Origin of the sequence: uncultured Marinococcus sp., from assembly GCF_947493875.1 — a bacterium.
Classification (GTDB): Bacteria; Bacillota; Bacilli; order Bacillales; family Marinococcaceae; genus Marinococcus.
This window is the reverse complement of the sequence record NZ_CANLSU010000001.1, coordinates 226496-284166: the sequence shown is the minus strand read 5'-3', so window position 1 is coordinate 284166 and position 57671 is coordinate 226496. Positions and strand designations below refer to the sequence as shown.

Annotated in this window: 51 protein-coding genes (2 of these 51 running past the window's edge); 25 read left to right on the top strand and 26 right to left on the bottom strand. The window is 46.5% G+C overall.

Annotated elements, in window-relative coordinates; all coding sequences use genetic code 11:
* The 5 genes from Q0757_RS01370 to Q0757_RS01350 all read right to left on the bottom strand — a co-directional run.
* Window positions 1–2767 carry the 5' portion of an efflux RND transporter permease subunit gene (locus tag Q0757_RS01370; protein ID WP_298783964.1) on the bottom strand. Its footprint begins 311 nt before the window's first position, so only the first 2767 of its 3078 coding nucleotides appear in the window; the start codon lies at window positions 2765–2767; its stop codon lies off the left edge, out of view.
* A gap of 83 nt (window positions 2768–2850) precedes the next feature.
* The gene (locus Q0757_RS01365; protein WP_298783962.1) at window positions 2851–3420 is read right to left on the bottom strand and encodes a TetR/AcrR family transcriptional regulator; all 570 of its coding nucleotides are present in this window, start codon (window positions 3418–3420) and stop codon (window positions 2851–2853) included.
* Window positions 3421–3448: 28 nt separating this feature from the next.
* Window positions 3449–4204, bottom strand: a complete 756-nt coding sequence (locus tag Q0757_RS01360; RefSeq protein ID WP_298783960.1) for a TSUP family transporter — start codon at window positions 4202–4204, stop codon at window positions 3449–3451.
* Window positions 4205–4266: 62 nt separating this feature from the next.
* Window positions 4267–4866, bottom strand: coding sequence for a hypothetical protein (locus Q0757_RS01355; protein WP_298783957.1), 600 nt, complete (start codon window positions 4864–4866; stop codon window positions 4267–4269).
* Entirely contained in the window at window positions 4863–6884 is a 2022-nt protein-coding gene (locus Q0757_RS01350; RefSeq protein WP_298783955.1) for a thioredoxin domain-containing protein, read from the bottom strand. The genes Q0757_RS01355 and Q0757_RS01350 overlap by 4 nt, the downstream gene beginning before the upstream one ends.
* Window positions 6885–7040: 156 nt before the next feature.
* Here Q0757_RS01350 and map point away from each other — a divergent pair, with 156 nt between their 5' ends.
* Both map and Q0757_RS01340 read left to right on the top strand, forming a co-directional pair.
* The gene (gene map, locus Q0757_RS01345) at window positions 7041–7781 is read left to right on the top strand and encodes a type I methionyl aminopeptidase (protein ID WP_298783954.1); all 741 of its coding nucleotides are present in this window, start codon (window positions 7041–7043) and stop codon (window positions 7779–7781) included.
* A gap of 113 nt (window positions 7782–7894) precedes the next feature.
* On the top strand, window positions 7895–9550 hold the full coding sequence (locus Q0757_RS01340; RefSeq protein WP_298783952.1) for an alpha-keto acid decarboxylase family protein: 1656 nt from the start codon (window positions 7895–7897) through the stop codon (window positions 9548–9550).
* Between the two features lie 55 nt (window positions 9551–9605).
* Here the strand turns inward: Q0757_RS01340 and Q0757_RS01335 are convergent, their stop codons facing one another.
* Window positions 9606–10031, bottom strand: coding sequence for a MaoC family dehydratase (locus Q0757_RS01335; protein ID WP_298783950.1), 426 nt, complete (start codon window positions 10029–10031; stop codon window positions 9606–9608).
* Between the two features lie 391 nt (window positions 10032–10422).
* Here Q0757_RS01335 and Q0757_RS01330 point away from each other — a divergent pair, with 391 nt between their 5' ends.
* Window positions 10423–11250 carry a manganese catalase family protein gene (locus Q0757_RS01330; RefSeq protein ID WP_298783948.1) on the top strand — a complete coding sequence of 276 codons (828 nt, stop codon included), beginning with the start codon at window positions 10423–10425 and terminating at the stop codon, window positions 11248–11250.
* A 121-nt stretch (window positions 11251–11371) separates the two neighbouring features.
* Here Q0757_RS01330 and Q0757_RS01325 read toward each other — a convergent pair whose 3' ends face one another.
* The 4 genes from Q0757_RS01325 to Q0757_RS01310 form a co-directional block, all read right to left on the bottom strand.
* The gene (locus Q0757_RS01325) at window positions 11372–12823 is read right to left on the bottom strand and encodes a CoA-acylating methylmalonate-semialdehyde dehydrogenase (protein WP_298783946.1); all 1452 of its coding nucleotides are present in this window, start codon (window positions 12821–12823) and stop codon (window positions 11372–11374) included.
* A gap of 33 nt (window positions 12824–12856) precedes the next feature.
* Entirely contained in the window at window positions 12857–14221 is a 1365-nt protein-coding gene (locus tag Q0757_RS01320) for a GntP family permease (RefSeq protein WP_298783944.1), read from the bottom strand.
* Window positions 14222–14235: 14 nt separating this feature from the next.
* A complete protein-coding gene (locus tag Q0757_RS01315; RefSeq protein ID WP_298783942.1) occupies window positions 14236–15471 on the bottom strand; it encodes an iron-containing alcohol dehydrogenase in 1236 nt (411 codons plus the stop codon).
* A gap of 94 nt (window positions 15472–15565) precedes the next feature.
* Window positions 15566–17362, bottom strand: a complete 1797-nt coding sequence (locus tag Q0757_RS01310) for a sigma 54-interacting transcriptional regulator (protein WP_298783940.1) — start codon at window positions 17360–17362, stop codon at window positions 15566–15568.
* A gap of 197 nt (window positions 17363–17559) precedes the next feature.
* Here Q0757_RS01310 and Q0757_RS01305 point away from each other — a divergent pair, with 197 nt between their 5' ends.
* The 13 genes from Q0757_RS01305 to Q0757_RS01245 all read left to right on the top strand — a co-directional run bounded on the left by Q0757_RS01305 (window position 17560) and on the right by Q0757_RS01245 (window position 29840).
* Window positions 17560–18219, top strand: coding sequence for a GntR family transcriptional regulator (locus Q0757_RS01305; RefSeq protein WP_298783938.1), 660 nt, complete (start codon window positions 17560–17562; stop codon window positions 18217–18219).
* 17 nt (window positions 18220–18236) lie between these two features.
* Window positions 18237–19478 carry a glucuronate isomerase gene (locus tag Q0757_RS01300; RefSeq protein ID WP_298783936.1) on the top strand — a complete coding sequence of 414 codons (1242 nt, stop codon included), beginning with the start codon at window positions 18237–18239 and terminating at the stop codon, window positions 19476–19478.
* On the top strand, window positions 19478–20521 hold the full coding sequence (locus tag Q0757_RS01295) for a C4-dicarboxylate TRAP transporter substrate-binding protein (protein ID WP_298783934.1): 1044 nt from the start codon (window positions 19478–19480) through the stop codon (window positions 20519–20521). Before Q0757_RS01300 ends, Q0757_RS01295 begins: the two co-directional genes overlap by 1 nt.
* A 26-nt stretch (window positions 20522–20547) precedes the next feature.
* Window positions 20548–21066 (top strand): TRAP transporter small permease, encoded by a 519-nt coding sequence (locus Q0757_RS01290; RefSeq protein ID WP_298783932.1) that lies wholly within the window; start codon window positions 20548–20550, stop codon window positions 21064–21066.
* Window positions 21063–22343, top strand: a complete 1281-nt coding sequence (locus Q0757_RS01285; protein WP_298783930.1) for a TRAP transporter large permease — start codon at window positions 21063–21065, stop codon at window positions 22341–22343. The genes Q0757_RS01290 and Q0757_RS01285 overlap by 4 nt, the downstream gene beginning before the upstream one ends.
* Before the next feature lie 33 nt (window positions 22344–22376).
* A complete protein-coding gene (gene uxuA, locus Q0757_RS01280) occupies window positions 22377–23441 on the top strand; it encodes a mannonate dehydratase (RefSeq protein ID WP_298783928.1) in 1065 nt (354 codons plus the stop codon).
* A gap of 1 nt (window position 23442) precedes the next feature.
* Window positions 23443–24291: an SDR family oxidoreductase gene (locus tag Q0757_RS01275; RefSeq protein ID WP_298783926.1), complete on the top strand. Its 849-nt coding sequence runs from the start codon at window positions 23443–23445 to the stop codon at window positions 24289–24291.
* A 36-nt stretch (window positions 24292–24327) separates the two neighbouring features.
* Complete coding sequence (locus Q0757_RS01270; RefSeq protein ID WP_298783925.1) at window positions 24328–25338, top strand: sugar kinase; 1011 nt, start codon at window positions 24328–24330, stop codon at window positions 25336–25338.
* 56 nt (window positions 25339–25394) lie between these two features.
* The gene (locus Q0757_RS01265) at window positions 25395–26027 is read left to right on the top strand and encodes a bifunctional 2-keto-4-hydroxyglutarate aldolase/2-keto-3-deoxy-6-phosphogluconate aldolase (protein ID WP_298783923.1); all 633 of its coding nucleotides are present in this window, start codon (window positions 25395–25397) and stop codon (window positions 26025–26027) included.
* Between the two features lie 749 nt (window positions 26028–26776).
* Entirely contained in the window at window positions 26777–27439 is a 663-nt protein-coding gene (locus Q0757_RS01260; RefSeq protein WP_298783921.1) for a TVP38/TMEM64 family protein, read from the top strand.
* A 99-nt stretch (window positions 27440–27538) separates the two neighbouring features.
* The gene (locus Q0757_RS01255; RefSeq protein ID WP_298783918.1) at window positions 27539–28312 is read left to right on the top strand and encodes an SDR family NAD(P)-dependent oxidoreductase; all 774 of its coding nucleotides are present in this window, start codon (window positions 27539–27541) and stop codon (window positions 28310–28312) included.
* A gap of 62 nt (window positions 28313–28374) precedes the next feature.
* Complete coding sequence (locus Q0757_RS01250; RefSeq protein ID WP_298783916.1) at window positions 28375–29040, top strand: haloacid dehalogenase type II; 666 nt, start codon at window positions 28375–28377, stop codon at window positions 29038–29040.
* A gap of 170 nt (window positions 29041–29210) precedes the next feature.
* Complete coding sequence (locus tag Q0757_RS01245; RefSeq protein WP_298783914.1) at window positions 29211–29840, top strand: flavodoxin family protein; 630 nt, start codon at window positions 29211–29213, stop codon at window positions 29838–29840.
* Window positions 29841–30007: 167 nt separating this feature from the next.
* Here the strand turns inward: Q0757_RS01245 and Q0757_RS01240 are convergent, their stop codons facing one another.
* The 6 genes from Q0757_RS01240 to Q0757_RS01215 all read right to left on the bottom strand — a co-directional run bounded on the left by Q0757_RS01240 (window position 30008) and on the right by Q0757_RS01215 (window position 36412).
* A complete protein-coding gene (locus Q0757_RS01240; RefSeq protein WP_298783912.1) occupies window positions 30008–31291 on the bottom strand; it encodes a GntP family permease in 1284 nt (427 codons plus the stop codon).
* A gap of 36 nt (window positions 31292–31327) precedes the next feature.
* Window positions 31328–32104: a 3-hydroxybutyrate dehydrogenase gene (locus tag Q0757_RS01235; RefSeq protein WP_298783910.1), complete on the bottom strand. Its 777-nt coding sequence runs from the start codon at window positions 32102–32104 to the stop codon at window positions 31328–31330.
* 222 nt (window positions 32105–32326) lie between these two features.
* Window positions 32327–33694 carry a sigma-54-dependent Fis family transcriptional regulator gene (locus tag Q0757_RS01230; protein WP_298783908.1) on the bottom strand — a complete coding sequence of 456 codons (1368 nt, stop codon included), beginning with the start codon at window positions 33692–33694 and terminating at the stop codon, window positions 32327–32329.
* A gap of 162 nt (window positions 33695–33856) precedes the next feature.
* Window positions 33857–35044 carry an acetyl-CoA C-acetyltransferase gene (locus tag Q0757_RS01225; protein WP_298783906.1) on the bottom strand — a complete coding sequence of 396 codons (1188 nt, stop codon included), beginning with the start codon at window positions 35042–35044 and terminating at the stop codon, window positions 33857–33859.
* Window positions 35041–35703 (bottom strand): 3-oxoacid CoA-transferase subunit B, encoded by a 663-nt coding sequence (locus Q0757_RS01220; protein WP_298783904.1) that lies wholly within the window; start codon window positions 35701–35703, stop codon window positions 35041–35043. Before Q0757_RS01220 ends, Q0757_RS01225 begins: the two co-directional genes overlap by 4 nt.
* Before the next feature lie 13 nt (window positions 35704–35716).
* Window positions 35717–36412, bottom strand: a complete 696-nt coding sequence (locus Q0757_RS01215; RefSeq protein ID WP_298783902.1) for a CoA transferase subunit A — start codon at window positions 36410–36412, stop codon at window positions 35717–35719.
* A gap of 114 nt (window positions 36413–36526) precedes the next feature.
* Between Q0757_RS01215 and Q0757_RS01210 the strand changes: the two genes are divergently transcribed.
* The 3 genes from Q0757_RS01210 (at window position 36527) to Q0757_RS01200 (ending at window position 39513) form a co-directional block, all read left to right on the top strand.
* Complete coding sequence (locus Q0757_RS01210) at window positions 36527–37411, top strand: LysR family transcriptional regulator (RefSeq protein WP_298783899.1); 885 nt, start codon at window positions 36527–36529, stop codon at window positions 37409–37411.
* A 123-nt stretch (window positions 37412–37534) separates the two neighbouring features.
* Window positions 37535–38455 carry a prenyltransferase gene (locus Q0757_RS01205; protein WP_298783898.1) on the top strand — a complete coding sequence of 307 codons (921 nt, stop codon included), beginning with the start codon at window positions 37535–37537 and terminating at the stop codon, window positions 38453–38455.
* A gap of 104 nt (window positions 38456–38559) precedes the next feature.
* Window positions 38560–39513: a Gfo/Idh/MocA family protein gene (locus Q0757_RS01200; RefSeq protein ID WP_298783896.1), complete on the top strand. Its 954-nt coding sequence runs from the start codon at window positions 38560–38562 to the stop codon at window positions 39511–39513.
* 49 nt (window positions 39514–39562) lie between these two features.
* On the opposite strand, the gene alr is transcribed toward Q0757_RS01200, so the two are convergent.
* Window positions 39563–40651 carry an alanine racemase gene (alr, locus tag Q0757_RS01195; RefSeq protein ID WP_298783894.1) on the bottom strand — a complete coding sequence of 363 codons (1089 nt, stop codon included), beginning with the start codon at window positions 40649–40651 and terminating at the stop codon, window positions 39563–39565.
* A 242-nt stretch (window positions 40652–40893) separates the two neighbouring features.
* On the opposite strand from alr, the gene Q0757_RS01190 reads away from it, so the two are divergent.
* The 3 genes from Q0757_RS01190 to Q0757_RS01180 all read left to right on the top strand — a co-directional run bounded on the left by Q0757_RS01190 (window position 40894) and on the right by Q0757_RS01180 (window position 44309).
* Window positions 40894–41775, top strand: coding sequence for an aldo/keto reductase (locus tag Q0757_RS01190; protein WP_298783892.1), 882 nt, complete (start codon window positions 40894–40896; stop codon window positions 41773–41775).
* 118 nt (window positions 41776–41893) lie between these two features.
* A complete protein-coding gene (locus Q0757_RS01185; protein ID WP_298783890.1) occupies window positions 41894–42628 on the top strand; it encodes a YqcI/YcgG family protein in 735 nt (244 codons plus the stop codon).
* A 205-nt stretch (window positions 42629–42833) separates the two neighbouring features.
* On the top strand, window positions 42834–44309 hold the full coding sequence (locus Q0757_RS01180) for a YdiU family protein (protein ID WP_298783888.1): 1476 nt from the start codon (window positions 42834–42836) through the stop codon (window positions 44307–44309).
* A 98-nt stretch (window positions 44310–44407) separates the two neighbouring features.
* On the opposite strand, the gene Q0757_RS01175 is transcribed toward Q0757_RS01180, so the two are convergent.
* On the bottom strand, window positions 44408–45337 hold the full coding sequence (locus Q0757_RS01175) for an AEC family transporter (RefSeq protein ID WP_298783886.1): 930 nt from the start codon (window positions 45335–45337) through the stop codon (window positions 44408–44410).
* A gap of 358 nt (window positions 45338–45695) precedes the next feature.
* On the opposite strand from Q0757_RS01175, the gene Q0757_RS01170 reads away from it, so the two are divergent.
* On the top strand, window positions 45696–47282 hold the full coding sequence (locus Q0757_RS01170; protein WP_298783884.1) for an L-lactate permease: 1587 nt from the start codon (window positions 45696–45698) through the stop codon (window positions 47280–47282).
* A gap of 58 nt (window positions 47283–47340) precedes the next feature.
* Here the strand turns inward: Q0757_RS01170 and Q0757_RS01165 are convergent, their stop codons facing one another.
* Both Q0757_RS01165 and Q0757_RS01160 read right to left on the bottom strand, forming a co-directional pair.
* Window positions 47341–48033, bottom strand: coding sequence for an NlpC/P60 family protein (locus tag Q0757_RS01165; protein WP_298783882.1), 693 nt, complete (start codon window positions 48031–48033; stop codon window positions 47341–47343).
* A 500-nt stretch (window positions 48034–48533) separates the two neighbouring features.
* Window positions 48534–49172 (bottom strand): HD domain-containing protein, encoded by a 639-nt coding sequence (locus Q0757_RS01160; RefSeq protein WP_298783880.1) that lies wholly within the window; start codon window positions 49170–49172, stop codon window positions 48534–48536.
* Between the two features lie 244 nt (window positions 49173–49416).
* On the opposite strand from Q0757_RS01160, the gene Q0757_RS01155 reads away from it, so the two are divergent.
* Complete coding sequence (locus tag Q0757_RS01155) at window positions 49417–50070, top strand: TVP38/TMEM64 family protein (protein WP_298783879.1); 654 nt, start codon at window positions 49417–49419, stop codon at window positions 50068–50070.
* Window positions 50071–50122: 52 nt separating this feature from the next.
* Here Q0757_RS01155 and Q0757_RS01150 read toward each other — a convergent pair whose 3' ends face one another.
* Both Q0757_RS01150 and Q0757_RS01145 read right to left on the bottom strand, forming a co-directional pair.
* A complete protein-coding gene (locus Q0757_RS01150; RefSeq protein WP_298783877.1) occupies window positions 50123–51745 on the bottom strand; it encodes a solute:sodium symporter family transporter in 1623 nt (540 codons plus the stop codon).
* A 217-nt stretch (window positions 51746–51962) separates the two neighbouring features.
* On the bottom strand, window positions 51963–53552 hold the full coding sequence (locus Q0757_RS01145) for an acyl-CoA synthetase MbcS (protein ID WP_298783874.1): 1590 nt from the start codon (window positions 53550–53552) through the stop codon (window positions 51963–51965).
* Window positions 53553–53755: 203 nt separating this feature from the next.
* On the opposite strand from Q0757_RS01145, the gene Q0757_RS01140 reads away from it, so the two are divergent.
* Window positions 53756–54103: a hypothetical protein gene (locus Q0757_RS01140; protein ID WP_298783872.1), complete on the top strand. Its 348-nt coding sequence runs from the start codon at window positions 53756–53758 to the stop codon at window positions 54101–54103.
* A gap of 36 nt (window positions 54104–54139) precedes the next feature.
* Here the strand turns inward: Q0757_RS01140 and Q0757_RS01135 are convergent, their stop codons facing one another.
* The 4 genes from Q0757_RS01135 to Q0757_RS01120 all read right to left on the bottom strand — a co-directional run.
* Complete coding sequence (locus tag Q0757_RS01135) at window positions 54140–54505, bottom strand: Rieske 2Fe-2S domain-containing protein (RefSeq protein WP_298783870.1); 366 nt, start codon at window positions 54503–54505, stop codon at window positions 54140–54142.
* The gene (locus Q0757_RS01130) at window positions 54505–55608 is read right to left on the bottom strand and encodes an amidohydrolase family protein (protein ID WP_298783869.1); all 1104 of its coding nucleotides are present in this window, start codon (window positions 55606–55608) and stop codon (window positions 54505–54507) included. Before Q0757_RS01130 ends, Q0757_RS01135 begins: the two co-directional genes overlap by 1 nt.
* Window positions 55609–55936: 328 nt before the next feature.
* Window positions 55937–57151: an NO-inducible flavohemoprotein gene (hmpA, locus tag Q0757_RS01125; protein WP_022794026.1), complete on the bottom strand. Its 1215-nt coding sequence runs from the start codon at window positions 57149–57151 to the stop codon at window positions 55937–55939.
* A 293-nt stretch (window positions 57152–57444) separates the two neighbouring features.
* On the bottom strand, window positions 57445–57671 hold the 3' portion of the coding sequence (locus Q0757_RS01120; protein WP_022794027.1) for a DUF488 domain-containing protein. 148 nt of this gene lie beyond the right edge of the window; the window shows 227 of its 375 coding nt (coding positions 149–375); the start codon falls outside the window, past its right edge; the stop codon is at window positions 57445–57447.

Genomic DNA, 57671 nt, shown 5'->3' with positions numbered 1-57671 from the left:
TGCCGGCAAGGCTGACTGCCCCCATCATCGACATGAATCCGAGACCTGTCTGTGTAAGGAACAAACCGAGAATGACCCCTGCGATTGCCACATACACTGCACTCAAAACGATAAACGGGATGCGCAGCGAATAGAACTGCAGCGCAAATAATATGAGCAGCAGGAAAACCACTACAATAAATATTTGTCCGATATCAATAAATACATCGTTTCGTTCGGATGTCTCTCCCCCCACCTGGACATTGACGCCGCCGTATTCATTTTCAATGGAGTCAAGAGAATCCCCAGCCGCCTCTAAAATCTCATCCTCAGAAGCATCTCCCGGATAGGCACGTACCGTAATGGTCCGCTCCGTGTTTTCGTGCGGAATGGCGGAGGTTGTCGTTTCCTCCACCCCCTCGCCCAGGTCACTTAAAGTAACTGCTTCGCCGCCTTCGTCTCTGGCCATAACAATCTGGTCCAGGTCGTTGTTTGTCACCTGCTCGCCGTTATCATACATTATTTGGACTGGCACAATTTCATTATTCTCGTTCCACTGCCCAAATGGTAACCCTTCCCCGAGCAGGCGAAGCTCTGTACTTATGGCCTCATTAGTTACACCTGTACCTTCCAAAGCTTCTCCGTCCCGCTCGAACTGCCACTGGTTTACGTTCTGATTGGCGTTTGAAACCGCTAAGTCAACACCTTCTGTTTCTGCAAACAACGATTCAACCTCCGCTGCAGCAGAAAATAGTTCGTCCGTTTCTTCTCCGGAGAGCTCGACTGCAATCGGGGCTCCCACCGGAGGACCGGATTCGACAATGGACCCCTGAGCTTCAACATTGTCAAAGGTGTCCCGTATTTCTTTCGGCCATATTTCGCTTCCCTGCCTCGCTGGAATTTCTTCAGGATTCACGTAAACGAGAAAATTCATATCATTTGATCCGGCAGCACCACCTCCTGAGCCACCTGAAAATACGGTAGGAATTTCCGTTCCCGCATATGAAGATACCGACGTTACTCCCTCTCGTTCCTGCAGCCAGCTGCTGACTTCCTCCGCTTCGGCTTCCGTTTCTTCAAGCGGAGTATTTTCCGGCACAGAAGCTTCGATAAATACTTCCTCCCGCTCCGTGTCCGGGAAAAATTCGATCGGTGTATAAGGCACGAGCGCAAATGCCGACGTCCCGAGTATCAGGCCGGTAAGCGACACAATAACCGGCCTTTTCACGACACGCGTCAGCACGCGTTTACTGTACCAGCTTGCTGATCGGTCAAGAAAGGAGCCCAGAAATCCCGGTGAGGGGCGCCTGTCCTTCTTCTTTCTTCTTTTTTCCACAATGCCACGGTAAATAGGGATAAAAAAGATGGCGAGCAGTGTAGACGAAATCAATACCGTAATCAGCACTACAGGCAGCGGGCGAATAAATGAACCCGCCGCGCCCGGAAGGAATAAAAGCGGAAAAAAAGTGAATACGACAGCAAGCGTCGACACGATAACTGAGACAAGCACTTCGCGCACTCCGTTGCTCGCTGCATCAATTGGGCTGTCACCCATCCGGAGCCGGCGGTCAATGTTGTCGTTTACGACAATCGCATCATCCACAAGAATCCCGAGTGAGATGATAAAAGCAATTAAAGAAATTTGATTCAGGCCTACATCGGTAAATGGAAGAGGAATCATCCCGATTGCAAGCGCCGCTGGGATCGATATGGCTACCGACAGCGCCGTCCGCAGCCGCAGACCGATGGAGCATACAATTAATACCGATACAAATGCCACCACGAAGGAGATGGCCAGACTTGAAAATAAATCATCCACGACATCGCCCTGTGTATATAGCTGGGTCAGCTCCATCCCTTCAGGCAGCTGCTGCTTAAAATCCGCTATCACTTCATCTAAATTGCTTTGCGCCTGTGGCACACTCGCGTTTTCCGCGAGAAAGAATGTTACCGACAGGGCCGACTGTTGATTATACTCCACCTGTTCTTCAATCGGAGCATAGGTGTTTTCCACAGTTGCGACATCGCCAAGCATAGTGCTTTCCCCATTGCTCTGCTGTCCCGTACTTATTTCAATGTTTTCCCAGTCTTCCACATTTTCAAGCGCTTCAAGCTCTACCTGGTACTGCTCTCCGTCCCGCTGCCATTCGCCGGGCGGAATGACTTCCGAGGCGGAAGAAAGCGCCCCGATAACCTGGCCGGACTGAAGCCCTTCCTCCTCCAGTGCTTCACTGTCGAGACGGACCTGCAACTCACGCTCCACGTCGCCGGTGATTTCCAGACTGTCGATATCAGGTAGCCCGGTGAACCGCTGCTCCCAGTTCTCAATTAACTGTACCGCCTCCGGAACCGCTTCCTCCTCCACCGTGAGCTGATAGATAGCGAGCCCCTGCTGGCTCAGTTCACTGTTGATGGACGGCTCTTCGGCATCGTCCGGAAACGAGGTGCTTACCTGTGAGAGCCTCTGTTCAAGACTGTTCCACACCTGCTCCGGGTTTTCCGTGCTCTCATCAAGCTCTACAGTAATGGACGACAGCCCGGGTGAGGAGACCGAAGAAATAGACGCTGTGGCCGATTCGTTATCAAGCTCTTCCTCGAGCTGATTCGTGACCGTCGTTTCCACTTCTTCGGCCGAGGCTCCGGGATAGACCGTAGTCACCTGTCCCACCGGTGGATTTGTTGATGGAATTTCTTTTTGCGGCAGCTGGAAAAAAGACAACGTACCGACAATGACCAGCATCGCAATAAATAATAAAATCAGCTTTGGTTTTGCAATTATTTTTTTCACGTTTTTCCCCCCAGTATCATTACCCCCAGTATACTTTGTTTTGAACGAAAATGACACTAGTGTCATTTAAATTTAAAAATTATTTATGGATGTCTGATACCGTTTAAAAAAATATTATAAATGGTCTCCACCCACTCCTCCTCATTCAGGGACGGATCCGGCGCCTGTACGGACACCATCAGCATCCTTGTGATGCCATGTGTCGGGAGGTCCCCGCGGATAGCTCCTTCTCTTTTGCCGGCTTCAATCATTGTATACGCACGGCTCCCGAGCATGCCCAGGTACTGCTGTAGCTGTTCTACGTTTATTTCCACCTGCGCCGAAGCATGGTGGTCCATAACCGGGAAAATGTCAAAGGCCTGATGGACCGAGGCCTGCTGCACCCACACCCGGATATAGGCCTTCATCCGTATGGAAAAATCCGGCTGCCGGTCGGCTTCATCAAGCTGGGCAAAGACATGCTCCAGCTTGTCGAGCATATAGGCCGTCACTAATTCTTCCTTTTTAGCGTAATAGTTGTAAATAGTGCTTCTCGCCACCCCGAGTCGCTCCGACAGGGCTTTGAAATGAAACGAATGGTAGCCTTCTTCCATGATTAGCCTTTCCGTTTCCTGAAAAAGCGTTCTTCGGTCGATTGTTCGCTGCCTCGGCATCAGGGAACTCCTCCTTTCCATTTTAGTTTCAAGCAAAAAACAGCATATTGAGACCGGCTATTCCAATAATAACGGCCGTGAGTGTACGAATATGCTTTTGCGGCAGCTTTTCAAAATAGCGGATGCCAATTCTTGTTCCAAGCAGCACACACACGATTCCTATTGGAATATAAAGCAGCAGCTCCTTTGAATAGTCGCCGGCGCCTGCGTGGGCAAGAACGGTCAAAAGACTTCCGATTAAGAATGTAATCTGCAGGTTCGCTGTGTAATGATACTTGTTGGCTGTGGTTAATAAAAAATAAACAACAAAAAAAGGACCGCCGACACCAAATACGCCTCCTACCAGCCCACCGCAGAAGCCAAGCGTGAGCGGAACCCATTTCGGGACCGGCCGCAGCTTTTTATCCGGCTTTTGGGCAAAGGTATACACGACCATGCCGAGAAGCACGAGACCGAGTACTTTTTTCAGGATGTCCATTTCCCCAAAGTTATGTAGTATAAAAAAAGCTGCAAATCTTCCTGCTGCGGTGGCTGCCAGCAAATATCCGAGCTGCGCCCACTGGATGTGTTTATAGACCTTGCCTATAATGCTCAGGGCGGTAATAACCGAAAGTGAAATAACGAGGAGTGAGCTGAACTGCAGCGTAAAGAAAAACGGCACAAAGCTCATCACGAACAAGCCGAAACCAAAGCCGCTGACGCCCTGGATAAAGCTTCCGGTAAAAATAATAACAGCGATTAAAACAAATTCCACAATGGCACTCATGTTGTCAGAACCCTTCATTACATGCTTTTATTATTGTATCACGCTTTAAATAAAGAGAGAAAAAACGGGAGCGACTTTTGTCACGCCCGCTGATTCGCAGCAAAATAAACCATAAACTCATACAGCTGCATCGGCCATTCCCGTTTGGGGTGCTCTGCCGGCCAGTGCTGTTCAAGGTATTCAGGATATGCCCCCATCCAGTCGTACGACACTAGATCTATCAGCTCCGGTGTATGCGACTTCATGCCGTTGTAATAACGGTATTTGGCTTCCTTCTCTTCTTCGAGCGGAGATTTCCGCTTCGGCCACCGCCATTTTTTCTTTTCCTCCTGCTGGATGAATACGTACCGCTGCGACAGATGAAGCCGAAAGTCCTGCAGACGCTTGCGGTAGTAATCATCGAGCTCGTACAGCTCCGGCCAGGGCCTGCGGAAATAGTGCATCCAGGCCTTCATAAACGGGGCAAGCACATCTCCTTCCACGATTACCGGCACGCCTTCCTCTTCCCACTGCTTCGCCTCCCGGTTCCGCTGTCGTTCAGCCTCGACCCACTCCCACGGATCCTCAGGAATTTCCGCAAGTCGCTCGATCAGCCTGGCTTCAGGAAAATAACGCTTAAGCCGTTCGGACATATCCGGGATCCATGCGTTGTTTTCTGCTTCCACCGTAATAATGGTCATTGGTTGTCCTGCCCGGCGCCGAATAAATATTTCATGCTCTCCGTACTGTGTACAGGCGCATGGCAGGAAAAGCCCCGGCAGACATAAATAGTGGTCTTTCCGTTTTGCACCGGATAATCCTCTGCAAACGGGGCCGCCCGGCTGAGATCAGTGTCCTCTTCGGCAACCAGACTTGTCACCTCCGGATGAAAGGCACGCTGAATGTAGGTTTTTACCCGAAACGCTTCATCATCCTGTGCAGGCCGGATAACTACTTCCTTTCTGTCTCCGTGAAAAAGCACCAGCCCCTGCATAAGATGCCCAAAGGCAGTCGGCGCCTGTTCGATTGAAGCCGAAAAAGCTTCCCACGTTTTTTCAGCCGTCCGTTCAAATTCCATATTGCCGGTAAGATGGGCGAGTCTCATCAGCTGTACCGCAGCTACACTGTTGCCGGAAGGAGCGGCTCCGTCAAACGCTTCCTTCGGCCGGAACAAAAGGGATTCCCCATCGGATGCTGTCAGAAAGAACCCGCCGTTTTCCCGGTCGTAGTAGTAGCTGATCATCGTTTCTGCCCAGTCAGATGCCTTTTCAATATACTCCGGCTTCCACGTCGAGGCATACAGCTCGGTGCTGGCCCAGATCATATTGGCATAGTCATCCACGTACGCATCGTACTGCACGTCGCCATCCTTCCAGCGGGCTTTAAAGCGGCCGTTTTGATCCTGGAGCCGGTTTTCAATAAAACGGTACGCCTCCTCAGCAAATTCTGTCCATTTTTCCTCCTGAAACACCCGTCCTGCTTTAGCCATCGAGGCAATCATCCAGCCATTCCAGGACGTTAGTATTTTTTCATCCCGGAACGGACGAACCCGCTTTTCCCGATGTTCGTACAAGTCCTGCAGCGCCCCGCGGCGTTCGGCATCGCTCCAGCCGGCAGTCGGACGGTTGATCCGGTTAGGAATGCTTTTTCCTTCAAAGTTTCCGGCGGGGTCGATACCATACTCAATAGCGAACTGTTCACCGCGCTCCTCCCCGAGCACGTCTTCAATCTCCTCCGGGGTCCAGACGTAAAATTTGCCCTCTTCCCCTTCGCTGTCAGCATCCTCTCCGCAAAAAAACGCACCTTCTTCATGCGTAAGGTCCCGGTGGACGTACTCAATAATTTCCTCCACCACTTCCTTATATCTCGTTTCGCCTGTCAGCTGGTAGGCCTCCGTATAAGCCATTAAAAGCAGCGCGTTATCGTACAGCATTTTTTCAAAATGGGGCACCAACCACGCCTGATCTGTCGCGTAACGGGAAAAACCACCGCCAATATGGTCTCTGATGCCTCCAGAAGCCATCGCATCAAGCGTGGAGGTGGCCATGTACAGCGCGCCCTCGCTTTCAAACTGATGATAGTAATGCAGCAGGTACATCACAATATGAGGGCTTGGAAATTTCGGCGCAGAGCCGAATCCGCCGTAGGAGGAATCAAACTGCTGGGTAAAGGCCCGGAACGCTGTATGCACGTTGTTGATATTCAACTGTCTCGTTTCCACAGCCCGCGGCTCCAGCGCTTTGGAAATATCACTGCCCACCTGCGCCACCCGCTCGGGATCGTCCCGGTAAATATCTGAAAGCTGGCTCAGGACGTCCATAATCCCAGGCATGCTGCCCATTTGATTCCGGGGAATATAGGTGGCCGCATAGAAGGGCTTCTGATCCGGTGTGATGAACACGTTCAGCGGCCAGCCGCCGTGACCGTTCATCGCCTGGCATGCTGACATGTAGATGGCATCCACATCCGGGCGCTCCTCCCGATCTACCTTCACCGGTATAAATTTCTCATTTAATACCGCAGCCACTTCTGCGTTTTCAAAGCTTTCCTGCTCCATCACATGGCACCAATGACAGGTCGAGTAGCCAATGGAGACCATTAGTGGTTTGTTTTCTGCCTCTGCCTTTTCAAAAGCCTCTTTTCCCCATGGATACCAGTCCACCGGGTTGCTTTTATGCTGCTGGAGATAGGGCGATTTTTCGTATTGTAAACGGTTCAACCAATCACGTCCTTTCTTACTAATATTTATTCACGAAAAAGAAGCCGTCCAAACAAGGAAGATATTTTCATCGTCCAGGCAGTTCCCCTCAAATTTTTTATGATAGAATCTAAATGAAATGATCAACATAAACTGCTTAAAAAGTGAGGATACACAATGATTGCAAAAACAGAAGAGGATTTTCAGGGGCTACGGGAAATTGGCGAAATTTGCGGAGCGATTCGCGACAAATTAGTCCAGGCAGCCGAACCGGGGATCACAACAAAGGAACTTGATGACATGGCAGAAGAGCTTTTCAACCAATCAGGGGCTCAGTCTGCCCCAAAGGGCGTGTACGATTTTCCCGGGCAGACGTGCATCAGCATCAATGAGGAAGTCGCGCACGGAATTCCGGGCGAGAGGACCATTCAGGAGGGCGACCTGGTCAATATTGATGTTTCCGGCTCGAAAAATGGTTATTTCGCCGATACCGGGGTTTCCTTTGTGGTCGGTAAAGCCGACCCCGTGTTACAGAAAATATGCGATGCTGCGAAAGAAGCGTTTGACGCCGGCCTTGAGAAAGCTAAACCCGGGGCGAAAAAAAGCGCGCTCGGAAAAGCTGTGCACAATGTGGCTAAAAAGCACGGATTAACTGTTATCAAAAATCTCACCGGCCACGGTATTGGGCGCTCGATTCATGAGCCTCCGGAGCATATTTTCAGCTATTTCTCCCGCTGGGACGATGAAATTTTAAAGGATGGCACAGTCATTGCCTTTGAGCCGTTTATCTCTACTTCAGAAGAGGAGGTTTTCCAGTCTGACGACGAATGGACCCTTTTGACTGATGACAGCTATGTAGCTCAGTACGAGCATACAATTATTCTCACTAAGGACGGACCGATTATTACTACCCTGTAGGGACAGGTATTTTTGTAATTATTTACTGCTGCAGGCAATTCCCCTCCTGGTTTATGTCTAAATTCCTGCTAATACGGGAACAGCCTACTATTATCCAGTTCAGGAGGTACATTATGGCAGCACAACAAACAGTCAGTTCTTTTTTATACGACTGCCTTGAAAAAGAAGGCGTCACAGAAATATTCGGCGTACCGGGCGACTATAACTTCGCCCTGCTTGATGAACTTGAAAGCTACAGCGGCATACGCTTTGTCGATAACCGAAATGAGTTGAATGCCGGCTACGCCGCTGATGGATACGCCCATGTCAAAGGGCTAAGCGCCTTAATCACTACATTTGGTGTCGGGGAATTGAGCGCTTCAAACGCTGTCGCCGGCGCCTACAGTGAACACATACCGTTAATCCAAATTGTCGGATCTCCGGCCTCATCCATGCAGGAAAATGGTGTTAAAGCCCATCATACCCTGATGGACGGCGACTACTCGGTATTTCTGCGTATGCATCAGGAAATCACGTGCTATGCAGTAAAAATCACCGCTGAAAACGCCACCGCTGAAATTCCGAAAGCGATCGCCTCCGCTGTCCGCGAACGAAAGCCGGTCTACATTGACGTCCCCCAGGACGTGGCAGCGACTTCCATCGAAATGCCTGGAGTGCAGCAGGAGCTCTCCTATACGAGCGACGAGCTCGTCGTGCAGGAAACAGCACAGCTGATGAAAGAAACAATCAATCAGGTAGAAAATGCAGTGCTGCTAGTGGATATTTTTACGTCCCGCTACCATATGGAGAACACTATTTTACAGCTGGCGGAACACTTAAATATTCCAACTGCCCAGATGATGCAGGGAAAAAGCGGTTTTAATGAGCAGCACCCGCTCTATATCGGCATATACGGTGGTGCCTTTGGCAGCCAGCAGGTGCGTGATTATGTAGAAAACGCCGATTTAATTATCACTGCCGGCCTGCTTGAATCCGACTTTAATATGGCGAAATTCACCGCCGATCTACCCGTGGAGAAGCGGATTGACATCCAGCCGCAGAATATTTCCATCCAAAACAAAGCCCGTTACAATACGGCGGTCGATGAAGTAATTGATGCTCTTACTCTGATGGAATGCCGTACATTTGAAGGGCCGGAATATTTTCCGTCCTTCTATGATTTTCCGTCTGAAAACTATTCCGAACGGCTGCTGGCAGAAACGTACTATCCTATTATCCAAAAAATGCTCCGCCCCGAGGATATTGTTGTCGCTGAAACCGGCACCTTTTCCTACGGTCTGCCGCATGTACGTCTCCCGGAGAATACGTTGTTTATTTCCCAGGGCTCGTGGCAGAGTATTGGTTACGCCCTGCCGGCAGCCTTTGGGGCCCAGCTTGCAGCTCCGGAGCGGCGCGTGCTTTTATTTATCGGAGACGGGTCGTTTCAGCTGACCGCCCAGGAGCTGAGCGCAATGGCCGAACAGAATCTTAAGCCGGTGATTTTCTTTTTAAACAATGACGGCTACACTGTAGAACGTTATTTAAATACAGAAAATACACATGCCCGCTACAACGACATCCCACGCTGGGACTATATTCAGCTCGTCAAAAGCTTTTATCCGGACGCCGAAACAATAAGCGTTTCCTCCTCCGCTGAATTCGAGGAGGCTGTTGCACGTCTTGATCGGAAGGATACCCTCCATTTTATTGAAATGAACGTTGATGACCAGATGGATGCTCCGATTCACCTGAAACGTCTTCGTGAATTTGCTAAAGGCGGCAGCTCATAGTAATACGAAAAAGCCAGCCCGTTGTTAATACACGGCTGGCTTTTTCTATATGAGATTAGCGTTTAATCAGAGCCGACAATTCGCTTTCAAATACCTTTGTATCCGTCTGATTGTATGTTCTCAGCATTACCGTAAGAATACCTTCCGTTTCCTTTTTCGCTTCTATCCTTGTTACTTCAGCATACGCCCGCAGCTCGTCGTCCGGGTACACCGGCTTCATGAATTTAATATGATTCATTTCCGTACCTGCTATGACATCGTCGCCGTACATCCCTGTTTCCACCCAGAGCTTAAACGTGATGCTGATCGTATGAATACCCGAGGCAATAATACCGTTGAATCTTCCTGCAGCAGCTTTTTCTTCATCTATATGCATATACTGCGGGTCAAATTCGCGTGCGAACCGCAGGACATCCTCCTTTGTTACCCTGTATGTATTCGTTTCAAATACCTGTCCCAAAGTAAACCTATCAAGCTTCATTTTGCTTCCTCCTCCCTTGTCTTTCATGTGAAATGACGTACGAAAGCAGCATATTTATATTAGCACACTTTCAACCGGCTTATAAAAATCTTCGTATTCCTAAAAATGCTGCAGGCTTTTAAAATAATAGAGGCTCTACGTTTAAATATTTCAATTATTGGCTATAACATAAGCAGTACATCATATTGCATGGCGGTAATAACCAGATAAAAGCTGAGTTATGAGCCAGAGAAGGGAGATGCCTCCTTTTTCTGGCTCTTTTTTTATGATTTTTGGAAAGGAGGGCGGCTTACCCGAACGCCAGGGTGATATGTTGTTTTATTTACGAAATGGACGATACAAATTCAACTAGATAAACTAAGTATTTATTACAAAAAGGGGTTATTCATTTATGTTTTTTCACCGTAAAGAGCTGCAATTTCACGCGAAGCCAGACCGCCCGGATCCCGTCTATGCCAAAAAGCTGCAGGAGATCCTCGGCGGCCAGTTCGGAGAAATCTCTGTAGCGATGCAGTACATGTTCCAGGGCTGGAACACCCGTGGCAACGAGCAGTATAAAGACATGTTAATGGATACTGGTACGGAAGAATTCGGCCATATCGAAATGATCGCGACCATGATCGCCCAGCTGCTTGATGACGCACCTGTGGAAGAACAGGAAGAAGCAGCTAAAAATCCAATCGTTGAATCCATCATGGGTGACATGAATCCACAGCATGCGATTGTTTCCGGCCTTGGCGCTGTGCCTAAAGACAGCAATGGCGTCCCTTGGAACGCCGGCTATATTGTTGCGAGCGGCAATGTGCTCAGTGATTTCCGGGCCAACCTTAACGCGGAATCACAGGGACGCCTCCAGGTGGCCCGCCTGTATGAAATGACCGAGGACAAAGGCGTCCGCCAGATGCTTTCCTTCTTACTCGCCCGGGACACGATGCACCAGAACCAGTGGGCCGCAGCGATTAAAGAACTCGAGCAAAAAGAAGGCTTCACGGCACCATCCACCGTACCGGAGCAGTGGGAAGCAACCGAGTTTTCCCATCAGCTGATGAACTTCTCAGAAGGCGAGCAGAGCGCGAATCTCAGCTGGCTGAAGGATAAAGCACCGGACGGCCACTCCTTTGAATATGTCTCTGAACCAAAGGCTCATGGTGGCAAGCCCGAGCTGAAGCCTGCTCCTGACTATATGCACAACACTCTTCCAGACATGGACAAGAAATAAACAAAGGCGGCAATTTTTTACACCCGAAGCTTCCTACTTTATAATTTTTAACGATAACGATAAGGAAATAAAAAAGAGTAACCCCGCGTATTTAACAAGGGGTTACTCTTTTTATATACAGTCACCAGCGGGCAGTCACCACTTTTTTGCGGGTGTAGAATTCCACCCCGTCCTTGCCGTTCGCATGCAGGTCGCCGTAGAAGGAATCCTTCCAGCCCGAAAACGGGAAGAACGCCATCGGGGCGGGCACGCCGACGTTGATGCCGAGCATCCCGGAGTCGATGGTTTCCCGGAATTCGCGGACGCTGTGCCCGGAGCTCGTAAACAGGCAGGCGCCGTTCGCAAAGCGGGACTCGTTCGCCCACGCAATGCCGGCGGTCAGGTCCGGCACCCGCACAATGGATAAGACCGGCGCGAAGATTTCGTCCTGCCAGATCGTCATCGTCTGCTGCACGTGGTCAAAAATCGTCGGCCCGATAAAGTAGCCGTCCTTGGCGACCTCGTCCTGGCGGCCGTCACGCACGAGCGTCGCGCCTTCTTCCACGCCTTTGTCAATGTAGGCCTTCGTTTTCTCGAGGTGGCCCTCGCGGATGACCGGCCCGAGGAACACGTCCTTTTCGCGGCCGTTGCCGATAGTGACGTCGTCGGCATACGCCTGGATTTTGTCCACCAGCTGATCGGCGACGCTTTCCTGCACCGCGACGACGGAAGCGGCCATGCACCGTTCCCCGGCGGAGCCGAAGGCGGCGTTCAGAATCTGCCAGGCCGCGTTATCGAGATCCGCATCCTCCATGACAAGCGTGTGGTTTTTTGCCCCGGCGAGGGCCTGGACGCGTTTGCCGTGCGCCGTGCCGTTTTTATACACGTATTCGGCGACCGGCTGGGAGCCGACAAAGGAAATCGCTGGCACATCGTCGTGCTCCAGCAGCCCGTTGACCACGTCATGCGCGCCGTGCACCACGGACAGCACGCCCTTCGGAAGCCCGGCTTCCTCGAACAGCTCGGCCAGCCGGTTCGCGAGCATGGGGGTCCGCTCGGACGGCTTCATTACGAACGTGTTGCCGCAGGCGATCGCGAGCGGAAACATCCAGCACGGCACCATCATCGGGAAGTTGAACGGGGTGATCCCGCCGACCACGCCGATCGGGTAGCGGTACATCCCGGACTCGATGTTGGTGGCAATGTCCGGCAGCTGGTCGCCCATCATGAGCGTCGGGGCCCCGGCGGCAAATTCCACGCACTCGATGCCACGCTGCACTTCCCCTTTGGCCTCCTTCAGGTTTTTGCCGTTTTCAAGCGTAATGATCTCGGCGAGCTCGTCCCAGTGGCTGATGAGCAGCTGCTGGTAGGCAAACAGAATGCGGGCGCGCTGCGGAACGGGCTTTTTCGACCAGTCGCGGTACGCCGCTTTGGACGCCTTCACCGCCTCGTCCACTTCGTCCTTCGAGGAAAGCGGCACGTGCGCGATCACCTCACTGGTGGCCGGGTTGTATACCTTGTCGGTGGCGGACCGGGACGCCACCCATTCGCCGCCGATAAAATTCTTTAAGGTTGTTACTGCTTGTTCCTTCATAATAAAATTCCTCCTTTAATATAGTAAACTGTTTTAAAAAATTGAATAAGCCATGACAGCCAGGAATAGAACAATACAAGGCACGATAACGCTTACAAAAAATATAGGTTTATAAGACCTTTTATGCGTTTCTCCAGATATAACCCTTATTGTAGTGACAACATAACCATTATGCGGAAGGGAGTCGATGCCCCCGGAAGCCAGCGCAGAAATTCTGTGCATGTCCCCCGGATTCAATCCTTGAGCCATGTAAATAGGCGCCAGGATAGGGAGTGCAATACCCAACCCTCCGGAGGCCGAGCCTGTAATGCCACAAATAACTGTTACACCTATAGCTAAACCTAATAATGGCGGGCCTGGCATATTTACCAGTCCATCAACTACGGTATCAAAAGCTGCTACTTGAGCTGCTACGCTTCCAAAGCCAACCACGGCACATGTATTTGCTAAAGCTACTAAAGCATTCTGCGTACCGGTAGCCAGGTAATCCCAAAAAGCCTGCAGGTATTTACTCATACTGACACACGCTAATGCGATTCCTGCAGTTAAAGCTATCAACAAAGAAGATGTAGGATCGATAAACTGAGATAACACGTTTAGGATAATAATTACTAACACTAAAGGAGCGAAAGCCAGGAAAATATTCGGCAGTTTTTGCTGATGCTCCGGGTCCGGATCGTGCTCCGGCTCGCTCTCTTCTGCTTCAACTGCTGCAGCAGTTTCCTCTTTGGCCTCGTTAGAAGGTCCATAAGGGAGAGAAAACTCTTCTCCATTATCGCTGGCCTTTTTAACCATTCTCCCAAGCCACCAACCACCAGTTACCATCACCAGCAGAGCACTGAGTACACCTATGACTCCCCCCGCGGTAGGAGCCGTGTCAAAAAATTCTGTTGGTATAATATTTTGAATCTCCGGAGATCCCGGAGCTGTCATCGTAAACGAAATAGAACCAAACACTAACGCTGCCGGGATAAACCTATGGGGAAGATTTGCGGCCTGGAACAACGAAACAGCAATAGGATAAACCGCAAAGCCGACTACAAATAAACTAACACCACCGTACGTCATAATCGCAGCAGCAGCTACAACTGCAAAAACTGCCCGTTTCGCTCCAAGCTTTTCTTTCGTCCAATGGGCAATACTGTCTGCCGCTTTGGTTTCCTGAATGATTTTCCCAAAAATTGCTCCAAGAAGAAATACTAAAAACCACGAAGCAAAGTAATCAGTAAAACCGGTCATATAGTTATCCAAGAGGGCATTTTGAAGATTTAACCCTCCTGTTAATGCAACAACAATAGAACTAAGCAGCGCTGCTACGATAATGTTAATGCCTTTCATCGTAAGATATATTAACAGCGCAAGAGAAGCAATCAGCCCTAACATTCCGACAATATTCATTTTTCCCCTCCCGGCTACCTAACGGTTTCTTCAGCATAATTATAGTTATAGCAAATCCGGTATAACTCTTTCATTTCTTCCTTAGAAGGTACTTTAGGGTTTTTTTCAGGACTTCCGCTTTCAAATGCATCCTTCGCCATTTTATCGATAGCGCTTTCAAATTCTTTTTGTTCAATTCCCCATTCCTGCAGATTAGGTATTTGCAAATTTCGGCAAAGTGCTTTCACGGAACTAATAGCAATATCCGCCGCTTCTTCATTTGTATATTTTTCAGCTTCCGGCTCGAAGATCCTGCCTAAATCTGCTAAACGTTTAATGGCAGCTTCACGGCTGAACTCCATTACAGCTGGCAGCAGCATAGCGTTTGAAAAACCATGTGGTACATGAAAAAGAGCTCCAATAGGACGCGACATCCCGTGAACCAGGCATACAGACGAGTTTGAAAAAGCCCAGCCTGCCTGAAGGGCACCTAAAGCCATTTTTTCCTGTGCCTCTACGTCTTCTGAATTGTTATACGTTTTTTGTAGGTTGGGCACGATTAATTTCATTGCCGAAAGTGCCATCATATCTGACAGTGGATGTGCTTTTTGAGAAATATATGCTTCAATGGCGTGACTTAAAGCGTCTACTCCGGTAGCAGCTTTGACTTTTGCAGGAGCCGATTTAGAAAGCTCCGGGTCGATAATAGCTGCTTCGGGCAAAAATGCCGGCTGTTTTATCATCATTTTCACTTCATTAGCAGTGTTTGTAATTATCGTAACGTCTGTAGCTTCCGAGCCAGTACCGGCGGTGGTTGGAATGGCGATATGAGGCGAAGGTAAATGGGAAGCCTGCTTTTTTCCACCCATATAATCACCGATATATCCACCATTGGTGCTGAGCACCGCTACAGATTTAGCTGTATCAATGCAGCTTCCCCCGCCTATGGATAAAATCACATCACACTCCTCCCGGTGGAAGAAATGTAATGCTTCTTCCACGAACTTGTCTGTGGGTTCTGATCCTACTCCGTTATAAACGACGCTCTCTACATTTTCTTCCTGCAAATAAGTACGACACTTCTCAATGTATCCTAATTTTTCCATCATTTGATCACTGATAATAAGTGCTTTTTTCCCTTTTCGGATGGTTTCTTTTCCTACCTGTTGAAAGGACCCTTTTCCATAGTGAATAATTGCTGGTGATTGAAAAGCTGTAGGTATATTCATTAAATTTCTCCTCCTTTCTATCATTCTTATTGCAAAAAGCATGCCAACTTTCAAATCCCTTTATAATAACGCTTACAAAATAAAAACTGTAGGTTGTTTGTACAATCTACAGTTTAAGTGTTATTAATTTATACATTTACTTTAGGTTATATTTTTTTAACTTTTGATATAGAGTAGTGCGATGAATGCCCAATTCTTTTGCCGTTTTTAATTTATTACCTTGATTTTTTTCAAGAGAATTATTAATAATCTGCTTTTCTTTTTCTTCATCATTGGCTTTCAGAATTGGAAGTTCTCCCTTTATATTTCTGTCCTCGGGCTCCACCGATAAATAAGGAGGCATATGTTTCTTTTCTATTACTTCTTCCTCCAATAAGATCACCAGATTCTCTATGACGTTTCTTAACTCCCGAATATTTCCTTCCCATTTATATTGAATAAAGACTTGAAGGGCTTCGGAGGAAATAGATTTTTCCTGCACCTTATGCTTGTTGCATATTGACGTTAAATAGTGGGAAACGAGAGAAGGGATATCTTCCTTTCTTTCCCGAAGAGGGGCAACGGGAATTTCTACGATGTTAATTCTATAGTACAAATCCTCCCGGAAGTTTCCCTTTTTCACTTCGTCATATAGATTCCGGTTCGATGCAGCTATAATACGGGCGTCTGTTTGAATCGACTCCAGTCCGCCCACCCGTTCGAATTCTCTCTCCTGCAGCACGCGGAGCAGTTTCGTCTGCATATATAAGGGCATCTCGCCAATTTCATCTAAAAATAATGTTCCCTTTTGAGCCAATTCAAACTTCCCTGGTTTTCCTCCTTTTTTCGCTCCAGTAAAAGCCCCTTCCTCGTAGCCAAAAAGCTCGGATTCAATTAACTGCTCTGGTACTGCTCCGCAATTGACGCTTACAAACCGACCAGTTGAAAAAGGGCTTAATTCATGGATGCTTTGAGCAAACATTTCCTTCCCAGTTCCACTTTCCCCAGTTATAAGCACAGTTATATGTTTTTTAGCCACTTTCCGTGACAACGATTTTGAATGCATGGTACTTTCACTTTGTCCAATAATTTCATCGAGCGTGAACCGGGCACTTCGTTCTGTACTTACATTCACAGCTTCGTTTGTTAATTGCTCATTTCTATAGCTTTTCTGCATATTTTCATAAATTTTATACAATTCGTTTAACCCTTCAAAGATAAGCATTCCCACAGCACCCACCACTTTGCCGTTTTTCCATAGTGGCAGCCGGTGAACAACCATAGCCTGGCCATTAATATACTGAATAGCCCCGCGCTCTGGAAGGCCGGTTCGGATCGTTTGATGTAACTTTGTATTCTCTATGATTTCTTCCACTTGTTTTCCTAACGCATAATGTTTATCAATCCCAATAAATCGGCTGTAAGCATCATTAAATTGAATAATAATCCCATTATGATCTACTACTGCAACCCCTTCGTAAGCTCTTTCTAAGACAATGTCCAAAATTTCAGCTGTATGTTCGAGTTTATCTGCTTTTTGCAATAAATCTGATAGTCCATCCGAAATATTATTTCTATTTAGCAAACCTAATAATTTATTGTTCTCGTCTCTAACGATAAACCATGCCACATTACTTCTATAAACATTCAGCAACGGCTCATTTTGCTGAATGATAATAAAATCTTCCTTACCTAAAAAATCAGCAACCGGACTGCTTCCTGCACCAGATAAGAGATATGGCAGCATAAGTCGCGGCGTAACGAGTCCAATTGGTTTATTATCACTGCTTACAATGACTGCACTTTCTTTTTGGGAATCTGCCATCAATTCTGCCAGCTCCTGTACACTGTTATCTGCCTGCGCAGTCAAAGGCGCAGAGTCCATCCAGTCCTGTACTAAAAAATTATCTTCCAATTCTTTTATTCTTCTTTGTGGTTCAAAGCTAGAACTCAATTTTCACTTCCTCCTTCACGACTAAAACTCTTCAAACTTTAAATTTAATATAGCAAAATCCCTCTTCTAAGGCATTCTAGTCTTATCTAAATCATTCTTCTAGGATTTTGGCGTATTTTAAATCCGATAAACTATTGCACTTCAACAATTACCATGCTAGTATACTTGTATACTAGAATACCAAGGAGGTGTTCAGAATGATGCAGCAAACAGCGCGAAGCAATACTTATAAAACTATTAAAGATAAAATTATTAAGTTGGAGCTTAAACCAGGAGAACGAGTCTCTGAAAACAAGATTGCTGAAACACTCGAAGTAAGCAGAACGCCAGTGCGTGAATCATTTGTACGTCTATCTCAGGAGGGGTTAATTGACGTATACCCCCAGCGTGGTTCTTTTATTTCTCTTATTAAAGAAGAAGATGTAGAAGAAGGACGCTTTATGCGTGAACATATGGAGATCGCTGTAGTAAAACTCGCCTGCCAAAATATCAACAGTACTTTTCTTCAACATTTATCGGAAAATCTTCTGTTGCAGGATAATAGTATTTCAGAAAAAAATCATCAAAGATTGTTTCAGCTAGATGAAGAATTTCACCACACGATCTTTATAGGCTGTAATAAAGAACGAACGTGGCAATCAGTACAAAACATGATGGTCCACCTAAATCGTACCAGGATGCTTAGTCTGGCTTCCGAGCTTAATTGGGAAAAAATTGTGACTCAACACAAAGAAATCGTAGAAGCTATTAAAAACCAAAATGAAACAGAAGCAGAGCGAATCATGCAGGAGCATATGGCCCTCGTAAACATTGATATGGCCAGTTTAAAAACAAATTACAGCAATTACTTTGAATAACACATGGAGGTGAAATAATGAATAATAGTATTGAAAAAATTGTAAGCGATACCATAAACGAAATTCCGGTCATTGATATGCATACACACCTATTTCCTGACTCTTTTTCCCAGCTATGTTTACACGGTATTGATGAATTATTAACCTATCACTATTTAATTTCGGAAGCGACCCTTTGGGCTGACATCGATTACCAGAAATTTTTGATGCTTCCCCAAAAAACGCAGGCTGAATTTGTATGGGAAGAGCTATTTGTAAAACGCTCCCCCATCAGTGAAGCTTCATTGGGCGTACTTACGGTTCTAAAGGAACTCGATATTCCCTTTTCCAAAGATTTAAATGATATTCGCGAATACTTTTCGAAAATCAACAACGATGATTACGTTACTTATATTATGAACAAAGCCAATGTTTCTTCTTTTGTCATGACTAATAACCCTTTTGATGAAGAAGAAAGAAAATATTGGGACCAGGGGGTCTTCTTCTCTTCAAAAAATTTCATTCCTGCTTTACGGGTCGACCCATTAATTAATGATTGGGAAAATGCCTCTAAAACAATACATCAGGATGGTTATTCTATTTCTGAAGAAATCGATACTTCCACCATCGAAGAAACAAAACAATTTCTACGCTTTTGGGTGCAAAAAATGAAGCCAGTTTACATGGCAGCCTCTCTTCCTTGGGATTTTCCAAAAAAAGATTATGAAACCCTTCTTTTAGAAGAGTGTGTCCTTCCTGTCTGTGAAGAATACAATCTGCCTATGTCTTTAATGCTTGGCACGAAACGACAGTTAAATCCAGATCTAGGTATCGCTGGTGACGGCGTGGGCCAAACATCGTTTGCTTATTTAGAACAATTATGTATGCGCTTACCAGAACAAAAGTTTTTAATTACTGTGCTTGCACGCGAAAATCAATACGAATTAACTGTTATTGCCCAAAAATTTAAAAACGTCATGCTTTTTGGATGCTGGTGGTTTTTAAATACACCTCAGTTAATTGAAGAAATTACCACAATGAGAATGGACCAGCTTGGCCTGCACTTCATACCGCAGCATTCGGACTGCCGGGTTTTTGAGCAATTGCTATATAAATGGAGCCATTTTCGCCAGACATTCTCACCCATTTTAGCCCAACGTTATCAACGGTTAGAAAACCAGGGGCTCACCATTACGAAAGAAACCATACAAAACGATGTGGAGCAGTTATTTCAGGGGAATTTTATTAATTTTACTAATCTATCAAGGAGTGAAGTATGATGAAAAAAAGTTTCACTGTTGTAAGCGCGGCGAGTTTATTGGTTCTCAGTGCCTGTGGGGGTAACTACGGAAGTTCTGAAAACGAGAACTCAGACTCTGATTCTGGTTCTGGTTCAAATTCAGGAGGAGGCGATGCTTCCTATACGTTGCAGGTAGGAATTGTCGTTTCAGAGAATGACCCAATGTATGCAGGATTAGAGCAGTTTAAAGAAAATGTGGAAGAAGAAACTGACGGTGATCTCGAAGTTGAGCTTTTCCCGAATTCCTCTTTAGGTGATACACCCGGTATTCAGGAACAAGCTAAAGCAGGATCTAACGTAGGCACTCTCTCAGATGCGGCTATTCTCGGTGACTACCAGGAGGAAATCGGAATTCTCCAGGGGCCCTACCTTTTTGAAAATTATGACGAGATTCAAAAAGTGACAAACTCGGATTTGTTTCAGGGATGGTCTGACGATCTGGCTGAAAATGAGAATTTGCAAATTTTGTCCTTTAACTGGTATCAGGGGACTCGCAATATGGTAACTGACAACGCAATTGAAACTCCTGAAGATTTAAATGGGCAAAGCATACGTACTATTGGATCAGATATTTTCTTAGAAACAATGAAGGCGATGGGAGCCAACCCTACCGGACTTGACTGGGCTGAAGTATATACTGGTATTCAACAGGGAGCTATAGATGGGGCTGAGGCCCAACAGTCCGCTGCCTATGAGGCCAGTCTCTATGAAGTCTCCGATCATTATTCTAAAACGAAGCACATTCAGCTTATAACCGGATTAGTAGTGAGCGCCGACTGGTTCGAAGGCTTACCAGAGGAATATCAGGATATTGTACTCGAAGAAGCTAAGCAAGGAGGCACTTATGCTTCTGAGCAGGTAATCGATACGTCTGAGGAATATGAAAGCCAAATGGAAGACGAAGGCATGACAATTGTGGAACCTGAACTGGAACCTTTTCAACAAGCCACGGAAGATGTATATGAAGAATTTGATGGTTATCCAGAACTTCGGGAAGAAATTTTGGAAATTATTGAATCTTAGCATAAGATTTTGAGGAGGCACTCGTGATGAGCAGGCTCGCTTTCGCTTTAAATAAGATCGAAGAAACGCTTACGAAATTGCTGTTAGCCAGTATTGTATTATTGGTATTTTATTCTGCCATGGTCCGCTGGGCTGGGTTTCCTATCGCCTGGTCCGTGGAAATGGCTCAACTGCTTTTTATCTGGCTCGTTTTTATCGGAGCTAATCAAGCTCTCCGTAAAAACCGCCACATTGGCGTTGACTTTTTTACATCCAAATTACCTTCAAAAGGGCAGCTTATCATTCAAGTATTTACAAATATTTTAATTGGGGGCTTTCTTCTCTACTGTATTTATTTCGGATTTGTTCAAACCAGTCAGTTCACCTTGAGAAGTATTCAAAATTTACCGTTTAGTTATTCCTATATTACAGCTTCTGTACCAATAGGCTGTAGTTTAATGTTTATTACTCTTATCTCTAAATGGGTTCTATATTTTACCAACAAAGACAAACCTCTTAATTCTGAATCTGTTCAAGAGAGTCCGGCAAAGGAGATAAAACCATGATCTGGGTTTTAATTTCATTTGTAGTATTAATCGTCGTAAATGTCCCCATTGCTTTTGCTATTGGTATTTCGGGTTTGGTGTTTTTTATTACAGAACCGAACCTGCCTATAAACCTAGCCATTCAGCGTTTCGCTGAAGGAACGCAGTCATTTCCACTGCTAGCTGTCCCTTTTTTTGTACTGGCTGGTAATTTATTAAATGAAACCGGTATCACAAAAAGGCTTATCGATTTTGCAAACGCCTTGACCGGTCATTTGGTTGGCGGACTGGCTCATGTTTCTATTATTTTAAGTGCAATGATGGGTGGTATTTCTGGTTCAGCGAATGCGGATGCTGCCATGCAGAGCAGAATCTTATCACCACAGATGATGAACAAAGGCTATTCGGGAGGGTTCACTGGATCCGTTATCGCTTTCAGTGCTTTAATTACTGCCACCATCCCCCCAAGTATCGGCCTCATCCTTTATGGCTTTGTGGGCGAGGTTTCTATAGGACAGTTATTTATGGCTGGCATCGTACCCGGCATTCTTATGACCATCATGCTTATGATTACTTCAAGCCTTATTGCAAAAAAACGTCACTATGAACCCGCACGTATCAAGAGAGCCACATTTAAAGAAGTGGTTTCCACTTTTAAAGCTAGCTTTTGGGGCCTTCTATTCCCAGTTATTTTAATTGTAGGTATTCGTTTCGGTGTATTTACAGCTTCTGAGGCCGGAGCCTTTGCTGTAGTGTATGCTCTTGTAGTCGGATGGTTTATCTATAAAGAACTCGACTGGAAAAAATTAAATCTGGTATTAAAAAACACTGTTGAAGACAATGCGATTATTATGTTGATCATTGCCTGTGCTTCTATCTTAGGGTATGCTATTACGTCTGCCCAGCTGCCACAAAGCGCTACAACATTTCTTTTGTCTTTGACTGAAAATCCCTTTTTAATTATTACTATTGTTTTGGTTTTCCTGTTGGTAGCGGGCATGTTTATGGAGAGTACAGTTAATACGCTTTTACTCACTCCTATTCTTCTTCCAATTATGACAAACATCGGTATGGATCCTGTACACTTTGGAATTTTAATGATGACCATTGTTACCATGGGTGGCATGACACCGCCAATAGGCGTCACCATGTATACCGTTTGTTCTTTATCAAATATTTCTGTCACAGATTATATGAAAGAGTCCATACCTTACATTTGCATGGTCGTGGTTTTTATCATTATTTTAGTTCTTTTCCCTCAAATATCATTATTTTTGCCAGAAGTATTAATGCGTTAATAAATACCAAATTTTCAGAATGGAGTTGGAGCGATGCGTATAGCCTTCCGTTGGTTCGGAGAACATAACGATACAATTTCTTTGAAGCAAATAAAACAAATTCCCGGAGTCGAGAGCATCGTATGGGCATTACATCAAAGGCAGCCTGGAGAGGTGTGGCCGAAGCACGAGATAGATGAGGTCACCTCTGCCATTACTTCCCATGGTTTCCGTGCAGACGTAGTGGAAAGCGTTAATATCCACGAGGATATTAAACTTGGACTTCCGTCCCGCGATAGTTATATTGAGAATTACAAAAACACCATTGAAAACCTGGCGGAGGCTGGTGTGAAAGTTATCTGTTATAATTTCATGCCTGTCTTTGACTGGATTCGTACGGACTTGAATAGGCCATTGAATGATAATTCGTATGCGATGTTCTATCAATACGACCTAATCAATAACGTAGATCCTGAAGAAATGGTCCGTACCATAACATCCAATCCGGAGTTCACTATGCCTGGCTGGGAGCCTGAACGTCTAAAAGATATCAAGCATATTATTCATCAATATGAAAACATCACCGCCGACACTCTGCGTGAAAACTTGCATTATTTTTTATCCGCTATTATCCCAGTGTGCGAAAAGCATGACATCCAGATGGCTGCACACCCGGATGATCCACCATGGCCGGTATTTGGGTTACCGAGAATTCTCTCCAGTCATGAAGACATCCAGAAGCTATTACATCTGGTCGACAGTCCTTCCAACGGCATTGCTCTTTGCAGCGGGTCCCTGGGGGCCAATGAAGCAAATAATATACCGGCAATGATCCGGGAATTCAAAGATAGAATTGCTTTTGGCCATGTTCGCAATCTTTATCGTTTTCCTAATGGGGATTTTATCGAAACCTCCCATCGATCTTCCGACGGTTCTATTGATATTGGCGAAATTATGAAAGCTTACCATGATATTCAATTTGAAGGAGCTATCCGCCCCGATCACGGCAGGCAAATATGGAACGAAAACTGTCGTCCCGGCTATGGCCTTTACGATCGGGCGCTCGGGATTATGTATTTGCTTGGCATATGGGACACATTACACAAGGAGGAGAAATAATATGCTTTCATTGCATTCGAATCTAGAAGGAAAAGTGGCCGTTATTACAGGCGGCGGAGGCGTTTTGTGCGGAGAAATGGCCAAAGAGTTGGCACGTCAGGGGGTGAAAGTGGCCGTACTCAGCCGTAAAAAAGACAATGCCCAAAAGGTAGCTGATGATATTACCAGAGACGGTGGGGAAGCCATCGCTCTTGCTTGTGATGTCCTGGACAAAGAAAGTATTGAAGCAGCGGACCATGCTATCCACCAGCAGTACGGCTCCTATGATATTTTGGTTAACGGGGCTGGCGGCAACCATCCTGACGCTGCCACATCTGAAGAGTTTTTCCGGACCAGCCATTTAGAGAATGAAGATGTTAAGACATTTTTCGACTTAACAGAGGAAGGAATTAAACATGTTTTTGACCTGAATTACGTAGGTACTGTCCTCTCTACTCAGGTATTCATGAAACACATGCTCGGAAAAGAAGACGCCAGCATTATCAACATTTCCTCCATGAGTGCGCCGACTCCGATGACCAAAGTAATTTCGTACAGCGCTGCCAAAGCCGGTATCGATAATTTCACTCAATGGCTAGCAGTCCATATGGCTAAAGAAAACATTCGCTGTAATGCCATTGCTCCCGGCTTTTTTCTAACGTCCCAAAATCGAAATATGCTGCTTGATGCCCAAGGAGAAATGACAAACCGGGCGGAAAAAATTATCAGCCAGACCCCGATGGAACGCTTTGGCAAACCTGAAGATTTAACAGGACCGTTAGTCTGGCTTGTTGACTCTTCTATGTCCCGTTTTGTGACAGGCATCACTATTCCTGTTGATGGCGGATTTATGGCTTATTCAGGTGTATAAATATATGTTTCGTTTAAAACTACGTGGGGTGTTCACATGAAAAAAGTAGTTACAGTGGGAGAGCTCTTGATGCGCCTCTCCCCTCCTTCTATTAAGACAATAAAGCAATCAGACCACTTGAATTTTTATTATGGCGGTGCCGAGATAAATGTAGCTGTTGCATTAAGTAACTTGGGGAGTCAGAGCACAGTATTAACAGCTCTTCCCGATAATCCATTAGGAGAAGCTGCTATTGCTTTTTTGAATAAAGAAGGAATTGACACCTCTTATATTGATATTCAGGGAGCAAGGCTCGGTACATACTTTGTTGAAAACGGTACTGCTGAGAGACCTTCCAATGTCACTTATGACCGCATGTTTTCTTCTTTTTCGACTTGGAGTCCGACTAGTGAAAATTGGGATTCTATATTAGATGAGGTAGACATTCTACACATTACAGGCATTACTCTCGCTTTGGGTGAAAACTGCCGTCATAACACGAAAATAATCTTGGAGGAAGCTAAAAAACGCAATATAAATATTAGTTTTGACTTTAATTATAGAAGTAAACTTTGGAGTATTGATGAAGCAAGAGCAGCTTTCGAAGAAGTACTCCCTTACATCACTATCTGTTTTGGAAATGTTTCAGATCTTACAGATATTTTGAAAAAAGCATATTCAGATACCTCCACTACTAAAGAGATAGACACAATCATTGGTTTTTTAAAAGAGTATAATATAAAATGGTTCGCTTCCACGAATCGAAAAGTAGAAACAAACGAACTGCATCACTTACAAGGCTCATTAATCCATCAAAATGGAGACTCTGTTTCCTCACCTGCTTATTGTGTGCACGTTTGTGATCGTGTAGGTGGCGGTGATGCTTTTGCTGCTGGCATATTACACAAAATAAACCTGCAGCAACATACTATGATGCAGGAAACAATTAATTTCGCAACTGCTACAGGTGTTTTAGCCCATACTTTGAAAGGCGACTCTTTTATTTTGAAGCAAGAGGATGTAGAAGCATACCTTGAAAAACAATACGGTACTGATATGAAGCGGTGAATATTTGAATCTAAATTAATTAGACTACTAACAGTCTAGCCTTAAAGGAGCATGCTATGGAAGATCAAAAATGGTCTATCTTGTCCAAAATATTTGATTATCAGATTGTAGCGGTAATTCGGGGGGATACACATGAGCAGGCAGAAAAAGTAGCTATTGGGGCCTTCGAAGGTGGAATAACTTGTCTTGAAATCACTTATACAGTGCCCAGGGCTTCAAGTCTCATTGAATCTTTAAGCAAAGACTACGGAGAACGGGCCTTAATAGGGGCAGGGACTGTCCTGGATGCCACAACTGCTAGTTTAGCAATTTCCTATGGTGCTTCTTTTATCGTCTCTCCCCATTTTGATAAAGCTATCGCTAAAATATGTAATTTGTACAGGGTTCCTTACCTACCAGGTTGCTACACTGTAACTGAGATGATTACTGCGTTGAAATACGGAGCAGATATTATAAAGGTTTTTCCTGGGAATACGGTTTCACCCTCCTTTTTAAAGTCCATTCAAGGACCACTTCCTCAAGCTAACCTTATGCCTTCTGGAGGAGTAACGGAGAAAAATGCTAAAGAGTGGATCGATCAAGGAGCAGTTGCATTAAGTGTAGGTAGTGTATTGTACAAAAATGATTTGGAGGAAATTAAGGAAAACGCAGCTAATATAATCAATACACTTAAAAACAGTTCTGCATAACTCAGCATCCATCACTAGAAGCCCTGGCGGGGCCCCGCCAGGGCTCTTTTCATTCTCGTTATGACTACCTGTTATTTTGAACCCGCAGTCGTTTTCATTATTGTTCTTTGAGTGTCTTTACAAGAAGTGTATATACCACCGCTACGACAGTAGTATGAAAGAAATAGGTGGCGTGTCTCATTAACTGGGCTGGGGCGAAAGCCTGTAAAAGGGCTGTTCACTGCCCCATTAACAATGACATCATGACAAGAGGACCAAACATCCAAATTAGGACCGAATACAAAACTGGCAGACTAATAAGAGAGGAAAAACGGAGTGTGAGCAATCCAAAGCCTGCATCGAACACGATGCTGATCATTAGATGAACTTGTCCAGCCTGACGAACCCAACATTGCTGACAGCATTTCCCTCTGCCCCATTGTCTGTATGATAACCCCAAACAAAATTCCACCCGCGATACCCCGATACTGCCAAAGAGAGCCGTTCTTCCCATTTCGAATCCCTCCTTTTTTGTTACTGCAATTGTATTCCTTATGTATAAATATTAATGTAATTCAGATTACTCTACATATTGCTCCATCTTCAAACGACATGTAAGCTACCTTATACTGCGGTACGTATGCTTTGAATAATTACTTTCCCCCGTGATACATTGTTCCAACAATAGTGTGCCCGGCTCACTAACGGTATAAATGTTTTCACAACGGATAACAGTTAGTACGCCTGTGTTTTGAAAGGAATGAGGACTTGTGCTCCCACTACCCCGCTGGTTAAAAATCACTTTGGTTTTATTAGCATTCGCCACCGTTTCTTACTTTACTCATTTTTATTTAGAGATCCGTCCACCCGATATTCGTGACTTCATATTGTCGTTTGGCTGGTGGGGGCCGGTTATTTTCTTCATTATTTATATGATCGGGCCGTTTGTCTTCTTTCCCACTTCAGTACTGTCGCTTGGAGCAGGCCTGGCCTTTGGCGTCTGGCCCGGTGTCCTTTATATCATTATCGGGGCTACTGGCGCCGCGTCCACAGGCTATGTCATGGCCAGGCTGTTTGGCAGGTCCGTATTAAAAATGGACAGCTTCTCCTGGTCGGAAAAGCTGTTCCATCAGATGGAAAAACGCGGATTTTTATATATTTTCGTCCTGCGTCTTATTCCCATTGTGAGCTTTGATCTGCTCAGCTACGCAGGCGGTATTGCCAGGGTGCGTTTTACTTCATTTATTCTCGCCACCATTCTTGGAATGATCCCTGGAACATTTGCCTACAGCTTTCTTGGAGCCAGTATCGCTTCAGGCAATATTTTTATATTCATCCTTGCTGCAGCTTTATTTTTGCTGTTAATCGGCATCACATATTACTTCCGGGAGCCTGTCAAACGATGGCTCGGCCTCTCTCCAAACAAGCATTAAAGGATGATTGAATGAATAGCAACAGGGGTATCCGTACAGGGTATTCCTGTTTTCTCTTTCAGTATTTTCTTTAGAATCAAAAATGAAAGGATCGATAGTATGTCTATGAATTTATTTTCTCTTTCCCAACAGGTCGCAGTTGTAACCGGTGGAGGCAGCGGCATTGGAAAAGCAATGGCCGAAACACTGGCTGGCGCTGAAGCCCACGTGGTTATTCTTGGTCGTACCCAAAGCAAAATCGAAGATGCAGCTGACGAAATCAGGAGTGAAACAAACGCGGAAGTGACTCCGCTTGTCTGTGACGTAACGGACAAAGATCAGGTCTCCCAGACCGTCTCACGTATTATGAACGACTTCGGCCGCATCGATGTGCTTGTTAATAATGCCGGCACCGCCGCTTATGGCAAAGTGGAAGATATAAGCGAAGAAGACTGGGAGCATGTGTTCAATACGAACCTGAAGTCTGCCTTCCTAATGACTCAGGCGGTCGTTCCCCACATGAAACAAGCTAATTACGGCCGTATTGTGAATACGGCTTCGGTTGCCGGCGGCGTAAGCTTGTTCTTCAGCTCTGTCTATGGTCCGAGCAAGGCAGGCCTTATCCAATTTACCAAACAGTTGTCGGGCGAGCTTGCCCCGTACGGTATTACGGTGAATGCGATCAGCCCATGGTTCTTTAAAACAGATTTTAATGCCGGCTCCCTTGAAGACGACGATTTCCGGCATTCCGTTGAACAGCGCACCCCGGTCCAGCGTACCGGCCGTCTCGATGAGCTCAAAACCTCCGTTCTATATCTGGCGGCTCCCGGTTCGAGCTATGTTAACGGCCAAAACATTTACATTGACGGCGGCATGACTTCATTTGGGCTGTGACATGTCCATACGCTTTTAAATATGTCTATGCCGAAAATATAAATTAAAAAAGGAGCTTTTCTATGTCCTCCAATTCTATTTTTGCCTTTGATGTTTATGGAACACTGTTTAATATTCAGTCGGTCGATGCTACTTGTGAAGAGCATTTTCCCGGCCAGGGAGAAAGCATTGGCCAGCTTTGGAGACAAAAGCAGATCCAGTACTCCTTTCTCCGCCAGGCGATGGGGAAATACGTTCCCTTTTCCTCTGTTACAAAAGACGCGCTGCGGTTCTCTTTAGCTGCCCATCACGCCGACTGGACAGAGGAAACCGAACAAAAGCTGATGAAGGCATACAATCATTTAACGCTATTTGAAGAAAGCCTGCACGTTTTGAAGAAGTTAAAAGAGCAGTCCGCCACCCTGATCGTTTTCAGTAACGGGTCAAGAGACATGCTCGAGCCACTGCTGGAACAGGCTGGGCTGAACGACTATCTCGACCACGTCATCAGTGTCGATGACATTAAACAGTTTAAACCCTCTCCGGCATCGTATCAGCTCGTATTAGATACCGCCCGCGTGCCGCGTCATGAAATCACCTTTCTATCGAGCAATGGGTGGGACATCAGCGGTGCTAAAGCGTTTGGATTCACTACGGCCTGGGTCAATCGCAGTGAGCAGCCAACCGAAGAGTTGCAGCTGCCTCCTGATTATCACTACACCACGCTCACTCCATTGATTGAAAGCTGAGTTGCTTTAAACAAATATCAACACACAAAATCCGCCCGGCTCGCAGCAAACGCGAACTGGACGGATTTTTTCTTATATAACAGGTATAATCTATACATAATCCTCAAAAGCAGCGTTCATTTGCCGGCCTATATTTCATCCACGTGATGAATAATAAGGAGAGATGTTTTATGAGCCGTCTTTATGCCCTGGTGCTAAACGCTTCCCTGAAGGGTTCCGAGGAGCCGTCCCACACTGAGGCTCTTTCGGATGAAGTGCTAGGTATTTTAAAAAGTAAAGGTGTGGAAACAAAAACCATCCGGCTTGCTGATTATTATATTCCGTATGGCATCAGCGGCAATATGGGAAATGGAGACGAGTGGCCGAAAATCTTTGAAGAAGTGCAAAAGGCAGACATTGTTATTATCGGAACACCTCTATGGCTGGGTGAAAAAAGCAGTCTGGCCACACTTACCATTGAACGTCTTTATGGCAGCAGCGGTGAAACCAACGCTTCCGGCCAGGCCATTTACTACAACAAAGTTGGCGGCGTTGTCGTTACAGGAAATGAAGACGGTGCAAAGCACGCCTCGGCTTCAATTTTATACGCGCTCTCCCACATTGGCTTCACTATTCCTCCAAACGTGGATGCTTACTGGGTGGGTGAAGCCGGCCCGGGTCCCTCCTATATGGATGGTCACGGAAAAGAGAACGCTTTTACAAAAAAACACGTGGAGATGCTTGCCTACAACACATGGCATCTGGCTTCGTTTTTCAAGGCCCACCCTATCCCACCGGAAGGAAATATGATGAAGGCATAAAAATTAATGCACGGTAGAAAAATCCCTCTGCGCGAAAAACAGAGGGATTTTATGCTTACTTAACCTTTTATCCAGCAGTGGCAAGCGGCCTAATATTTTGAAACCTAAAATCTTCAATATACATATATTTAAATGTCTAATTTCTCCGTAAAAAATTTTTTCTTTGGCTACAGAATCCCAATCGTGTTAAGCAGGATAACGATAATTACGGAGATAATTGGAATCAATACAGCGACGACGAAAATATCTTTATAGCTGTCTTTATGGCTCATGCCTGTAATCGTCAGCAAGGTAAGTACCGCCCCGTTGTGTGGAAGAGCATCGAGCCCCCCTGAAGAAAGCGAAGCAATACGGTGAAATGCCTCGGGGTCAATTCCTGTATTCATTGCTATCTGGTAGTATTCTTCACCAAGTGCTTCGAGCGCAATCCCCATACCGCCGGAAGCCGACCCTGTCGACCCTGCCAGGATGTTAACGGCTATAGCTTCGGAAATTAACGGATTGCCGCGGACTCCCATTAATAATGAAGTCAGCTGGTCAAACCCCGGCACCTCCCTTACTACGCTCCCAAATCCTACAGCTGCACTCGTATTAATGATGGCTAGTACGGAACCGCTCGCTCCTCCGTTAACGGCAGGTACAAACTTTTTAAATTTACTCAGGTTAAGAAGCATTATAAGTACGATGCCTGTCAAAAGCGCCACCACAATATCCCATCCGAAAAGATTCAGCGTTAAAAGCACTGTAATCAATGGCAGAACCGAGAGCATAAATGGCGGGGCCTGTTCTTCTTTTTCCATCATGCTCTTGTCCTTCGGTTCAGTGAAATGCTCTCCCTTTGCTGTCATCTGCCTTTCACGCCACCGCAAATAAAGGTAGCCCCCCACTGCCATCACCAGGGCCGCAATGATGCCCATTAACGGTGCGGCTGTGGCGCTTGTACGAAAATACTCGATAGGGATCAGATTTTGAATCTGCGGCGTCCCCGGCAGCGCCGTCATTGTAAACGTAAACGCCCCTAATGCCACTGTCGGCGGAAGCAGCCGGCGGCTGATATCTGCTTCTCTGAATAAAGAAAGAGCAAGCGGATAGACAGCGAAAATAACAACAAACAGACTGACACCGCCGTAAGTAAGCACTGCAGAAGCCACCAGGACGCCCAAAATCGCACGATTCGTGCCAATCAGCTTTGTCAGTGCCCCAGCAACAGAGCGTGCCATCCCGGTGTCCTCCATCAGCTTTCCGAAGATGGCGCCGAGCATAAATACCGGAAACCAGCTTTGTGCGAAATCAACGAAGCCGCTCATGTAGGTACCTGTATATGCATCAAGCAGATTAAGTCCTCCGGTCAGCGCTACAATGCCTGCTGCCACCGGTGCCACCCAGATGATGGACCAGCCTAAATAAGCGAGAACCATTAATGTTATTAAGCCTAACAATATTCCAAGCATTATTTTTCCTCCTTTTCTATCTTAAATAAACGCAGACTACTGCGCCGTATAGCCTCCATCAATTAATACGCTCTGCCCGGTTACGCTTTTCGCCTGGTCCCCGGCTAAAAATAAAGCATAGTCTGCTACTTCCTGGGGATCGAGCAGGCGTTTCTGCGGTACGAGCGGATAGATAACCTCCTCCAGTACTTTTTCCAAAGTAACACCCCGGTCTGCCGCCAGATCCTCCAGCTGATTACGGACGAGCGGTGTATCCACGTATCCCGGACAGAGAGCATTTACCGTGATTCCATGCTCTGCTCCCTCTAAAGCCGCTACTTTTGTGAGACCGATTAATCCGTGCTTGGCACTGTTATATCCCGCTTTTCCGGCAAAGCCGATCACCCCATTGATCGAAGACATGTTAATGATGCGGCCGTGCTTTTGTTCCTTCATGATCGGAACTGCTTTTTTGATCATGGAGAAAGGCGCTGTCAGCATAATTCTGGTCATTTTTTCAAAGGTTTCTGTAGGAAAATCTTCGAGCTTTGCCACGTACTGCATCCCAGCGTTATTAATGAGAATATCCAGCCGGCCGAACACTCGTAGTGTTTCTGCAAAAGCCTCGTCCACCGCATCTTCGTTGGTAACATTGCAGGCCAGGCCGATGCAGGATAGGCCCTCATCAGCAATTTCAGCAGCGGCCTTCTGCACTTTGTCTTTATCAATATCTGTCAGTACCACCTTTGCCTGCTGACGGGCAAAGGCTTTTCCAATGGCAAGCCCTATACCGCTGGCTGCCCCTGTGATGAATACAACTCTTCCTTGAACCATATGCGTATCACTCCTGATAAATTTTAAGTAATCGCTTTCAAAAATGAACATATGCTGAAAGCGTTCTCTTTTTATATATTTGCAAGAACCATGCCAAAATTATTTTTCCTGTCCCTGCCTTGAACCCCACCGTTACTGCCCCTTTTCGTGAAAATAAATTTAAAAAAAGAAAACCATTCCAAAGTGATGGAATGGCTTCCGTAAACATGGAATATTTATATGTTATTCCAGTCCGTATTTCATGATTTTATTATAAAGATTGGATTTTCCTATTCCGAGCAGATCACAGGCTGTCCGCTTATCTCCCTCCGCTTCCTTTAGGGCCTGCTTCACCGCTTGCTTCTCTGCTTCGGCCAACACCTGCTTTAACGGCTTCGTTTCCCGTTCGGCGCCTGTCACTCTCCTATCCGTCATGCGTTCAGGAAGATCACTCAGCTGAATTGTTTCTCCTTCGGTAAGATGCACGGCGGCCTCAATGGTATTTTCGAGTTCCCGTACATTGCCCGGCCAGGAGTAACTCAGAAAGTGGTCAAGCACCTGCTGATCGAACGCCGTAATTCGTTTGCCCAGTCTTTTCGTAGCTTTTTGAAGCATGAACCTGCTGAGCAGTGGGATATCCTCCGGACGATTCCGCAGCGCAGGAATCGTAAAGGAAATAACGTTAATCCGGTAGTACAGATCCTCCCGGAACTGCTGCGTATCCATCAGCTGCTCGAGCGGCTGATTCGTGGCCGCCACTACCCGGACGTCCACCTGTCTCGGACCGCGGGCTCCGAGCGGCTCAATTTCGCCCTCCTGGAGTACACGCAGAATTTTCACCTGGGTGTTCAGCGGCATATCGCCTATCTCATCCAGAAAAATGGTTCCCTGGTCAGCCAGCTGGAATTTCCCCGGCTTTCCTCCCTTTTTCGCCCCGGTAAATGCTCCTTCCTCGTAGCCAAACAGCTCAGACTCCAGCAAATCACCAGGTATCGCAGCGCAGTTTACTTTTACGAAAGGCTTCATGCTTCTCTCGCTTAGCTTATGCAGACCCTGGGCAAATAATTCCTTCCCGGTTCCCGTTTCTCCGCGTAGAAGTACGGATACGTCACTTGAAGCCACTTTACGCACGTTTCGTTTTACCTCTTCCATTTCCGGGGAGACGCTGAGCGCATCGTGCAGCGAATAAGACGTTCCGTTCAGCTGCTCCACCTGCTTTTGATACGATTCAAGCTCAAGCATTAGTGTTTTAATGTGCTGGTTCATTTCCGCCCATTCTTTTCTGTCCCGGAACATGACCAGTCCCAGAGCACCGATAATACGGCCGCCTTCATATAAAGGCACGCGGTCGGCAATCATATAACTGCCTCTGATGTACTGCATGTTCGCTTTTTCTGCTTCTCCTGAAGCCACTACAAGATGCATGCGTGTGTTTTCTATCACCTCTGTTACATGACGCCCGAGCGTTCTGGCAGCGCTGGTGCCGAGAAATTCATAATAGCGTTCATTCATATACGTGATGATCCCCTGCTCATCGACAATAACCACACAATGATGCAGGCTGCCGAACAATATGCTGCAAATATGCTCCATGCCCTCTATATGTTTCATGACTCCCACCCCATTATTAAGGCTGACGTTACTGATTAAATAGTAACGCTCCCGCGGATTTTTTCAATAGTTCAGGAACCTTTATCAAAAGAAAACACCTCCGGCGGCCGCTCAGCGATCACGGCCCAGAGATGTTTCCCATTACTTATATTCAGCACTTGCTTAAATTCTTTCTACAACGGTGGCAACGCCCTGGCCGCCTCCAATGCATAACGCCGCCAGTCCAACATCTGCCTGCTGGCGCTTCATCTGATGAAGCAGGGTCACAAAAATTCTTGTGCCGCTTGCTCCGATAGGGTGCCCTAACGCGATTGCCCCCCCGTTTACGTTCAGCTTTTCTGAATCAATATTCAAATCTCTCTGTACAGCAAGCGACTGAGCGGCGAACGCTTCGTTTGCTTCAATCAGATCGATATCTTCCATCGAGACAGAAGCTTTATCTAAAGCCTTTCGGATGGCCGGGACCGGTCCCAGCCCCATCACGCTCGGATCCACGGCAGCACTCGCGTTGCCGGCAATACGAGCCATACCTGTAATGCCCAGCTCCTTCGCTTTCTTCCCGCTCATGACAATAACTGCTGCAGCCCCGTCATTGATGCCGGAGGCGTTGCCTGCGGTCACGCTTCCATCCTTTTGAAACGCCGGCTTTAATTTTTTGAGCTTTTCCACCGTAGTGCCACTTCGGATGTGTTCGTCCTGCGATACCTCAAGAGCATCTCCCTTTCGCTGAGGCACGCGCACAGCCACGATTTCTTCTTTAAATACCCCGTTATCCCGTGCTGCCGTGGCCTTCTGCTGACTGGCTGCGGCGAATGTATCCTGTTCTTCGCGTGTAAAGCCGTACTCATGGTTAATGTTTTCAGCTGTCACACCCATATGATAGTTTTCCACCGCACACATCAGTCCGTCATGGAGCATGCTGTCGACCAGCTTCTGGTCTCCCATGCCAAAGCCGCTGCGAGCGTTCATCTGCAGATAGGGAGCCTGGCTCATGTTTTCCATCCCGCCGGCAACGACGATCTCCGCATCGCCCGTTAGTACGGCCTGAGCCGCCAGGTGGACAGCCTTCAAGCCGGAGCCGCATACTTTATTTATGGTCATCGCAGGTACGTTTTCAGAAAGACCGGCCTTTAAAGAAGCTACACGGGCAGGATTCTGCCCAAGCCCCGCCTGCAGCACGTTTCCCATAATAACTTCATCCACTTCTTCCTTCGGGACACCGGCACGTTCAAGCGCTTCTTCAATCACAAGCGCCCCCAGATCCACTGCCGGTACGTCCTTTAAGCTGCCCATAAAGCCGCCGACTGGCGTCCGTACCGCTCCGCCTAGCAGAACCTCTTCCATCTTCATTGTTTCCCCTCCCGGTCTGTCAGTGCTTCATCAATTGTAAAAGGAGCCTCTGTATACTGCTCCACGGTTTTTACATCTGCTCCGTTCAGTACTTCTCTTAGTACCATGCCAGACGGCGTGAAATCAAAAACGGCCATATCTGTAATCAACCGGTCCACTACCCTTTCGCCGGTCAGTGGCAGAGCGCATTCGGTACGGATTTTCGATTCTCCTTCTTTATTCGTGTGAGTCATGATGATAACTACTTTTTGCGCTCCCTGCACGATATCCATCGCACCGCCCATGCCTTTAACCATTTTTCCGGGAATCATCCAGTTCGCAAGATCTCCCTGCCCGGACACCTCCATGCCACCGAGAATCGCAAGATCAATATGACCACCGCGAATCATGGCAAAGGATTCCGCGTTATCAAAGAATGAACCTCCCTGCTTCACGGTTACTGTCTCTTTACCGGCATTAATCAGATCTGCATCCACGTCTTCCTCCTCCGGATACGGACCGATGCCGAGCAGACCGTTTTCGGAATGCAGAAAGATATTTTTCTCTGCCGGAATGTAGTTGGCAATCATTGTCGGCATGCCAATGCCCAGATTCACAATCGTGCCGTCTTCGACTTCCTGGACCGCCCGCTGGATAATGTTTTCTCTTTGACTGCTCATTGTTTTCCTCCTTTTATGCCTGCTGGACCGTTTTTCGTTCGATGCGCTTTTCATACGAGGTGCCGACAAGAAGATGCTGAACGTACAAACTCGGTGTATGGATAAAGTCCGGGTCGAGTTCACCGACGTCAACCAGCTCTTCCACCTCTGCGATCGTAAATTTCCCTGCCGCTGCTGCCAGCGGATTAAAATTCCGGGCTGTTTTCCGGTAAATAAGATTCCCGTAGGCATCGCCCTTCCATGCCTTCACAAGAGCCGCATCTCCCTGAATTGCCTCTTCAAGAATGCACTGTCTGCCGCCGATCACTTTATGCTCTTTTCCTTCAGCAATCGGGGTTCCTACACCAGTCGGCGTGTAAAAGCCGGGAATACCGGCGCCGCCTGCCCGGATACGCTCTGCAAGCGTTCCCTGGGGAACGAGCTCCACTTCTAGCTCTCCGCTCAGGTACTGCTCTTCAAAAATCTTATTTTCCCCTACGTAGGAAGCCACCATCTTGTCAATCTGTTTATTTTCAAGCAGCAGCCCAAGACCCCAGTCGTTGACGCCGCAATTATTACTGACTACTGTTAAATTTTTTGTGCCCTTTTCAGCCAGCGCCTGAATGGCTTTTTCCGGAATACCGCACAGGCCGAATCCCCCGACGATCAGGGTGTCCCCGTCCTGAATGCGGGCTACGCTCTCTTCAAAAGACGTTTGTACCTTCGTCATTGTATGAACCCCTTTCAGTTCTTTAATTGGTACTTCCACTTTACTAATAGCGCTTTCATAAGTAAAATAGATAAATAATATAAATTTATTACTAAATAGAATAAGAGGTGACGCATGGATATTAAACAGCTTCGTTTTTTCCTCGAGGTATGCAAAGAACTAAGCTTTTCCCGGGCCAGCGAGAAGCTTCACATTTCCCAGCCCGCTTTAAGCAAAACGATTCATCAGCTTGAGGAAGAAATCGGCCTCCGGCTGCTCGACCGCTCCACCCGTCATCTTTTTGTAACGAAGGAAGGGGAAATCATCCGCCAGCATGCCCGGAAGGTGCTCCGCAGCGCAGAGGATTTGTGGCAGGAAGCAGAAGAAATCAAGCTGCATAAAAAAGGCAGCTTTACATTCGGGCTGCCTCCCGTCATCGGCTCCAGCTTTTTCCCTGAAATCATTGCCGGCTTTCGCAGAACTTATCCCGAAGCCGGCATGCATATTGTCGAAGAAGGCGCGAAAATTATGGAGCAGTCGCTGCTTGAAGGAAATATTGATGTAGGTGTAGCCATTCTTCCCGTCGATGACGAACAGTTTGAGGTTCGCCAGATCATCGACCGGAAAATCCTTGCCGTCACCTCGGTCAATCATCCGCTTGCCGGCCGTGAAAGTATACAAATGAAGGATTTAAAGCATGAATCCTTTTTAATGTTTCAGCAGGGATTTTCCCTGTACGACCGGGTCTTCGAGTCATGCATCCAGGCCGGCTTTGAGCCTGATATTCTTTATGAAAGCTCCCAGTGGGATTTTTTGTTTGAGAGTGCCGTAGCGGGCCTTGGTGTCGCCCTCCTCCCCGAAACAGTCGTTCATAAAGCAGATACAAGAAATGTTTCTGTGCTTGCAGTGGACGATGATTTACTGCACTGGCGTCTAGCGCTCATCTGGCGCAGGCAAAGCTATCAGACCCAGGCCGCCCAGGCGTGGATCGCTTTTGTAGAAGAGGCTTTTAAACAGTAACACTTCTGGTTCTGGCGTCTCCTTAAAACACTGATCAGGTGTTCGGTTTTTCTTTTTGATATAATTCATAAGCAGTTTTATTTCATTTCTCTATGTTTATTTCACGTAGAAAGGACGATGCTTATGAAACATACAATTTCTTTCTGGCTGGAGGCCGCACGGGCAAGCTTTTTGTCTGTCATGCTTATGCCTGTCCTGTTAGGGACACTTGGGGCTTTTGCATGGCACGGAGTCCTTGAGCCGCTCTGGTTTGTTATTACATTGATCGGTGCATTCAGCGCCCACCTGTTTTCCAACATGGTGAATGATTTGTGGGATTACCGCAACGGTGTTGATACAAAGGCACAGGATACAGCAAACGACGTTTCCACCAATTCCGGCATGCTGACAGGAGGCCGGGTGTCTGAGGAAACATTCGCGTTTGTTACGTGGGCGTTTTTGGCCCTGGCTCTTTTATGCGGTGTCATTTTGAGCATTGCCAAAGGGTGGCCGCTTTTAATGCTTGCGGCTGCCGGCGGGCTGCTTGCTTATTTTTATGTGGCCCCACCCTTTAAGTTCGGTTACCGGGGTAAAGGATACGGGGAAGTCGCTATTCTGCTTTCATTCGGAGTGCTTCCTGTCATGGGCAGCTACTACGTGCAGACTGGATATTTTGACGTTCGGGCATTTTTTCTTTCTCTTCCGATCGGCATATTAACTACGATGGTGCTTTACAATCATCATTTTCTTCACTGGAGGGCCGATCGTGATTCCGGAAAAAATACTCTCGTCGTCGTTCTCGGGGAAAGGAAGGGGCTGCTTCTTTCAAAAGCCTTCACCCTGATTGCCATGCTTACGATCCCCTTAGGTATTCTCGTCGGGGCGCTTCCGTGGTACGCGCTGATTGCCATTGTTTCTGCCTGGCCGCTCGTAAAGGCCTATAATGCCCTTGAAGATGCCAACCCTTCTGAATCCTACGGACCGCTCATGGGGGCGTCGATTAAAAGCACCGTCCTGTGTGGTTTTTTCCTGGCAGCAGTTCTTCTGCTGCAGGGAATATTTTAGTCACATGTTCATACGCCTGTTTTTAACTGGCAGGCAGCTTTTATCACAATAGTGTACAATGTGTGCACGAGACTGCATTTTGTAATTAATTAGGAGGCTTTTTGATGAAAACTATTCGATGGGGAATTTTAGGCACGGCCGATATTGCCAGAAGAAAGATGCTGCCTGCCCTGCAGCATACGGAAAATGCCGAGGCGTATGCGATCGCAAGCGGCAGCGGCAAAGCAGAGGAACTAGCCGAAGCCTTTCATATTCCAAAGGTGTACCAAAGCTACGATGCTCTGCTTGAAGACCCGGACATCGATGCGGTCTACATTCCTCTTCCCAACCGCCTCCACAAGGAATGGAGCATCAAGGCTGCCCGCAAGCAGAAGCATGTGTTATGCGAAAAGCCTGCAGCCCTGACTCAGGCGGAGGCAGAGGAAATAAAAAACGCCTGCGCAGAACACGGCGTTCAATTTATGGAAGCATTCATGTACCGGTTCCACCCCCAGCACCAGCTTGTACAAAAAATGCTTGCAGGAAATGCGATCGGAGACGTGGTGACGATGCGCTCATCGTTTACTTTCCCGCTGAAGCATACCGAAGGCAACATCCGGCTTCATTCGCAGGCTGACGGTGGCGGAAGCCTGTATGACGTCGGCTGCTACTGTATTCATGCCATTCGTCAGGTAATGGGGGAACCGGAGCATGCGAGTGCTTTTTATTCGTTTCATGAAAACGAAAGCAGTGACTGGGCTGCGGCAGGTGTCCTTACTTTTTCCGACGGCCGGCTCGCCCACTTTGATTCGGGCATGAACGCTGCTCTTCGCAACGAATACGAGGTGGTAGGCACGAAAGGCGTATTGAAAGCCCACCAGGCTTTTGTACCGACAGAACATCCTTGCAGAGTTTCTATCGAACTCGAAAGCGGGGAATCCTACAGCGAAACCATCGCAGATAACTATTACATTACCGGCATGCAGTCGCTTTCCCTCGGTTTGCTGGAGGGAAGAAGCTGGCCTTCCAATGGACTCGCAGAAAATGCTTTCGTGCTTGAGCAGCTTATAAACTCATAAAAAATGGCCCACAGCCGCCTTTTTCTGGCAGCTGTGGGCTTATTTACCGTTATTCTATATACTTTCGCTCAATGGATTCCTGCACATTCATGATTGAAATTCTTGCTGTTAAAGCGTCTCCTTCGGCGACCGATTTTCCAGTCACATCCACAAGAGAAAACTGTGAACTGGGCTTCCCGACGACCGAAACCGGCTCGTGGCCCCAGAATATTTTTGCCGGCGGCCGGACATAGGAGCGAACATTCCGGAGAATGTTGAAGGCCAGCTTTTTTAGCGTATCGGATTGGTTCTCCCGGGCAAAGTTAAAGCCGTGGGCTTCTCCGAGCGGAATGAGTCCGATAGTCATTGGCTCATTGAGCGGCTTGGTATCTCCGTACCCCGCCGTGCTCCCTGTTTTTATTTCCCGCTTTTCAAGGAGAGGTGTTTTCAGCTCAAACGTTTCCTCAAAATGCAGACCGTTTCTGCTCGCTGCCTGACCGAACATGGCATTGCCGATACGAATCATATTAAAGCCAAGGTCCGGATATTTAACGGCTATCGCGCTGTTCTCCATGTGTATATACGCGGGGCGAACCCCATAAATTTTCGTTATAATTTCTACGCACTGCTTTAAACGGTCACTCTGAAAAATAATTTTTTCCGCGTGCCTGTTTGCGGCAAAATGAGAATAAACGCCTTCCATTTTCACTGATTTTAACGCTTGGTACGCTTCCATAAATGAACCTAAATCTTTTTCATCCAGACCGAAACGATTTAAAGAAATATTAATTTTTAAATGAAAGGGATACTGCCCAGCGCTTTTCTTCCCAGCTGCCTTATCTAATTTTTTCATTTTTTCAACCGTATCAACGGTAGGCGTTAAGTCGTAATCAATAGTACGTTCTGCGTCAAAATAAGGGCCTAAGATCAATATAGGGGCTTTCACGCCGTTGTTTCGCAGTTCAATACCTTCTTCCTCCACCCCTACAGCTAAATAATCAACTTCGTTTTCAATGTACTTGGCCATAGGAACCAGTCCATGGCCATAGGCATTACTTTTAACGATCCCTGCAAAAAATTTATCCGGCATCCGGCTTTTAATTTGATGAATATTGTTGCTTACAGCCTTTACGTTAATTTCAATCCATGAAGAATTCATTCATTACACGTCCTTCTCTATTGAATATTACTCTTTATATCTAAGAATAATTTCATGCGCCTTCTGTTCTATACCTTTACGTGCCCGCCCGGAAACTACCTTTCTATATATCTTCTTTAATATGAACACATTTTCTCCCGGTTTTTATTCTTCGGGAGAAAAGCATTTGATTAAAAAAGCCCTAACGCGGGTATGATAAACAAGGTGTACAAACTTTTGTTTTTATTGAAGGAGGATCATATATGAGCAATTCAGACATTACCGCAGATCAGGCCGGCACGTTCCGGATCGGCGGCGATATAGAAGTAAACCGTTTAGGGTACGGAGCGATGCAGCTGACAGGCGAAGGAGTATGGAAAGAACCATCCAATCCCGATGAAGCTGTCCGTGTGCTCCGCCGGGCATCAGAGCTCGGGGTAAACTTTATCGATACTGCAGACGCCTACGGCCCGTTCACGGCCAACCGTCTTATCAAAGAAGCCCTTCATCCTTATAATGATGATATGACAGTTGCTACAAAGGTAGGACTCACCCGTGCAGGCCCAAATGACTGGCGCCCAGTGGGACGTCCGGAATATCTCCGCCAGCAGGTGGAGCTGAACCTGATGGACTTAGGCCTTGAACGGATCGACCTCATGCAGCTGCACCGGGTAGATCCTGAAGTACCGATAGCAGATCAGGTCGGCGAGCTGAAAAAAATGCAGGAGGAAGGAAAAATCCGTCATATTGGACTGAGCGAAGTGAATACAGAGCAGTTCAAAGAAGCTCAAAAGACCGCTTCCATTGCTTCTGTGCAAAACCGCTACAACCTGGCTAATCGCGAATCTGAAGAAATGCTCGACTATTGTACCGATAACAATATTGCATTTATTCCGTGGTTCCCTTTGGCTACCGGTGAACTGGCCCAGGAAGGCGGACCGCTGGCCGAGCTGTCAAAAGAGCATAATGCAAAACCTGCTCAGCTCGCGCTTGCATGGCTGTTGAAGCGCTCTGACGTCATTCTGCCAATTCCAGGCACGTCCACGGTAAGCCACCTCGAGGATAATATCGCTGCAGCCGGCATTAAACTGAGCGATGAGGAATTTAATACACTTACCAACGCCGTGAAAAGCAGCAACAGTTAATCAATGTCTTATATAAAAGCTTTCAGCCCGCAGCTTTCTCTGCACAGGCTGAAGGCTTTTTTTACCACGGGAGAGAAATAATCCTCACCTGATTTCCCTGAATGAAAGGAGCAGCAGCATGCTACAAACGACTAGCCCTTATCTGCTGACAAAAGAAGACATGGAAACTTCCGACCGGCTCCCCTCCTGGCTGCAGGAGGAATACCAGACCTTTAAGCGTGTTGTAACCAACCCGGAATTCCCCTGCTTTTTCGGCATGAAAGCGCAACGCAAGGGTGAGCTCCGCTACTCTTATATCACTCATGACCAGTGGGACCACCTTGGCGGCGTACTCGAAAGCTTTCTGCATTTAATGAAAGAACCTCCCTTTACCCGGCATGGCCTGTTCCTTTTCGTGGAGCCGGAAATTCGTGAGCAGTCCGTCGATTATTATCGTTCCTATTTCTGGGACGTTTTGCAGCATCTGCATGAACAGGACCGGTACAGCTGGCCGGGAGATAAGCCAAAGGATCCCGATCATTTTTTGTGGGATTACCATTTTGCCGGCGAGCCTGTTTTCGTGTTTGGCAACGCCCCGGCCTATAAGCAGCGAAAAACAAGAGATCTCGGGAACAGCTTGATTCTCGGCTTTCAGCCCCGGGCTATTTTTGAGGGGCTCGAGGGGACAGAAAAAGGCGGCATCATGTCGAGGGAAAAAGTGCGGGCACGGGTAGAAAAGTGGGACAATCTCCCCACCCACCCGGATATCAGCCATTTTGGCGACCCGACGCACAATGAGTGGAAGCAGTTTTTCATTGGGGACGATATTAAGCCGATTGAAGGCAAATGTCCCTTCCATCATAAAGATGTATAACCGCTCCTGAGCAGCTGCAGTTAAATATTTTCCCAGCACTTTCTGCTAAATGCAGGAAGTGTTTTTATATGTATATACTTTACATCTTAAAATTTGAAGATCCCGGATGGAGGTCTGTATAATGAGTGATGTACAATCTATAAGATGATGCTTTTATCCAATATAACTTTCTGCGTTTTAAAAAATATATTTTAAAGGAGTCTTTATGGCTGACGAAAATACTGTAAAACAAGCGGGCTGGCAGCTTGAACACAGCTACGCCGCACTTCCGCAGACTTTTTTTTCCAAAATCACTCCCGCTCCGATCCAGAATCCGGAGCTGATCATATTAAATGAACAGCTTGCTGACTCCCTCGGCCTCGACAGCGGGGCGCTACAAGAGGAGGAAGGCGTACAGATACTCGCAGGCAGCCGGACGCCGGATAGCGGCCTGCCGCTTGCCCAGGCTTACGCCGGTCATCAGTTTGGCCATTTTACGATGCTCGGGGACGGGCGCGCGCTGCTTCACGGGGAACAAATAACCCCGGATGGCCGCAGGATTGATATTCAGCTGAAGGGCTCCGGCCGAACGACTTATTCACGCGGCGGGGACGGACGGGCTGCTCTTGGACCGATGCTTCGCGAGTATATTATCAGTGAAGCGATGCATGCCCTTGGCATACCAACTACCCGGAGTCTTGCCGTAGTCAAAACCGGTGAACCTGTTTTTCGCGAAAGTATACTGACCGGTGCAGTGTTAACACGTACGGCCTCAAGCCATCTGCGTGTCGGGACGTTTGAATATGCTTTGAACCGCGGATCGATGAATGACCTGCGGGCGCTTGCCGACTATACGATCAGCCGGCACTATCCGGAAGTCCGGGAGACGGAAAATCCTTACCTGATGCTGCTCCGGGAAGTTGTTACACGCCAGGCTTCCTTAATTGCCAAATGGCAGCTTGCCGGCTTTATCCACGGAGTAATGAACAGCGATAATATGGCTCTCAGCGGAGAAACCATCGATTACGGCCCATGTGCTTTTATGAACAGCTATGATCCGAAAACCGTCTTTAGTTCAATTGATGCACGCGGCCGCTATGCTTACGGAAGACAGCCTATCATGGCAGAATGGAATCTGTCCCGATTTGCCGAAGCCCTCGTCCCTCTGATTGACGAAAATCAGGAAAAAGCCGTCGAGCTCGCACAGGCAGAAATCTCCAGTTTCCCGGAAAAGTTTAATGTGTACTGGCTTCAGGGCATGCGTGCAAAACTCGGTCTTTTCACGGAAGAAGCAGAAGACGAAGCACTTATTACCGACCTGCTCAACCTTATGCAGGAACAAGAAGCAGATTACACGAATACCTTCCGGGCCCTCACCTTTAATAAGCTGGACAATTCCGGACTGTTTACAGACAATCGGTTTGCTTCCTGGCAGGAACGCTGGCAGGAACGCCTTGGAAAACAAAATGAATCCCAAGAAGATTCCCGCCAGTTGATGCGTGACAATAACCCGGCGGTCATTCCACGGAACCATCATGTGGAAGAAGCACTTGAAGCTGCCGAGAAAAATGGAGATTACAGCGTCATGAATAAGCTTTTGGATGTACTTGCAGATCCTTATGCCCATACAAGGGAACAGGAAGATTATACAGCACCGCCCGCGCCTACGCTTGTGCCCTACCGCACTTACTGCGGCACTTAAAAAACGATATGTAATCAAAGGAAGCCCCTGCTCAGCATTAAACAGGGGCTTCCTATTTTTATAAAAATTTTTAGTTATTATGACAGCTCTTTATTGTTTCATCCAAACCATACCTGCGATAAAAGGATAACAATGGAAACCGTCACCCCTCCAAGCATTGTAGAAATTAGCACGCTTTGAGCGGCATATTCCGGATAATTATCATATTCAAGCGCGAACAGGGCACTGTTTCTGGACATAGGAAACGAACTTGCAATAAATAACGCTTGGGCAATCGTTCCTTCAAGCTGAAGCAGCCAAATAATTCCCAAAGCGATAAGTGGAGCTCCCACTAATCGAAGACTGATGGTAAAAAAGAAGACAGGAGATAAATATTTCAGCTTCGGGTAAGCAATCTGGGCTCCAAGGACAAGAAGTGCCAGGGCCGTAAATCCCGCAGCGATCTGATTTAACACCTGCTCTGCCGCTTTTGGCAGTGATAGATTAAATATGTAAAACACAAGACCAAGAGCTAAAGCGTAAATCGTAGGCGTTTTAAACAAAGGAGCCATATTTTCTTTTATTCCTGATTTCTGTGTCGTTGCAGAAGTGAAAATTCCATATGTAAATGTTAAAAAGTTTTGAAACATCAGTACAATAATTTGGATCGACACCCCGAGCGGATTGGAGGCGAACACCAGTTGGCTGACCGGAAGCCCGAAGTTCCCTGAATTCATAAGTACTACACTGTTTTTAAATATCGCCGTAAGCTTCGCATCCATCCCGAACAGTTTTGCACATACGCCGGCAAGCAGGGCCAGCAGCAAAAACTGGATAATCAGAAAGGCACCAACGTCAAGCAAAACAGACGACTCCACCTCCATGGCAGAAATGTTTGTGAAAATAACGACAGGGAGAAACAGGCCCGTTAAAAGCTTTGAAAGCGTACTGAGATGAAAATCGTATATTCGATGAAGTACTGCTCCGAGCAGCAGTAAAATAAAGATTGGAAGCATTACTTCGAGCATAATTAATGGTAAAAAGGACAAGAAAGCATCTCTCCCCCGCAGTCGGTAATATGAATAATTTTACCCTTCCTCAATATACTAATAATCCTATTCAGGGGCAATGAAAATGGTAAATTTATCCTTAAATAAACTGAATAACCTTTAGATATTTATAGCAGACCTATTTAATTATCACTTTTCATTCTTCCGCCGTGACAGTATATTGTCTGATTTATGTCTGAATAACGACAAAAATTTCTATGCCTCCACGGATCCGAATCCCCTATTGCATACATCTATGAAAGCGTTTAACATATAATCAAGACATCTGATGACCATATCTTAAAAAAGAAAATAACTTTTATTTTAACTTATTTCTTCCTCTAAAGGAGATACGTCTATGCTGATGCTCGTTGCGCTAAGTGCTGTCATTTTCCCATTTATTTTTCTTGTTCTGCTTCGTATGCCTGCCATTAAAGGAATGACCCTCAGTTCTGTTATTGTGATTCTGCTTGCCGTGACAGCATGGGGTATGGGGGGCCAAATTATTTTTTCTTCCATTCTCCAGGGCGCCCATAAAACATTAACGATTCTGCTTATTTTATTTGGAGCTCTCGTCCTGCTGAATACCCTTCGGAGAAATGGAGCTGTGGACCGTATTAACCAGGGTTTTCAAAGTATTTCACAGGATATGCGGGTGCAGTTGATTATTGTAGCTTTTCTTTTTGGTTCTCTGCTTGAAGGGGCGGCAGGCTTCGGCACCCCGGCAATGATTACCGCTCCGCTGATGCTCGCCTTAGGATTCAAGCCGCTGGCTGCAGTAGCTACAGCACTGATTGCGGATAGTTCAGCTGTTGCTTTTGGGGCCGTAGGCACGCCTGTGATTGTCGGACTCAGTACACTCGATGCAGCGGACCCAGCCTTTTTTCAGGAAGTTGGCATTACAGTTACATTAATTGATTTATTCGGCGGCACTTTTATCCCTTTTATTTTAATTGCGGTACTCACGCTGTTTTTCGGAAAAGACAAAGGATTGAAAGACGCATGGCCCATGCTTCCCTGGACATTAATGATCGGAGCTGTGTATACAACCTCAGCACTGCTGTATGCGTTCTTATTCGGGCCGGAATTTGTCGCTATTTTAGGAGCACTCACCGGACTCGCTGCGGCAGCATTCACCGCGAAAAAAGGCATTCTGCTTCCGAAGGAGATCTGGACAGATGCCCTGCAGGACGATTTCGAGGTTGATAAAGAAAAATCCGATATGAGTCTTCTTACCGCGTGGTCTCCGTACTTGATTGTAGTCGCTCTTCTGCTTTTAACCAGAATTGTTCCCTGGCTGCGAGAGTTTACGACTTCGTTTCTTGACCTTTCCTGGACTAATATTTTAGGGGTGGAAGGTGTGACCTCCAATTGGGAGCTGCTGTATTCCCCCGGGACTATTCTCACTGTTACTGCCCTGCTTGCCGTACTAATTCAACGGCGTTCGTTTAAAAATTTCACCGCCTCTTCAAAAGAAGCTCTTTCCACCATCAAAATTACCGGCATGACTTTATTTGCCACGCTTGCGATGGTACATGTATTTAGTAACTCCGGGATCAACACCAGTGATATTACCAGTATGCCAGAATATATCGCAGCCGGCATGGCAGCTGCTTTTGGCCCTATGTGGATTCTTGTCGCCCCGTTTCTCGGAGAGCTTGGATCATTTATTACCGGAAGCGCCACCGTTTCCACTCTTACATTCTCTCCTGTGCAATACAGCATCGCCAACGCTACCGGAGTAGACGCTACGGTGGTGCTCGGGGCCCAGCTGGTAGGCGCTGGCGCCGGGAACATGATTTGTATTCATAACGTAGTCGCTGCATGTGCCGTGGTTGGCATGGAGGGAAAAGAAGGCAGCGTCATCCGGAAAACGCTCGGTCCGGCCATTCTTTACGGGGTGCTCGCAGGACTGGGAGGATTGATTATAATGAATATATTCTAATATAAAAACCAGGCATGACCCTTTAATAAGCGTCATGCCTGGTTTTTGTATTTTTGCTTTAAAGCTGGCCGGCGCCCATATAACGTGGACCCCAGTAGGAGCTGTCAAGACTTGAAGTAGTCACGCCTGTAGAAGATCCGGAATGAATAAATTCATTATTGCCTACGTAGATACCCGCGTGGGACGGTCCACCTCTTGTGTCAAAGAAAACAACGTCTCCCGGAGAAGGACTCGAAACCTTCGAGCTTGCACTATACATGCCCGAAACGGTTCTTGGAATGCTTTCCCCATGCTTTTCATAAACGTAATTGATAAAGCCACTGCAGTCAAAGCCGCTTGGAGACTCGCCGCCCCATACATAAGGTGACCCGATATATTGCTTAGCAGTGCCCGTAATACCAGAGCTGCTGCTTGTAGATACACCCGCTACCTGTTCACTCGAGGATCCTGCATCCATCAAAGAGCTCTGCGTCATTGGACCGGCTACGCCGTAATAACTGCCGGCCGGAGATGAGATGTCGTGATCGGCTTGATATTCTTTTACCGCGCTTAACGTTCTTGGACCGAACCGTGAGCCGGTGTATCCGTGGAAATAGCCTTCCTCCTTTAAGGTTTCCTGTAAATCATTTACCGACGAATTCGTGTCGCCGTAAGATAAAGATCCGTGATCATCGATTGATGCGTCTGCTGCCTGCGGGGCACCTAATAGTACTCCTGCTGTAATTGCTGTTCCAAAAAGATATTTTTTCATTATAATGTTCACTCGTCGAAGTACCTATCACCGAAACTTGATTTAAGTAGGTATTGTTTATTTTTCTTATATGTTTACTTGCCTTTCTGTCACACGACTGCAGTAACAACGGCTGGTCACGACGGAGTGAAACTGCACCTCCATTAAGTAATTTAAAAATTTTATATGTGTTAAATCAGCGACTCAACATGACCGAGTATATCTGACCCCGCATCGTTAAACAACGACATTGGGGCATTTGTAATCTTATTTTAATAAAAGTAATATTTTATACATTAATTAGGTAAATAAAAATTAATATCTTTTTAAATACACCTTAAATTTTTACATCAAGGTTCCAAAGTACTTTGTTTTAAAAATTATTTATTATTCGAATAGCTTTTCCGCAGAGCGTCAGTACAAAAACGTTCTTCCCGCATTCAGTATAGTTGTTCCCAGAGCAGATCCGGCCACATTTAAAAGTGCCGCCGTCGAAACGGCAGCACTTTAGTTTATTCTTTTTATTCCTTCCACGGGGAATGCAGCACGCATTCACAAAAGTCCGGGCTCTTATAATCCGGCATAAACCGCTCGCAAACATCCGCTTTAATATTTCCAAATGTCGTTTCCGGCTTATGCTTGAATCCTTCATAAAAAGCAGGAAGGATTTTTTCTTTAAAGTTATTCCTCGGATACGCGCTCACTACCTCCTCCCGTAATTTTTCAGGAAACTGATGGTATCCATCTCCCATGACGTCAAGCCCTACACCTGAATAAAGTAGGGAAACCTCAGACTCTTTGTGTTCTGCAACTCCAATTGTCGTATGCAGGGCGATAGCGTCCCATACAAGACGAACAGACTCATCCTCCATGTTATGCTGCTGCAGGAAGCTGCGGGCTGCATTGGCCCCGTCTACCTCAAACCGTTTATCAGGACTGCTGTACTGAGACGTCAACCCGAGATCGTGAAACAATGCACTCACATATAACAGCTCCGAATCATACTTCAATCCGGCTTCCCTTCCCTGAATTTCCCCGAAAAGATAGGCCCGGTTCGAGTGGTTCCAAAGCAGTTCCGAACCGTATTCACGCAGCAAATCAGCTGCTTCTTTCGCTACTTTACTGTCAGGAATTTTTACTCCTGCTACACTACTTGCCATGTTTATTCATCCTCTCCTGTTCATATGGTTATCTGCCTGCTGTTAGTGGCTTTCCCTTCCGCAGCTTCATATATGCGTTATTTTAATAATCCGTAGGATGCTGTTCATTAATTGTCGTTTGTACGCCTCCCGCATGTTAAGCTGAAATAGTCTAAATTCGCAGAAACAGCCCCAATGCACATGCTTGTTTAGAAGTATTAAAAGTTATATACTGCCCAGCTTCTGCAGCCAAAGGAGGGTAAACGTGCGCTCACGTATGAATATTATCAAAGGGCTCTTATTTATTGCCATTTTAATCGGGCTGTATTACTTTTTTAACATCAGACTGAGCATTCATCCGACAGAAATTCAGGACTTCATTACTTCGTTTGGATGGATTTCACCGTTCGTTTTTCTGCTTGCCTACACGCTGGGCCCCTTTATATACTTTCCCTCCTCTCTGCTTTCCATCACTGCCAGTATCACTTATGGTTTATGGCCCGGTGTACTTTATATATGGACAGGAGCCCTGGGCGGAGCCACAAGTGGGTATTTTATCGGACGTTTTATGGGGAAAACCATATTCAGCAAGCACCGTATTCCGTGGAATCCCAGAATGAAACATTTGATGGAAAACCGTGGTTTTTTTGTAGTGTTAGTGCTCCGCCTCGTCCCGTTGATGGGGTTTAGCATGCTAAGCTATTTGTCTGGTTTCTCGAAAATCAAATATTCGCATTTTATTTCTGCCACGATGATCGGTATCATTCCCGGCATGCTGATGTACGGCACGTTTGGGCAAAGCATCATCTCCGGCAACCGCCTTCTGCTTTGGATAGCGATTATTCTACTTTTTATTTTGAGCGCTGCCGGCTTTTTTCTTCGAAAGAAAATTAAAAAATGGCTTGGCCTGCAGTCATAAAAAAAGCTGGAGCACCTCATCGGCCCTCCAGACTTTTATCATTTATTTCCTGTTACCCGGCAAGTCCAATAGGGGAGAACAGCAGGTACGTAGCTACCACGGTAATAATGATGAGTGCGCTCACCCATTTTCTGTGCTTCCACGGAGTCATATCGACCTTGTTGATATTTTCCTGAAACTCAAACGGCTTGTCGATCGGCTTCAGCCGGCTTACCAACCACAGTACAAGAATATCGACAAAGAACAACACGCTGAAAGCGTACAGATAATGGTAGTCCATAAACAGCCAGAAAATACCGTAAAGCACAACGTGAGTAATAAACGTTACTTTTGCAGCAAAGGCAGTACCATACTTGAAGTAGAATCCGAGTATAATAATGACAAGCAGCGGCATGCTGTATAATCCATTAAATGATTGAACGACGTTGTAAAGCCCTGAAGGAGCAAAAGAAATCAGCGGAGCAATTAAAATAGCAATTAAAGCTACAATGACCGTAATTAGTTTACCAGCCCGTGCCACCTGTCTGTCACTTGCATCCTTTTTAATGAGCGGCTTATAAAAGTCCAGTGTAAACAGCGTAGCGGTGGCATTCAACGCACCAACAAATGAACTTAAAATAGCCCCAAAAATGACTGCTGCAAAGATGCCTTCCACTGACGGCGGCAGTACTTCTGTAACTAAACGCGGATACGCATTATCTGCAGTTCTAAGCTCCCCGCCAAACAAATTAAATGCGATAATTCCCGGGAATACGAGAAACAAAGCTCCGAATATTTTAAAGAAGCCTACATATAAAGCACCCTTCTGGCTTTCCTTTAAGTTTCTCCCTGCCAGCGCTTTTTGTACGATCATCTGGTTTGTGCACCAGAAAAACAAGTTATTAAAAAACATTCCTAAAAAGAGCGTCGGCCATGGCACATAAGAAGAATCAATAGCGCCAATGGAGTTTAATTTTTCAGGAGTATTGGCCTGAATCGTTTCCATACCTCGGAAGAAGTTTCCATCACCTAAGGCCATCAGACCAAGCACCGGGATAGTAAGTCCGCCAAGCAAAAGAGCAATGCCATAAACAGTATCACTGAAAGCGCTTAACCTTAAGCCGCCCATCAAAAGATAAAGAAGACCGATAAGCCCAGTCAATCCAGCGATAAAGGCGACGGCTGTCAAAGGCTCAACGCCGAGTAATTGATCTACAGCAAAAATTTGATTAAATACGAGTGAGCCGGAGTACAACACGACGGGTAAGAAGGAAGTCATATAAGTGAAAATAAACAGAAAAGAGGCAATTCTTTTTGTCGTTTTGTCGTACCTGGTTTCGATAAAATCAGTAACGGTGTCCACACCATATTTTAAGTATTTCGGAAGAAACACAAGTGCCAGCAGTACAATCGCTATGGCTGAGGTTACTTCCCATGCCATTACTTCCATACCCGAAGCGTAGCTTTGGCCGTTCTGGCCGACAATCTGCTCGGTCGATAAGTTCGTCATAATAATCGTACCGGCAATCGTAATACCGGTTAAACTTCTGCCGGCCAGAAAGTAGCCTTCTGCACTGTCTGTTTTAACTGAGCGGCTGCGGGTATAAGCAAAAAGCCAAATAGCCCCGACGATAATAACAAATGTAATAAGAGATAAAATAACGAGCCCCCCTTTGGTCTTATGTTCGTTACACATTTTTTAAATCGAAACAAGCACCTCAATTTTGTTTCAATTTCTCCCCTTCAGCGGTGTTGTTCTTATTCTAACTGAAATTATCAGTAAGGTAAACGCTTTCCTAAAAATATTTTTAATCTTTGCTCATCTTTATATTTTTACGAAACCATTTTCGCAAAAATATACAACTGCCCTGCGCAACAAGCACAGGACAGTCAAATCAGGCTGCTTCATTCAGCTATTGATTTTTGTTTGCCTTCGCGAGCTCCTGTTCACGGAGTTCTACACGGCGTATTTTTGCAGAGCTTGTTTTGGGAAGTGATTCCACAAACTCAATGCGGCGCGGATATTTATACGGGGCAGTCATTTTCTTTACGTGGTTCTGCAGTTCCTTCGTCAAATCCTCTTCATTTTCCACCTGGCCGTTAGGCACGATAAAAGCCTTCACGACGTTACCCCGGATATCATCCGGGCTTGCTACAGCGGCGCATTCTTTGACAGAGGGGTGTTTTGTGAGTGCATCCTCTACTTCAAACGGCCCGATCGTATATCCTGAACTGATAATAATGTCATCACTGCGCCCCTGGAACCAGTAGTAATTATCTTCATCCTTCATCGCCCTGTCACCGGTTAAAAAGTAATCGCCCTGGTAGGAATCATTCGTACGTTCGGGCTCTCTGTAATAGCCTTGAAACAGCGATGGAAGATCACGGTGCACAGCGATATTGCCAATTTCATTGGTCTTCGCAGGATTTCCGTCTTCATCCACTATTTCAATAAACTGCTCAATCATTGGTTTGCCCATGGAACCTATTTTTTCAGGGACACCCTTCAGTGTTCCGATAAGCAGCGTACTTTCTGTCTGCCCGTATCCATCGCGAACCGGAAGGTTAAATTTATCGCGGAACACTTGAATGACCTCTTCATTTAAAGGCTCTCCTGCTGAAACAGCGCTGTGCATCGCTGAAAGATCATACTTTTCGAGACCTTCAATTTTAGCCATCAGCCGGTACTCTGTCGGCGTGCAGCAAAGCACATTCACTTTTTCGTGCTGAAGCAGCTGCAGGTAAGTCTCTGGATCAAAACGGCCGTTGTAGGCAAATCCGGTGGCACCCTGGCCGAGCACGGATAAAAACGGACTCCAGACCCATTTCTGCCAGCCTGGTCCGGCGGTAGCCCAGACAACATCGTTTTCATGAATGTCGAGCCACTCGTCCGCCGCTACCCTAAGATGGGCGTATGCCCAGCCATGGCTGTGCACGACAGCTTTTGGTTTCCCAGTCGTTCCCGAAGTATAAGGAAGAAAGGCAGTGTCATCCCGGTGAGTCTGTACAATGTTAAAGCTTTGGGACTCTTCTGCTGCCATTAATTCAAGCTCTTTCCATCCCTCTTTACTGCCACCGATCATCAGCTTATGCTCGAGGGTTTCCGGCATAGGATCCATCCGGTCGATTTCCTCTGCGTACGGAGCATACGAAATGATTGCGCGGGAGCCGGAATGGTCCGCCCGGTACTTGATATCATCCGCCCGGAGCATTTCTGAAGAAGGAATAATCACAAGTCCTGCTTTCAGGCAAGCGTAATACGCAACATAGGCTTCCACAAGCCGGGGAACCATGACAAGCACCTTATCTCCTTTGGAAAGTCCGAGTCCTGTAAGGACGTTGGCATACTGATTGGCCTGCTGGATCAGTTCATGATATGTAACCTCGCGGCGGCTTCCTTTATCGTCCTGCCATTTCAATGCCAGGCGATCAGAATCATAGCGTTCCATTTCTTCGATTAAATTATAGGTTTCATTTGGTGTCAGCTGATTTGCATCAATCATATTCACATATCTCCCTTGCCACTATTTTATCTTTTTCTATCATATGTGCCACAGCAGTGTATGTCTACTTATACGCCTAAAGAAATCTGATTATTTCCATTATGATTTTATCTTTTTTTCATGTTTGTGGGAAGAAGGAAACGGTTATAGCAGGAGAGGAACGTTTTTGTACGGTAACTACTATTGATTTGGAAACAGAAAGGATGAATGTCACGATGAATATTATTATCAGTAAGCCTAATGAGGAAATTGAAGTCCGCGAAGTAGATGGACAAAATGATATCTACAGTATTATGGGCAATGACGCCATCATGCTCGAAATGATTCCGGAGCTTGATGTTTACGCGCTTGCGAACGAAGATCAGTATGAAGAAGCGGATTACAAAGTAGAATCCAAGCAGTTCGGGGATCTTACGAATAAATACTCCCTGACCGGAACGTCGGTTATATTGACGTTGGATGCTGCCGGCAACTACGCTGAATTGAACGATGAACAGATTGAAGCTGTCCGTCAGCTGCAGGAAGTACGCGGCGGTAATTTAAACAGCTAATCATTTCGCAGCTAAATATCAATAAAAAAGAGAGGCTTACGAGCCTCTCTTTAATTCTACATATACATAGCTGTCTTCCACATAAGCGGAAAACTCTTTTAGTTTACCTTTGACCGGCGCAAGCGGCTTTCCGCTTTCCCGCAGATTGTATTCTCTTCCGTGCCAAGGGCACCGGACAATGTCGCCTTCATGCTCAAAGGAATACTCCCCGGGTGCTGTACTCATTGGAGCACCGTCAATTTTCCCCTTCGACATGCAGGCTCCCTGGTGGGGGCACCGGTCGATAAACGCCCGGACTTCCCCCTCGGATGTCCTGCACACAAAAACCGGAATATTATCGACGCTTCCCGGGATCATTTCCTGTTCTTCCAATTCCTCTTCCCTGCAGATAACGGCTGCCATCAGACATCACCCCGGGCCGGCAGCTTCGGATAGAATTTTCTGGCGTTTTCACCATAGATCCGCTTAAGCACGTCTTCTTCAAGTGCTTTTGGCACAGCTTCGTCCGGAGAATCGTAATCCCAGTGTGGATAGTCCGTACTAAAGCAGATAATTTCATCGGTCCCCATTTGCTCTACCAGGAGATTCCATTCTTTTTTGCTCATTTCTTCAAGCGGCTGGGTCGTAAACGCCATCCGGTTTTTGATAGTATCACTCGGCATCGTCGTTACCCACGGCACTTCGTGGCGAAGATCCTTAAACTGCTGATCAAGTTTCTTCATTAAAAACGGCACATATGTGAAGCCGCCCTCGATCATCATCAGCTTCAGGTTTGGATATTTCTCAAATACCCCGTTAAAAATCATGCTCGTGATCTGTGCCATATGAGACGTTGCGATCAGGGAGTGCCATTCAATAAAGTATCTCGGCCATTTTCCGAGCGGAGCCGGCGGTTCGTTATGATGCATGCCGATCATCAGGTCATGGCGCTCGGCGGCTTCAAATATCGGATGATAGTACGGGTCGCCCCACGCGATATCATCGATGGGCAAAAGCACCTGAATCATTTTTGGGTGAGAGCCGACGCGTTCAATTTCTTTCACCGCGTTTGCTACTTCCTGGGCTGCAATGTGAACGGAGCCATACAGGCGGCTGTCTTTATCTAGCCATTCATTAATCTGCCAGTCATTATAAGCACTGGCGAGAGCTGTGGCCATTTCATACCATCCGTGCATCGAAGACGGGGATGGATCAAGCGCTCCGGTTAAAATACCGAATTCGTGATTGTTGGCGTCAAGCAGCTGCTCCTGCATAAACGGAAGGCTTGTTCCCGCTGGTTTACCGTCCGGCGTTTTTGCGTCGGCCCGGTCCACTCCGGCCACGGCAGGCTGGGTGAACGGCATATGTTTTTCCTGCTGCCAATGGCAATCTTCAATATATCTTCTCCACGGCTGCTCTAAGTATGGAAATAAATCTTCATACATTACCCGTTCATGAATATCAGTGTCGATCAGGCTGTACTTTTTTGTTTGGTTAGTTTTAGCTTCATTGTTTAAAGTCTGCATAAATCAGCATCCTTCCTTTCATCTACTTCCTAACCGTACCAGACTGGACCTGGAATAAACAAAGCGCTCTAGAAGGCGTCCGGCTCTATAAGCTGTGCCAGTGGATGCCAGTGAGCGTCAGTGAACGTCAGTAGCAGTTTTTCAGTATTTAACGCTTTACTTACTAATAAATTTATTACTCTCCCCCTTATGACTAATATAAATGCTTGAATGAACGGATGATCATGCATGATGGGGCATTGCCCAGGTGGAAAATTGAACACAACAGCTGCGGCAGAATCCAAATAGATATGCCGCAGCTGAATCAGTTTTATCTCTGAGGTATTAATTATTCAATCGTGCTTTCCGGACCGAAAACTTCATAATGACGGCGCTCAGCCGGCACTCCTCTGTCCTTTAAAATTTCATTAACTACCTTCATAAAAGGTATTGGGCCGCAGAAATAAAAATCTGCCTGTTCTTCAGGAAGGACAGTTTCCAGCCAATCTGCGTCTATAAATCCTTCTTTATCAAACATTCTATGCGTGCGGTCGTTCTCCGTTGGTGCGGAGTAACAGGTGTAGGCTTCAATATTTGAATACGTATCTGCGAGCTGCTCCACACGTGCTTTCATGGCATGCACCTTGCTGCTGTCAGCAGCGTGAATAAACGTCACGTTTCGTTTCGTATCTTCCTGTACAAGTGTATTCAGCATGCTCATTACCGGAGTCACCCCAACGCCGCCGCTGATTAATACAATTGGCATTTTTTCTGTTTCCATCACGAATTCTCCTGCCGGTGCTGCGAACAGCAGTACATCTCCCTCATTTACGTCCCGGTGCAGATAATTCGACACAATACCGGCTGGATTTCCGTTCTCAGGGTCCTCCCGCTTTACGCTGATCCGGTAATAATTTTCATTCGGAGCATCCGACAGGCTGTAGTGGCGCATATGTGTATAGGGCTCACCCTCAATGTCTGCCTGCAGCGTCAAATACTGTCCCGGCTGCTGCGGTATAATTGCCTCCCCGTCCTGTGGCTTTAAGTAAAAAGACGTGATGACGTCACTTTCCGGAACTTTTTCCGCTACGTAAAACGGACGGTAGCCTGTCCACCCGCCGCGGGCAGCTTCTACTTCTTCATACTTCACTGCTTCTTTTTGAATAAAAATATCAGCAAGCGCATGATACGCTTCTCCCCAGGCGTCCAGGATCTCCGGGGTGGCTGCGTCTCCGAGTACTTCCTCCACCGCTTCCAATAGGGTTTCCCCTACTAATCCGTAGTGTTCCGGCCTGACATCCAGAGCCCGGTGTTTTTCTGCTACGCGTTCAATCATTGGCCGAAGCTCTTCCAGCCGGTCAATATTCGCTCCGGCCTGGTAAACAGAGTAGGCAAGGGCTTCCGGCTGGACACCTGTTTCCTGGTTCGTCTGGTTAAACATATTCCGTAGTTCAGGGGCTTTTACAAATAGCATTTCATAAAAACGGTTGCCAATGGCTGCGGCGTTAGCCTGAATAGCTGGGGCTGTTGCTTTTACTGTTTCAATCGTTTGTGGTGCAAGCATCGAATTCCTCCAGTGAAAACGTTTTTAACTTCTATAAAAAGTGTATTATAAATACATATTTTAATCTATACTTTTAGAAATACTTCATTAAACGTTCACAATCAGCTTTTATATACAAAATAACTCCGTACCCACCTGGACACGGAGTATTGAACATTTATTGAGCGCATTCAAAGCAGTATAGCCGGCCATTCTCATGAACCCCTTCTAAAAACCCGTCCCTGCAGTAAATTTCTTTGCCGCAATCACTGCATTGGCCCAGATACTCCTCCATCGTTTTCACCTCTTCTTCTTTAAGAGTCCTTCGGCTGACGATCAAGTATTTCTTTTAAGACACGGGCATGATTATATGTTTCTTCCTTTGCAGCAAATACGAGCGTCACCTGTTTGTTCTGTTCACGTACGGTCTGCTTTAACTGATCGAGAGCTTCAGCCTGTTCGGTATTTTGCTCGAGTTCCTGCTTATACTTCTCTTTAAATTCGTCAAACTTCTCCGGGTCGTGGGAAAACCATTGCCGCA

What these genes read in the sequence shown, in the direction of transcription:
- Q0757_RS01365 (WP_298783962.1), bottom strand. Translation starts at nt 3,420, where the DNA reads ATGCCGAGGCAGCGAACAATCGACCGAAGAACGCTTTTTCAGGAAACG.
- Q0757_RS01360 (WP_298783960.1), bottom strand. Translation starts at nt 4,204, where the DNA reads ATGAAGGGTTCTGACAACATGAGTGCCATTGTGGAATTTGTTTTAATC.
- Q0757_RS01355 (WP_298783957.1), bottom strand. Translation starts at nt 4,866, where the DNA reads ATGACCATTATTACGGTGGAAGCAGAAAACAACGCATGGATCCCGGAT.
- map (WP_298783954.1), top strand. Translation starts at nt 7,041, where the DNA reads ATGATTGCAAAAACAGAAGAGGATTTTCAGGGGCTACGGGAAATTGGC.
- Q0757_RS01340 (WP_298783952.1), top strand. Translation starts at nt 7,895, where the DNA reads ATGGCAGCACAACAAACAGTCAGTTCTTTTTTATACGACTGCCTTGAA.
- Q0757_RS01335 (WP_298783950.1), bottom strand. Translation starts at nt 10,031, where the DNA reads ATGAAGCTTGATAGGTTTACTTTGGGACAGGTATTTGAAACGAATACA.
- Q0757_RS01330 (WP_298783948.1), top strand. Translation starts at nt 10,423, where the DNA reads ATGTTTTTTCACCGTAAAGAGCTGCAATTTCACGCGAAGCCAGACCGC.
- Q0757_RS01325 (WP_298783946.1), bottom strand. Translation starts at nt 12,823, where the DNA reads ATGAAGGAACAAGCAGTAACAACCTTAAAGAATTTTATCGGCGGCGAA.
- Q0757_RS01320 (WP_298783944.1), bottom strand. Translation starts at nt 14,221, where the DNA reads ATGAATATTGTCGGAATGTTAGGGCTGATTGCTTCTCTTGCGCTGTTA.
- Q0757_RS01315 (WP_298783942.1), bottom strand. Translation starts at nt 15,471, where the DNA reads ATGCTTTTTGCAATAAGAATGATAGAAAGGAGGAGAAATTTAATGAAT.
- Q0757_RS01305 (WP_298783938.1), top strand. Translation starts at nt 17,560, where the DNA reads ATGATGCAGCAAACAGCGCGAAGCAATACTTATAAAACTATTAAAGAT.
- Q0757_RS01300 (WP_298783936.1), top strand. Translation starts at nt 18,237, where the DNA reads ATGAATAATAGTATTGAAAAAATTGTAAGCGATACCATAAACGAAATT.
- Q0757_RS01295 (WP_298783934.1), top strand. Translation starts at nt 19,478, where the DNA reads ATGAAAAAAAGTTTCACTGTTGTAAGCGCGGCGAGTTTATTGGTTCTC.
- Q0757_RS01290 (WP_298783932.1), top strand. Translation starts at nt 20,548, where the DNA reads ATGAGCAGGCTCGCTTTCGCTTTAAATAAGATCGAAGAAACGCTTACG.
- Q0757_RS01285 (WP_298783930.1), top strand. Translation starts at nt 21,063, where the DNA reads ATGATCTGGGTTTTAATTTCATTTGTAGTATTAATCGTCGTAAATGTC.
- uxuA (WP_298783928.1), top strand. Translation starts at nt 22,377, where the DNA reads ATGCGTATAGCCTTCCGTTGGTTCGGAGAACATAACGATACAATTTCT.
- Q0757_RS01275 (WP_298783926.1), top strand. Translation starts at nt 23,443, where the DNA reads ATGCTTTCATTGCATTCGAATCTAGAAGGAAAAGTGGCCGTTATTACA.
- Q0757_RS01270 (WP_298783925.1), top strand. Translation starts at nt 24,328, where the DNA reads ATGAAAAAAGTAGTTACAGTGGGAGAGCTCTTGATGCGCCTCTCCCCT.
- Q0757_RS01265 (WP_298783923.1), top strand. Translation starts at nt 25,395, where the DNA reads ATGGAAGATCAAAAATGGTCTATCTTGTCCAAAATATTTGATTATCAG.
- Q0757_RS01255 (WP_298783918.1), top strand. Translation starts at nt 27,539, where the DNA reads ATGTCTATGAATTTATTTTCTCTTTCCCAACAGGTCGCAGTTGTAACC.
- Q0757_RS01250 (WP_298783916.1), top strand. Translation starts at nt 28,375, where the DNA reads ATGTCCTCCAATTCTATTTTTGCCTTTGATGTTTATGGAACACTGTTT.
- Q0757_RS01245 (WP_298783914.1), top strand. Translation starts at nt 29,211, where the DNA reads ATGAGCCGTCTTTATGCCCTGGTGCTAAACGCTTCCCTGAAGGGTTCC.
- Q0757_RS01240 (WP_298783912.1), bottom strand. Translation starts at nt 31,291, where the DNA reads ATGCTTGGAATATTGTTAGGCTTAATAACATTAATGGTTCTCGCTTAT.
- Q0757_RS01235 (WP_298783910.1), bottom strand. Translation starts at nt 32,104, where the DNA reads ATGGTTCAAGGAAGAGTTGTATTCATCACAGGGGCAGCCAGCGGTATA.
- Q0757_RS01230 (WP_298783908.1), bottom strand. Translation starts at nt 33,694, where the DNA reads ATGAAACATATAGAGGGCATGGAGCATATTTGCAGCATATTGTTCGGC.
- Q0757_RS01225 (WP_298783906.1), bottom strand. Translation starts at nt 35,044, where the DNA reads ATGAAGATGGAAGAGGTTCTGCTAGGCGGAGCGGTACGGACGCCAGTC.
- Q0757_RS01220 (WP_298783904.1), bottom strand. Translation starts at nt 35,703, where the DNA reads ATGAGCAGTCAAAGAGAAAACATTATCCAGCGGGCGGTCCAGGAAGTC.
- Q0757_RS01215 (WP_298783902.1), bottom strand. Translation starts at nt 36,412, where the DNA reads ATGACGAAGGTACAAACGTCTTTTGAAGAGAGCGTAGCCCGCATTCAG.
- Q0757_RS01210 (WP_298783899.1), top strand. Translation starts at nt 36,527, where the DNA reads ATGGATATTAAACAGCTTCGTTTTTTCCTCGAGGTATGCAAAGAACTA.
- Q0757_RS01205 (WP_298783898.1), top strand. Translation starts at nt 37,535, where the DNA reads ATGAAACATACAATTTCTTTCTGGCTGGAGGCCGCACGGGCAAGCTTT.
- Q0757_RS01200 (WP_298783896.1), top strand. Translation starts at nt 38,560, where the DNA reads ATGAAAACTATTCGATGGGGAATTTTAGGCACGGCCGATATTGCCAGA.
- alr (WP_298783894.1), bottom strand. Translation starts at nt 40,651, where the DNA reads ATGAATTCTTCATGGATTGAAATTAACGTAAAGGCTGTAAGCAACAAT.
- Q0757_RS01190 (WP_298783892.1), top strand. Translation starts at nt 40,894, where the DNA reads ATGAGCAATTCAGACATTACCGCAGATCAGGCCGGCACGTTCCGGATC.
- Q0757_RS01185 (WP_298783890.1), top strand. Translation starts at nt 41,894, where the DNA reads ATGCTACAAACGACTAGCCCTTATCTGCTGACAAAAGAAGACATGGAA.
- Q0757_RS01180 (WP_298783888.1), top strand. Translation starts at nt 42,834, where the DNA reads ATGGCTGACGAAAATACTGTAAAACAAGCGGGCTGGCAGCTTGAACAC.
- Q0757_RS01170 (WP_298783884.1), top strand. Translation starts at nt 45,696, where the DNA reads ATGCTGATGCTCGTTGCGCTAAGTGCTGTCATTTTCCCATTTATTTTT.
- Q0757_RS01165 (WP_298783882.1), bottom strand. Translation starts at nt 48,033, where the DNA reads ATGAAAAAATATCTTTTTGGAACAGCAATTACAGCAGGAGTACTATTA.
- Q0757_RS01160 (WP_298783880.1), bottom strand. Translation starts at nt 49,172, where the DNA reads ATGGCAAGTAGTGTAGCAGGAGTAAAAATTCCTGACAGTAAAGTAGCG.
- Q0757_RS01150 (WP_298783877.1), bottom strand. Translation starts at nt 51,745, where the DNA reads ATGTGTAACGAACATAAGACCAAAGGGGGGCTCGTTATTTTATCTCTT.
- Q0757_RS01145 (WP_298783874.1), bottom strand. Translation starts at nt 53,552, where the DNA reads ATGATTGATGCAAATCAGCTGACACCAAATGAAACCTATAATTTAATC.
- Q0757_RS01140 (WP_298783872.1), top strand. Translation starts at nt 53,756, where the DNA reads ATGAATGTCACGATGAATATTATTATCAGTAAGCCTAATGAGGAAATT.
- Q0757_RS01135 (WP_298783870.1), bottom strand. Translation starts at nt 54,505, where the DNA reads ATGGCAGCCGTTATCTGCAGGGAAGAGGAATTGGAAGAACAGGAAATG.
- Q0757_RS01130 (WP_298783869.1), bottom strand. Translation starts at nt 55,608, where the DNA reads ATGCAGACTTTAAACAATGAAGCTAAAACTAACCAAACAAAAAAGTAC.
- hmpA (WP_022794026.1), bottom strand. Translation starts at nt 57,151, where the DNA reads ATGCTTGCACCACAAACGATTGAAACAGTAAAAGCAACAGCCCCAGCT.